Source organism: Mesobacillus jeotgali (assembly GCF_031759225.1).
Classification (GTDB): Bacteria; Bacillota; Bacilli; order Bacillales; family Cytobacillaceae; genus Mesobacillus; species Mesobacillus jeotgali_B.
The window spans coordinates 555858-613528 of record NZ_CP134494.1 but is presented as its reverse complement, the minus strand read 5'-3'; the positions used below and the strand labels follow the sequence as shown (position 1 = coordinate 613528).

General features: G+C 42.8%; 54 protein-coding genes and 1 other annotated feature (2 of these 55 cut by a window edge). Of the genes, 9 read left to right on the top strand and 45 right to left on the bottom strand.

Annotated features, from left to right (window positions below; translation table 11 throughout):
• Nucleotides 1-667, bottom strand: partial view of an AraC family transcriptional regulator gene (locus RH061_RS03100; protein ID WP_311073864.1) — the 5' portion only. It extends 206 nt beyond the left edge of the window; 667 of the gene's 873 nt are visible here — the first part of the coding sequence; its start codon is at nt 665-667; the stop codon falls past the left edge of the window.
• 254 nt (nt 668-921) lie between these two features.
• Nucleotides 922-2313, bottom strand: coding sequence for a YcdB/YcdC domain-containing protein (locus tag RH061_RS03095; RefSeq protein WP_311073863.1), 1392 nt, complete (start codon nt 2311-2313; stop codon nt 922-924).
• 207 nt (nt 2314-2520) lie between these two features.
• Here RH061_RS03095 and RH061_RS03090 point away from each other — a divergent pair, with 207 nt between their 5' ends.
• Nucleotides 2521-3543, top strand: coding sequence for a serine hydrolase domain-containing protein (locus RH061_RS03090; protein ID WP_311073862.1), 1023 nt, complete (start codon nt 2521-2523; stop codon nt 3541-3543).
• A 97-nt stretch (nt 3544-3640) separates the two neighbouring features.
• Here the strand turns inward: RH061_RS03090 and yiaA are convergent, their stop codons facing one another.
• On the bottom strand, nt 3641-4111 hold the full coding sequence (gene yiaA, locus RH061_RS03085) for an inner membrane protein YiaA (RefSeq protein WP_311073861.1): 471 nt from the start codon (nt 4109-4111) through the stop codon (nt 3641-3643).
• A gap of 390 nt (nt 4112-4501) precedes the next feature.
• Here yiaA and RH061_RS03080 point away from each other — a divergent pair, with 390 nt between their 5' ends.
• Both RH061_RS03080 and RH061_RS03075 read left to right on the top strand, forming a co-directional pair.
• Nucleotides 4502-4660, top strand: coding sequence for a hypothetical protein (locus RH061_RS03080; RefSeq protein ID WP_311073860.1), 159 nt, complete (start codon nt 4502-4504; stop codon nt 4658-4660).
• A 254-nt stretch (nt 4661-4914) separates the two neighbouring features.
• Nucleotides 4915-5589 carry a DNA alkylation repair protein gene (locus RH061_RS03075; RefSeq protein WP_311073858.1) on the top strand — a complete coding sequence of 225 codons (675 nt, stop codon included), beginning with the start codon at nt 4915-4917 and terminating at the stop codon, nt 5587-5589.
• 24 nt (nt 5590-5613) lie between these two features.
• Here RH061_RS03075 and RH061_RS03070 read toward each other — a convergent pair whose 3' ends face one another.
• From RH061_RS03070 to RH061_RS03060, 3 genes are all read right to left on the bottom strand, one after another.
• Nucleotides 5614-5880 carry a hypothetical protein gene (locus tag RH061_RS03070; RefSeq protein ID WP_311073856.1) on the bottom strand — a complete coding sequence of 89 codons (267 nt, stop codon included), beginning with the start codon at nt 5878-5880 and terminating at the stop codon, nt 5614-5616.
• Between the two features lie 40 nt (nt 5881-5920).
• Nucleotides 5921-7984 carry a DUF4179 domain-containing protein gene (locus RH061_RS03065; RefSeq protein ID WP_311073855.1) on the bottom strand — a complete coding sequence of 688 codons (2064 nt, stop codon included), beginning with the start codon at nt 7982-7984 and terminating at the stop codon, nt 5921-5923.
• A gap of 234 nt (nt 7985-8218) precedes the next feature.
• Nucleotides 8219-9295: a GGDEF domain-containing protein gene (locus tag RH061_RS03060; protein WP_311073853.1), complete on the bottom strand. Its 1077-nt coding sequence runs from the start codon at nt 9293-9295 to the stop codon at nt 8219-8221.
• A gap of 344 nt (nt 9296-9639) precedes the next feature.
• Between RH061_RS03060 and RH061_RS03055 the strand changes: the two genes are divergently transcribed.
• Nucleotides 9640-10020 (top strand): hypothetical protein, encoded by a 381-nt coding sequence (locus tag RH061_RS03055; RefSeq protein ID WP_311073852.1) that lies wholly within the window; start codon nt 9640-9642, stop codon nt 10018-10020.
• 147 nt (nt 10021-10167) lie between these two features.
• Here RH061_RS03055 and RH061_RS03050 read toward each other — a convergent pair whose 3' ends face one another.
• From RH061_RS03050 to RH061_RS03025, 6 genes are all read right to left on the bottom strand, one after another.
• The gene (locus tag RH061_RS03050) at nt 10168-11838 is read right to left on the bottom strand and encodes a hypothetical protein (protein ID WP_311073850.1); all 1671 of its coding nucleotides are present in this window, start codon (nt 11836-11838) and stop codon (nt 10168-10170) included.
• A gap of 297 nt (nt 11839-12135) precedes the next feature.
• On the bottom strand, nt 12136-13395 hold the full coding sequence (gene ltrA / locus RH061_RS03045; RefSeq protein WP_311070432.1) for a group II intron reverse transcriptase/maturase: 1260 nt from the start codon (nt 13393-13395) through the stop codon (nt 12136-12138).
• A 596-nt stretch (nt 13396-13991) separates the two neighbouring features.
• The gene (locus RH061_RS03040; RefSeq protein WP_311073848.1) at nt 13992-15932 is read right to left on the bottom strand and encodes an ABC transporter permease; all 1941 of its coding nucleotides are present in this window, start codon (nt 15930-15932) and stop codon (nt 13992-13994) included.
• A complete protein-coding gene (locus RH061_RS03035; RefSeq protein WP_311073846.1) occupies nt 15922-16683 on the bottom strand; it encodes an ABC transporter ATP-binding protein in 762 nt (253 codons plus the stop codon). The genes RH061_RS03040 and RH061_RS03035 overlap by 11 nt, the downstream gene beginning before the upstream one ends.
• A 99-nt stretch (nt 16684-16782) precedes the next feature.
• On the bottom strand, nt 16783-17784 hold the full coding sequence (locus RH061_RS03030; RefSeq protein ID WP_311073845.1) for a sensor histidine kinase: 1002 nt from the start codon (nt 17782-17784) through the stop codon (nt 16783-16785).
• A complete protein-coding gene (locus RH061_RS03025; protein ID WP_311076246.1) occupies nt 17784-18473 on the bottom strand; it encodes a response regulator in 690 nt (229 codons plus the stop codon). The genes RH061_RS03030 and RH061_RS03025 overlap by 1 nt, the downstream gene beginning before the upstream one ends.
• 604 nt (nt 18474-19077) lie before the next feature.
• Between RH061_RS03025 and RH061_RS03020 the strand changes: the two genes are divergently transcribed.
• Nucleotides 19078-19482 carry a hypothetical protein gene (locus RH061_RS03020; protein ID WP_311073843.1) on the top strand — a complete coding sequence of 135 codons (405 nt, stop codon included), beginning with the start codon at nt 19078-19080 and terminating at the stop codon, nt 19480-19482.
• A gap of 122 nt (nt 19483-19604) precedes the next feature.
• On the opposite strand, the gene RH061_RS03015 is transcribed toward RH061_RS03020, so the two are convergent.
• The 21 genes from RH061_RS03015 to RH061_RS02915 form a co-directional block, all read right to left on the bottom strand.
• Nucleotides 19605-20099, bottom strand: coding sequence for a CBO0543 family protein (locus RH061_RS03015; RefSeq protein WP_311073841.1), 495 nt, complete (start codon nt 20097-20099; stop codon nt 19605-19607).
• Between the two features lie 114 nt (nt 20100-20213).
• Nucleotides 20214-20939 carry a twin-arginine translocase subunit TatC gene (gene tatC, locus RH061_RS03010; RefSeq protein ID WP_311073840.1) on the bottom strand — a complete coding sequence of 242 codons (726 nt, stop codon included), beginning with the start codon at nt 20937-20939 and terminating at the stop codon, nt 20214-20216.
• Nucleotides 20940-21000: 61 nt separating this feature from the next.
• Complete coding sequence (locus tag RH061_RS03005) at nt 21001-21198, bottom strand: twin-arginine translocase TatA/TatE family subunit (protein WP_311073839.1); 198 nt, start codon at nt 21196-21198, stop codon at nt 21001-21003.
• A 102-nt stretch (nt 21199-21300) separates the two neighbouring features.
• Entirely contained in the window at nt 21301-22731 is a 1431-nt protein-coding gene (locus tag RH061_RS03000) for an alkaline phosphatase PhoX (RefSeq protein WP_311073838.1), read from the bottom strand.
• A 195-nt stretch (nt 22732-22926) separates the two neighbouring features.
• Nucleotides 22927-24027: a GGDEF domain-containing protein gene (locus tag RH061_RS02995; RefSeq protein WP_311073837.1), complete on the bottom strand. Its 1101-nt coding sequence runs from the start codon at nt 24025-24027 to the stop codon at nt 22927-22929.
• Nucleotides 24028-24400: 373 nt separating this feature from the next.
• On the bottom strand, nt 24401-25693 hold the full coding sequence (locus RH061_RS02990; protein WP_311073835.1) for a S8 family peptidase: 1293 nt from the start codon (nt 25691-25693) through the stop codon (nt 24401-24403).
• Nucleotides 25694-26334: 641 nt separating this feature from the next.
• Nucleotides 26335-26520, bottom strand: a complete 186-nt coding sequence (locus tag RH061_RS02985) for a helix-turn-helix domain-containing protein (RefSeq protein ID WP_311073834.1) — start codon at nt 26518-26520, stop codon at nt 26335-26337.
• 81 nt (nt 26521-26601) lie between these two features.
• Nucleotides 26602-26781, bottom strand: a complete 180-nt coding sequence (locus tag RH061_RS02980; protein ID WP_311073832.1) for an aspartyl-phosphate phosphatase Spo0E family protein — start codon at nt 26779-26781, stop codon at nt 26602-26604.
• Between the two features lie 211 nt (nt 26782-26992).
• Nucleotides 26993-27637, bottom strand: coding sequence for a response regulator transcription factor (locus tag RH061_RS02975; RefSeq protein ID WP_311073830.1), 645 nt, complete (start codon nt 27635-27637; stop codon nt 26993-26995).
• Nucleotides 27630-29462 carry a sensor histidine kinase gene (locus tag RH061_RS02970; RefSeq protein WP_311073828.1) on the bottom strand — a complete coding sequence of 611 codons (1833 nt, stop codon included), beginning with the start codon at nt 29460-29462 and terminating at the stop codon, nt 27630-27632. The genes RH061_RS02975 and RH061_RS02970 overlap by 8 nt, the downstream gene beginning before the upstream one ends.
• Nucleotides 29463-29725: 263 nt before the next feature.
• Nucleotides 29726-29893 (bottom strand): hypothetical protein, encoded by a 168-nt coding sequence (locus RH061_RS02965; RefSeq protein WP_311073826.1) that lies wholly within the window; start codon nt 29891-29893, stop codon nt 29726-29728.
• A 113-nt stretch (nt 29894-30006) separates the two neighbouring features.
• Entirely contained in the window at nt 30007-30993 is a 987-nt protein-coding gene (gene ilvA, locus RH061_RS02960) for a threonine ammonia-lyase (protein ID WP_311073825.1), read from the bottom strand.
• Between the two features lie 27 nt (nt 30994-31020).
• Nucleotides 31021-32034 (bottom strand): ketol-acid reductoisomerase, encoded by a 1014-nt coding sequence (gene ilvC / locus RH061_RS02955; protein ID WP_311073824.1) that lies wholly within the window; start codon nt 32032-32034, stop codon nt 31021-31023.
• A gap of 28 nt (nt 32035-32062) precedes the next feature.
• Nucleotides 32063-32359 (bottom strand): acetolactate synthase small subunit, encoded by a 297-nt coding sequence (ilvN, locus tag RH061_RS02950; RefSeq protein WP_311073823.1) that lies wholly within the window; start codon nt 32357-32359, stop codon nt 32063-32065.
• Complete coding sequence (gene ilvB, locus RH061_RS02945; RefSeq protein ID WP_311073822.1) at nt 32356-34074, bottom strand: acetolactate synthase large subunit; 1719 nt, start codon at nt 34072-34074, stop codon at nt 32356-32358. The genes ilvN and ilvB overlap by 4 nt, the downstream gene beginning before the upstream one ends.
• Nucleotides 34075-34482: 408 nt before the next feature.
• Complete coding sequence (gene ilvD / locus RH061_RS02940; RefSeq protein WP_311073820.1) at nt 34483-36150, bottom strand: dihydroxy-acid dehydratase; 1668 nt, start codon at nt 36148-36150, stop codon at nt 34483-34485.
• A 25-nt stretch (nt 36151-36175) separates the two neighbouring features.
• Entirely contained in the window at nt 36176-37069 is an 894-nt protein-coding gene (gene ilvE / locus RH061_RS02935) for a branched-chain-amino-acid transaminase (protein WP_311076245.1), read from the bottom strand.
• A 54-nt stretch (nt 37070-37123) separates the two neighbouring features.
• Nucleotides 37124-37377 (bottom strand) — a binding site (T-box leader).
• A 150-nt stretch (nt 37378-37527) separates the two neighbouring features.
• Nucleotides 37528-38991 carry a PH domain-containing protein gene (locus RH061_RS02930; RefSeq protein WP_311073818.1) on the bottom strand — a complete coding sequence of 488 codons (1464 nt, stop codon included), beginning with the start codon at nt 38989-38991 and terminating at the stop codon, nt 37528-37530.
• Entirely contained in the window at nt 38988-39482 is a 495-nt protein-coding gene (locus tag RH061_RS02925; protein ID WP_311073816.1) for a PH domain-containing protein, read from the bottom strand. Before RH061_RS02925 ends, RH061_RS02930 begins: the two co-directional genes overlap by 4 nt.
• Nucleotides 39483-39503: 21 nt before the next feature.
• A complete protein-coding gene (locus RH061_RS02920; RefSeq protein WP_311073815.1) occupies nt 39504-40409 on the bottom strand; it encodes an ABC transporter ATP-binding protein in 906 nt (301 codons plus the stop codon).
• Nucleotides 40409-41098 (bottom strand): ABC transporter permease, encoded by a 690-nt coding sequence (locus RH061_RS02915; RefSeq protein WP_311073813.1) that lies wholly within the window; start codon nt 41096-41098, stop codon nt 40409-40411. The genes RH061_RS02920 and RH061_RS02915 overlap by 1 nt, the downstream gene beginning before the upstream one ends.
• A gap of 152 nt (nt 41099-41250) precedes the next feature.
• On the opposite strand from RH061_RS02915, the gene RH061_RS02910 reads away from it, so the two are divergent.
• Together RH061_RS02910 and RH061_RS02905 are read left to right on the top strand one after the other, a co-directional pair.
• Nucleotides 41251-41967, top strand: a complete 717-nt coding sequence (locus RH061_RS02910) for a response regulator transcription factor (protein ID WP_311073811.1) — start codon at nt 41251-41253, stop codon at nt 41965-41967.
• Nucleotides 41954-43678, top strand: a complete 1725-nt coding sequence (locus RH061_RS02905) for a sensor histidine kinase (RefSeq protein ID WP_311073810.1) — start codon at nt 41954-41956, stop codon at nt 43676-43678. The genes RH061_RS02910 and RH061_RS02905 overlap by 14 nt, the downstream gene beginning before the upstream one ends.
• A gap of 260 nt (nt 43679-43938) precedes the next feature.
• On the opposite strand, the gene RH061_RS02900 is transcribed toward RH061_RS02905, so the two are convergent.
• The 5 genes from RH061_RS02900 to RH061_RS02880 form a co-directional block, all read right to left on the bottom strand.
• Nucleotides 43939-44604, bottom strand: a complete 666-nt coding sequence (locus tag RH061_RS02900) for an HAD family hydrolase (RefSeq protein ID WP_311073809.1) — start codon at nt 44602-44604, stop codon at nt 43939-43941.
• A gap of 176 nt (nt 44605-44780) precedes the next feature.
• Nucleotides 44781-45629 carry a GNAT family N-acetyltransferase gene (locus tag RH061_RS02895; RefSeq protein WP_311073808.1) on the bottom strand — a complete coding sequence of 283 codons (849 nt, stop codon included), beginning with the start codon at nt 45627-45629 and terminating at the stop codon, nt 44781-44783.
• Nucleotides 45630-45750: 121 nt separating this feature from the next.
• On the bottom strand, nt 45751-46386 hold the full coding sequence (locus RH061_RS02890) for a YczE/YyaS/YitT family protein (protein ID WP_311073807.1): 636 nt from the start codon (nt 46384-46386) through the stop codon (nt 45751-45753).
• A 278-nt stretch (nt 46387-46664) separates the two neighbouring features.
• On the bottom strand, nt 46665-47699 hold the full coding sequence (locus tag RH061_RS02885) for an acyl-CoA dehydrogenase family protein (RefSeq protein ID WP_311076244.1): 1035 nt from the start codon (nt 47697-47699) through the stop codon (nt 46665-46667).
• A gap of 72 nt (nt 47700-47771) precedes the next feature.
• The gene (locus RH061_RS02880) at nt 47772-48299 is read right to left on the bottom strand and encodes a DUF4242 domain-containing protein (RefSeq protein ID WP_311073806.1); all 528 of its coding nucleotides are present in this window, start codon (nt 48297-48299) and stop codon (nt 47772-47774) included.
• A 149-nt stretch (nt 48300-48448) separates the two neighbouring features.
• On the opposite strand from RH061_RS02880, the gene RH061_RS02875 reads away from it, so the two are divergent.
• Nucleotides 48449-48901, top strand: a complete 453-nt coding sequence (locus RH061_RS02875; RefSeq protein ID WP_311073804.1) for a winged helix-turn-helix transcriptional regulator — start codon at nt 48449-48451, stop codon at nt 48899-48901.
• Between the two features lie 45 nt (nt 48902-48946).
• On the opposite strand, the gene RH061_RS02870 is transcribed toward RH061_RS02875, so the two are convergent.
• The 4 genes from RH061_RS02870 to RH061_RS02855 all read right to left on the bottom strand — a co-directional run bounded on the left by RH061_RS02870 (nt 48947) and on the right by RH061_RS02855 (nt 52587).
• Nucleotides 48947-49708 (bottom strand): ABC transporter permease, encoded by a 762-nt coding sequence (locus RH061_RS02870; RefSeq protein WP_311073803.1) that lies wholly within the window; start codon nt 49706-49708, stop codon nt 48947-48949.
• A 5-nt stretch (nt 49709-49713) separates the two neighbouring features.
• Nucleotides 49714-50679 (bottom strand): ABC transporter substrate-binding protein, encoded by a 966-nt coding sequence (locus RH061_RS02865; protein WP_311073802.1) that lies wholly within the window; start codon nt 50677-50679, stop codon nt 49714-49716.
• A 27-nt stretch (nt 50680-50706) separates the two neighbouring features.
• Nucleotides 50707-51492 (bottom strand): ABC transporter ATP-binding protein, encoded by a 786-nt coding sequence (locus RH061_RS02860; RefSeq protein WP_311073800.1) that lies wholly within the window; start codon nt 51490-51492, stop codon nt 50707-50709.
• A 324-nt stretch (nt 51493-51816) separates the two neighbouring features.
• Entirely contained in the window at nt 51817-52587 is a 771-nt protein-coding gene (locus RH061_RS02855) for a FixH family protein (RefSeq protein WP_311073798.1), read from the bottom strand.
• A 282-nt stretch (nt 52588-52869) separates the two neighbouring features.
• On the opposite strand from RH061_RS02855, the gene RH061_RS02850 reads away from it, so the two are divergent.
• The gene (locus RH061_RS02850; RefSeq protein WP_311073796.1) at nt 52870-53823 is read left to right on the top strand and encodes a magnesium transporter CorA family protein; all 954 of its coding nucleotides are present in this window, start codon (nt 52870-52872) and stop codon (nt 53821-53823) included.
• Nucleotides 53824-53914: 91 nt separating this feature from the next.
• On the opposite strand, the gene RH061_RS02845 is transcribed toward RH061_RS02850, so the two are convergent.
• The 3 genes in view from RH061_RS02845 to RH061_RS02835 are tightly spaced (at most 12 nt apart) and all read right to left on the bottom strand, a layout consistent with a single transcriptional unit that may run on beyond the window.
• On the bottom strand, nt 53915-54505 hold the full coding sequence (locus RH061_RS02845; RefSeq protein WP_311073795.1) for a hypothetical protein: 591 nt from the start codon (nt 54503-54505) through the stop codon (nt 53915-53917).
• Nucleotides 54506-54517: 12 nt separating this feature from the next.
• Nucleotides 54518-54955 (bottom strand): hypothetical protein, encoded by a 438-nt coding sequence (locus tag RH061_RS02840; protein ID WP_311073793.1) that lies wholly within the window; start codon nt 54953-54955, stop codon nt 54518-54520.
• Nucleotides 54952-57671, bottom strand: the 3' portion of a protein-coding gene (locus RH061_RS02835) for an AAA family ATPase (protein ID WP_311073792.1). It continues 880 nt past the right edge of the window; only the last 2720 of its 3600 coding nucleotides appear in the window; the start codon falls outside the window, past its right edge — the gene reads right to left on this strand; its stop codon occupies nt 54952-54954. The genes RH061_RS02840 and RH061_RS02835 overlap by 4 nt, the downstream gene beginning before the upstream one ends.

Here is a 57671-nt window from a genome sequence, read left to right as displayed (position 1 = left end):
CTTCCAGGGAAGCAAGATGGGACGGGCACTCTTTCGTTGTGGCGGCACCAATATAATGGTCCAGTTCCCCTTTCTCCTCCATACGGCCTTCGGAAAAATTCACCGATGCACTGACCAATCCCATTGGCTCCGTATTCGACAGCTCTTTCATCTCCTGGATCTTTTCCATATTCAAGCTTTGCCACATCTCAGCGATTTCTGGATTCACACCATGGAAGACCAGCGGCACTCTTTTCATGATCCCAACAATGCGAAATGCATCTTTCTCGACGATTCTGTAATTCATTTCAGAACCTCCCTTTATTGATAATTGAAAGGTCATGGGTGGATAAGCTTTCAAAGAATGACCCGGCATCCTCGCTTCCGATGGAGTGATTCCATGTAAGCTGTGGAACGCTCTCGTAAAAGAATCTGGCGAGCGATACCCATACTTTATGGCCACATCAATTACTTTGACATCGTGATTCTCCAGCTCGAATGCCGCCAGTGTAAGCCGCCTGCGCCTAATGTATTCAGTAAGCGAAACACCTGCGAGGAAAGAAAACATCCTTTTAAAATGATATTCCGAACAATATGCGGTTCTCGCCACTTCTTTAAAATCGATCTCTTCCGCCAGATTATCCTCAATATATCTCATAGCCTCATTCATACTCTCCAGCATATCCATATCACGACCTCCTTCCTAATCAACAATAACAGGACCCGAAACCCTTCACCCGACAATCCCTGCACCGTTTTTGCAGGTGCCAGGAGGATGGACTAACAACTTTCGTAAAAACTCTGTTTACCCAAGGTACAGACATGACTCACGTAAAATATTTTCCATTAGCCGAGACTTCCGTAAATTCTTGCAGAAAAGCCTGAGTTCCCTAATGAGCCTTTTCTTACCTGAGAGTCCGTTTTCAGCCTGAAACCCACTCCTCATTCTTTCTCGACTATAATCTTCCCTGTCATACCATCAATATAGCGGATTGGCTTCCTGCTCTCTTTTTCACATGGTGTGTAGATCAAGCTATGCACTTTTTCATCATGGTCGTATTCCCATGCAAGTTGGAAGTCGAGATGCTTCAAGTAAATCTGGGCCGCCTCTTCCCTGGAGATTTTCGGAGCTGTCGAGAGCTTTTTCAGTTCTCCGATTTCTAGCGAAGGTCCGCTGAAATGGTGAACTAGTCCTGTCCTGGTGCTGACAGCGACCATAATGATTTCTGATTGAACTGGAATATCATGTCCAGTATGGATCCTGAACATGAACGATTCTTTTTCGGAAGGCTGATCTTCATCTCCGCGTACTATTCTCTGTAAAAAAGGATAGAACTCCGGAATGACACTCTGCAGGAAGCGAACAGCAATTTCGTAGCATTCTTCCCGGCTAAGTTCGAGAGTTCCATTCCTTTTGTAAAACCAGGCAAACCGGATCACCTTTCCACTTGCTCTAGAAATGAATGCTTTTACCGTCGATTCTGTCTGTTGCTTGAAAAAGTCATTCATCGTCTTACCCTTTTCCGGCACATCCCAGTCTCGCCCTCTCCAAACGATACCGATTTCTCCCCCCATATCCACCTCACGGATAATCTCCATGTCAGAAGTAATCCCGATGATCTCCTCGTTCGACATAGTCCCAGCCTGTTGCTCATACTCAGGGAGGCGTTCATACGTTTCCGGAATTTCCTCATCACGTTGGTACTTATAGGTCGGAATCATTTGGGTCGCTTTATATTTTTCATAGCCATTAACAGGTTCATACACAAGCCGTAAGCCTTCTTCCACATCCAAAAAAAGATCAGATACATGGATGATTTCAATCTCAAAATCAAGCTTGCTCTTTACATCCTCTCTCAAGGCTTCGATCGCAATGATATTCTCCGGAATTGCAGGCAACGGCTTGACACCATAATAGGAAAAAGTAGTGATTTCCCCTGAGTCATTGACGTCGATATAACACCCCGTATGACCCATAGGAAGGTCCATCAAAAATTGGCTGTAATAAAAGCGGTCACCATGATTCATTCTCCTGGTAAAACCGTATGAAAAATCTTGAAGTGCCTTAGGGTAATGGTGCAGCAAAAACTGCTCCGCCAACTCCCGTTTTTGAACTGCAGTCGTTCCCTCTTCAACATTCACTTTTTTATCTAAAATAAGGTTCGTCAAATTCCCTTCAGAATCCAGCTTTACCGTGATCCCGCTATCCTCATATTCGTTTACCCAGATAAAAATTGCTTCCTTCTCCTCAATGAAATCCTCAATCAATAATGTATAATTCGCCGGGATACCCCCAATCTCCAGTGCCCTTGCTTTCAACTTTTCTCGCTTCATATAAAATCCTCCTGGAAATAACTCTATGGATCTTTTTCTCATTCCCAATAATGGCCTTATTTTCATTCTACCATTATGCCATCCATCCCTAAGCAGCCATGACTCTCTTTAATGTTACCTCGAGCCATTATATCTATTGTCATATTTTACTATAATTTACTTTTTGGCAATGTTACCCTTAATGTAGAAAAGATGAGGAGGGGTTAGATGAATAACTTTGAAAAAGCCTTTCAGGAGGCTCATTCCAGGGTTGATTTTTCAGGAACAGTCTTGGTCCAGGAAGGGAACGGTGAAGCAGCAAGTGCCAGCTTTGGCTATGCCAATCGCGCTGAGCAATCAAAAAACAATCTGGGAACTCGTTTCGGAATCGCTTCCGGTTGCAAGCTTTTCACGGCCATCGCGATTTGCCAGCTGGTCGAGCAAGGAAAACTCACTTTCACTACTAGACTGAAAGATTGCCTCGATATCGAGTTTCCTAATTTTAGTGACGAAATCACGATTCATCATTTATTGACTCATACATCCGGTGTGCCTGACTATTTTGATGAGGATGTCATGGACGATTTTGAGGAGTTGTGGATTAAGAGGCCGATGTATCAAATCCGAAGCCTAAAAGATTTTTTGCCAATGTTCCAGAATGAGCAGATGAAATTCACTCCTGGGGAGACATTTCATTACAATAACGCAGGCTATATTTTGCTCGGACTTATTGTCGAGCAGGCCTCCGGTATGGAATTCACTGCCTATGTTGAGGAATATATTTTTAAAAAGGCAGGAATGATGGATTCTGGTTACTTCTCCTTTGACGCTCTTCCTTCCGATACGGCTTTAGGTTATATCGACCTGCCTGATGGGAGCTGGAAAACCAATATCTATTCACTGCCGGTAAAAGGCGGTTCTGACGGTGGAGCTTACGTCACTGTTGAGGACATGAGCAAACTGTGGAAAGCACTACTTGGCCAACTTTTACTAAAAGAGGAGACCTTGAACAGACTGTTGACTCCTCACGCGCAAGAAGATGAAATAAATTTTTATGGATACGGTGTATGGATTAAGAAGCAGGACGATGACATTTTCAAATACCATGTCATGGGCTATGACCCGGGAGTCAGCTTCCATTCCGCTTACTATCCAGCTGACAAAACCATTGCAGTCGTATGCTCCAATAAGTCAAGCGGTGCTTACGATATCCTCGAGACAATTGAAGAGACATTGCAGGTAAAGGCTTAATGCAACAGGGACGGTTCCATTTGAGGAACCGTCCCGTTTTGTCCATATGACTCGATCGTGTTGGCTCCACTTCGGACCCCCGACCCGCTTTACTCCATCAATCTCTTTCTTTCGCTCGCTGAGTATCCCTGATATTCTTCTGAACCGTAATGGCCGCAAAAATACTAAGGACAAAGGACATCGCGTAAAAGCCCTTCTCACTTAAAATAATGCTCCCTGCATTGTAAAGACCAATCGCCATCAATGAAATAGAGACGATCAGCGCAAACCAGCTGATTCCGTAATAAATATTCGTAACGGGTATATCCTCTTCCTTATCCCTCACTGCCTTTTGCAGAGAAACCGCTGCATAAAGACCGAATACCAATACGGCAAAATAATACCCTTTTTCATTCAGTTCCATCGTCGCATTGAATAAACCAATCAGGTAAGCGGAAATACCAATTAACAGTGCTCCCCAGGAAGCACCCTTGAACGCCGAGGTAGGTTCCCCCTCTTTCCTCTCCACTTTCACCTTTGGCTTTCTTTCAACAGCTTTATCCAATGATAAATCATGTTCATTTGACATCAAGTCTCTCCTCCAACTTTTACAAATATGGCTTATATCTAAATACATTATATAGAAGTTGTTTACAAATAATAGATAATTTTGTTATTTTTTCTAAAATAAACGTTAAAAAGGAGAGGACAAATGCACTGTTAAACGGAAAAATTTCGCTTAAATCGGAAATGACCTTTATTTTCTTAATAATAAGGGTCGTTTTTCCGCTTATTTAATCCAAATCGTTGAAATTTGATTAATTTTTAGTGGTTAACCGGAATAGCTCCGCTTATTACCGCTTCATAAGTGTACTCCAATGACAATAGCCGGAAATCATCCGCTTATGTTTTCTCATACTTACCTGAATGATAAACAGAGCTATGTAAATAATAAAACCGGAAACGAAGGAGGATTTTCATGGAGAAAAATCAACAAGCTAAAGACAATTCAGGTTCTGCTATGCAACCAGGATATTCAGGAACTGATGCTGAACAAGTTAAACAGCAGATCCAGAAAGATGTAGCAGCAGGCCAAGGGGCCATGACTTCCCGAGAAGCAGGCTCAATAAGGAACTAAAAAACCACTTCGAGTGGTTTTTTCTTTGCAAAATTATCTCAAGAAGATGATTTCTCCTGAATCTGGATTTACCATGATCCGCTTCTCTGCCTCCGTTGTTCTGACCTAAACAGAAGGGTGTGAGGAATTCGGAATTTCATCTTAGGGGGCAGCGACGATTCCAAAACGATTTTTCTATACATATCTAATTATCTCTATTTAGATAATCTGTATAATAGAGGAAGGAAATCCCTTTAAAAAATGGTGAGGAAATTATGAACAACTACGTTAAAGCATTATACGAGGAAGCATTAAAACACCGGAATAGCATGGAAGCAGTCAGGCTGTCTAAATACATGCGGAATCAATTTGAATATATCGGTTTGAGAGCTCCGCAGATGCAGGAGATTTTCAGACAGCATGTGAAGACTCATGGCCTCCCTGCAAAGGCAGATTTGCATGAGGTCATCACTTCCCTCTGGGAGCTGGAAGAACGCGAGATGCAGATCAGCGGGGCATACCTGTTAGATCTAATGAAAAAACAGTTCACCGAAGATGATCTCCAGCTTCTTCAATTTATCATCACGACCAAGCCCTGGTGGGACACGGTAGACCATATCGCGAAAAAGCATTTCGGATACTATCTTGAAAAATTCCCGCAGCATCGGCAGCCTATTATCGACAGATGGATCGCCTCGGATAACATCTGGCTGATCCGTTCTTGCATATTATTCCAATTAGGCTACAAAGAAAAAACCGATGTGGCCATGCTCGAGGATATTATCTCAAGAACCTGCCATACGAAAGAATTTTTCATCAATAAAGCCATCGGCTGGGCCTTAAGGGAATATGCCAAGCAAAACCCTGAGAAAGTCCATGAGATGACGAACAGGCTTCCCATTTCGAACTTGAGCCGAAGAGAAGCCTTGAAGCATATTGGCAAGAAGTGACAGAATAAAGGAGCACAGGGCATTTTATCCCTGTACTTCTTTAACTTTTCTATATAATACGATTAACGCTTCGCAAAATAAAGTCACACCGATAAAGGTAAAAACGAAGAAAAACGGAGAACCTGTCATCCCGAAAGCTACTTCATTCTGCAGCGGATCAACACTATTCCACGAACTCTCGATATCCGGTGTGTAATTCAGTGTTTTGATGTAACCAATTATCAGTATGCTAACAAAATAGAGAACATGAATGGCTATTGAACCAATGGCTGCTTGTATAAATAGCTTCATAATTTTGCCCCCTTGTTAAAAAGCTAACCGTCCCTTTTCATCAATCCAGCGAAATCTTCACTCTATCATCCAAATATTTCATCGAGGTATACCCATAAAGATCGAGTCTATTAGGGATGACTTTGTTGCCATCTAACATTAAGATTATGTCGGTAATGAAATGGCGTGGCTGTTCAATTTTTTCATAATCGAATGTGGGTGATTTCATATCGTATTGAACACCATTCTTATCCACGATCACACCTTCAGTTTCCATTCCTATAGAAATTGGTTCATGTTCATTTTCACCTTCACTAACAACGTTAAGATGAAGTGTTTCAAATTCCCGATTTTCAACTTCATGGTTGCTGATGACAATCGTAGTGGGCTGTCCAATTTCGATTTTATCGATGCTGATGGTACTTCCCGCATATTCAAACGTCTGAGGATACTGTTGATTCGCATCCAGTTCGATGCTTTTATGATCCTCGAATGAAAAATAAACAGATTCAAATTGAACGGTAACGTCTTCCGGTTCTTCTCCCAAAAATGAATCAAAATACATTTGGAGTATTTGCCAATTCGCTTCAGGCTGTAAATAGTTATAGCCACCGCCAAACTGGTCCGGTCTCACTTTTACATTGTCCACTTCCAAATTGCCAAAATGAATCCTATCGATTCTCTTTCCTTGCCCTTCCATTGGAATACCATATTCCAAAAGCGTTGTTGTTGGAGCCATGATCAACTTATCGAGGCGAATCGGGATCCCTTCTATTTCAGCTTTTTCATTCAATTCATATTCGATGGCAGGCTGCTTAGTCACCGGGACCTCGAACTTCCAATCTCCCGTCTTAAATCCATTGCTCCTGTAACCAAATCCCAGCATGGCCTCATGACCGTCAGGAACTAGTTCTTGAATCCTTTCTACATTCAGTTTAATAACCCCGCTATCTTCCTCAAGCGGCCGCAGTCCAACCACACCGTAAAAAGTATTCTTTCCCTTTTTATTCATCTCCGCTTTAAGATCAGGAGGATGAAACCGAGGATATATATCCTGCTTCATGATTTCCATCTCATTTTCTATAAAAAGCCCTTCCTCAAAATTCATCACAAATTGTTTATCCTCATTTGTATCTTCAATTTCATAAAAAACAAGAGTCTGATAGTCATCAGCAACGACGCCTTTGATCCTGATTTTCACGCCATCACTTTCCGCTTCCAGGTTCATCCTCTCGCCAAGGTCCTTTTGCAGGAAGGCACGCAATTGCTCGTTTTCTTCGGTCCATCCATAATAAACATTGGCAAAAGCGCCAGTAAAGAAACCCGTCCCCATCAAGAGGGCAAATACACTTGCAAAAATAAGTGCGACTTTCTTACGCTTTTTGAACTTCTGCTTCCTATGATTCTCTTTTTCCGCCAGCCGCTCTTTGATTTTCGCGATAAAATCTATTGGTCCAGGCAAGTCACTCATCCACTCAGCATGATGCAGCATCATCGTGACATCCTGAAAGGCAGCCAAATCCTCCTGGCATTCTGCGCACTCGTAAAGATGAATCTCGAACTCTATCTTCTCCGGCCTCTCCATCGTTTTTTCAAGATAATCAATGTAGTTCTTCTGATATTCCTTGCACCCATTAAAGGGTGATCCGCACAATTGCCTTCTGACCGACTGAGTTCCCGAGAACAACAGCTCTTTCATTTTATCCTGGGAAACTCGTAAAATATTCGCAGCTTCCTCCTGGGAGAACCCTGTGCCATAGGTAAGCACCATCGCTTCCTTTTCCTCTTTTGGAAGCTGATCAAGTGCATGAAATAAATCCTGATGCGATGCAGCTTCATCGGATGCCAGCCTGACGTCATCGTCTTGTGAAAGCTCCCGGCAGATTTCGATGAAAATCGAAGCAACCCATATTTCGAATGAGGTTTCCCTTTTATATCGAGGCAATTCATTATGCACCTTAACGATCGACCGGTAAAATAACTCCTCCATTTGCTGTGGATTTCGAAGGTAAAACCAGCCTAGTGCGTAAAAGGATTGCTGATGCCGCCCAAACCAATCCACGACAGAATCTATCCCTTTTTCCTGCAAAGATACAACCGTAATGGAGTCCACCCCTGGGACCATAATTGTTCCCCCCTTTTAACACGCTCTATCTCTACTTCCATTTTACCTTTAATTTCCTATTATGCTAGATGTCTTTTACTTTTTTGGAGTGATCGGTGCCTTATGATCAGTGAGCAGAGTTATTTTACCAGTAGTCAATAAGGTTCCTCCCTTCTATGTCGCCTTTCACTCCCTGCCATTCTAGAACCTTTTAAAAAGAAACAAAGAAGAAGCACAGGGGGCTGTCCCTGTGCTTTACAGTGCGGATACTTTATTTCTTCCTGTCCGTTTTGATTTATATAAGGTGTCGTCTGCTTGTTTGATGAATTCTTCTAAGCATTGAGTTGTCTCTAAATAGGTTGAGGCACCAAGAGAGATGGTGATCTGGATTTCCTTGCCATTTGGTAAGGAGAATCGATGATTTTCCACTATTCCCCGGAGGCGTTCTGCGATTTCCAGCGCTTGAGTATAGGAGCAATTCTTTAATAACAGTGAAAATTCTTCACCGCCATTTCTTGAAACAATATCACTTGGGCGTGAGCAGGTGATTAACAGTCCTCCCAATTGCCTTAAAACTTCATCTCCAGCTTGATGACCATACGTATCATTGACCTTTTTGAAGTGGTCGATATCAATCATAAGCAACGATAATTTTTCATTAAGCTTCTGGGCACTTTCTAAACTTTCATTCAATGACGAATCGAACTGTCTTACATTATTTAACCCCGTAAGGAAGTCTGTTGCCGACTGGGTTTTCAGCTGCATAAACATTTGGTTCGACTGAACGATGTACCCTGCCAAAAAATACACCAAAACTCCCGATATTGTCGTAATAACCCAATAGTTAACCAAAATTTGGTACACTTGATCTGAAAAACCCATTAGATACAAAAAGCCGAAGGAAATCGTAATTAAACTGATCAATCCCATGATCGTCCACTTAATAAAGTCCGATCCCTTCACCTTTTTTTGGACCAGTGCGGCAAACGCCGCAATAATAAACATTATGAGCACAGTGACCAGAAATGTTTCGAGACTTCCATCAAAAAATACTAATCTGCTGATATTGATTATGGTGGCGGCTACGAAAGCTGGCACGAATCCTCCATAAAAAGCAGACAACAGGATCGCGATATGACGCAAGTCCATCATGATCATAGGAGTAATCTGGATACTAAAAGCCATTAACACTGAACCAAGTATTCCCGCTAATGCCCCAAGTTTTACCTTTTTAAGAGTTGTATCTATCTCCGGATTGTTCTTAAATAAACTTCCCCCAATAAACAAAAACGTGATAACAAAACTAGAATGTATAAAAAAATCTTTCAGCAAAACCATACCACCTAAAACGTGAATTTCGACTTCCTTTTATAGAATACGAGATTACGGACAATTTTACTATAAGATTCCGGATATTTCCTGATATCGCTAACTACAAACAGAGGGACGTTAAGGGTGTAACACAATATGTTCAATTTTACTTGAAACGACCTTTTGAGAATATGGCCATCTTCACTGCCAATTTAAGTCTTGATAACTTCCATCTAGTAGAATGATTATGTAAAAGCAATACGATTGGAGGAGCGGTTCTGAAAGAGCAAAAATCCTTGTCATTTGTGGTGACTTGTCTTACTGGGCTGGGTATAATATATTCATAAAGAAGGAGGTGAAATGAGATGGAGAAAATATTGAATAAGATTTTAGATCGTTTGGATTCGATGGACAAGCGCTTTGACTCTGTTGATGCACGTTTCGATTCCGTTGATGCACGCTTTGACTCTGTTGATGCACGCTTTGATTCAATGGAGAATCGTTTAAGCAACTTAGAGAATGGCTACCAATCCATGCAATTAGAACAGAATGCTTTGACTAAAGGCCAGCAATCTTTACTTTCGGAACAGAGTGAAATGCGGAAGGAAGTGGCATTTTATTATGGCAGCCTGATGAAGAAACTGGATGAAACGAAATCAGAACTATCCAGTGAGATTAAGCATGTTTCCAATGTTCAGAAGCAGCATCAAGATGTTTTAGAGATACTGAATGAAAAACAGCAGTAAGTTCTCAACCATACCATCTCTTAACTATCTCACAAACAAATGCTTCCCGAGTCCTCAAGACAATTTATCTTTCCTTTTAATTATCCATAACCAAAAAACCGCCTGCCTCCGGTCTAACATCCATACCGGAGGGCAGGCGATTTCTCTTTATTCTAATCCCTGGATCACTAACTCTTTCACTGGCAGGAAGGTTTCGCCTGTATCACTGTATTTGATATTGACCTGGTCGCCTTCTTTTACATAAATCGCCAGTGGGTTCGTTTCTGATGAAATGATGTAGTTCTTTTTGTTATCCAGCAGGATGGAAACAATCGTGTAGTCGCCTGTTTTTTCTTTGTAGACGCGCAGTACGGTTCCGCTCGTTTGCTTTTCCTCTGCCTTCGAATTGCCATCCACTGTTCCGCCGCCATGCTGGAGAGCGGTCTTAAACTTTTTCAATGCTTCGTTTGGAGTGTTGCCATACACGGAAATCTCCGGGTTTGCTGCTGACACGATAAAGTAGTTTTGCAGGAAGCCGTTCGAATCAAGTACACCTGACAACCAGCTTGCCTCGCCATAGAAATTATAGATGATCGGCATTTCACCGTGCCATTTTTTCTCGATGAATTTCTTTTCGATAATCTGCAAAGCCCCTTCGGAATCCATATAGGACTCTTCAAGATTACCGGTATAGAAGGTCGCCTTCCCCGTGCGCGAGTTTGTCAGCGCATAACCGAGCATCGAGTCGACCCCTTCTTTCGGGCTGGTAAAATCGGTGAAATAATACATATCGCCATTTTCGTCGAATATCGGGCTGACCTGTGCCTCGGTCCCTTCATCTGAAGGCAGCCTCACATCTGTCTTGCCGAACACGCTGTTCCAATAGCCATGGACATAATTCCCGAAATAACTGTTCTGCAGACTGACCGCCTCAGGAGAAACAGCACCGTCAATGAATTCAGGAACATCGGCCAAACCATAGGATTTCGTCTTCCCGGATTCCGGATCCACAACGACGACCCCTTTTACATCAAAACCATTCCTGGCTGAGATGAACTCACCATAAGTCCTGATATAGAAAGGTTTTCCTTCATCATCAACCTCGAGTTGCGAGTCTCCGTAAAAAATAGACTCAGGATACTGCATCCGGATATGACGTTCGAGATTTTTATTAAAGTAAGAAGATGGTGTGTAAATCATTTTCGACTTCATGAATTTTGGATTTGCTGATGAATCAGTGGCGCTCACTGTAAAATATCCCGGTGTAGATTCGCCATTCCACCACTTGAAAAATCCTGAAAACTCAACAGGGGCAATATAGACATATTCTCCAATGACCTTCTGGATTTGCAGGCTACCCAGCTCATAATAACTCGTATTCGGAACCTGGCCGAACGCCTTCTTCATCTTATTACGCGCAAACTGCGGAGGGACACTAGCCGGGGTTTCTTTTTCATCAAAAGTTGAAATCTCCGTCTTTTCCCCCATTTTCGCAGATTCATATTTTTCCTCGGCGTTAAAAAGAAAGGCAATCATGAAGTACGCACCAACGAGAAGGACTGCCAGAAATAGAATTCCTTTAACCATCCTTTCCTTCCCAGCCGCAAAAAACGTTCCGCCAAATGTAAGCACAATCGCAAACGGCCATAGAGAAGATAAGTTACGATCCAAATTAAAGGCATAATAAAATCCAAAAGTCCCAACCGTGAAAAGGACAATCGCAGCAATCAAAAAGGCAGATGTCATTTTCCTGTCCTTCTCGACTCCTTTAGAAAAAGGAGTAAGAATGAGAGCAGAAGCCAATCCAACCAAAAGTGCAAATAGAATGATATTCCCCATAGAAAAATCCCCTTTTATTTTTGTCTTCTCTATATACGAATCAACCAATATAAAGTTTCATAGGGATGTATTATCCTGGTAAAATTTGTTTAATAGTGCAATTAATGCTCTTTTCTGTGCAATTACAGGCTGTTTTCACGCAATTATTGATGGGATTGGTGCAATTATCAGCTTTTCCCGTGCAATTAACCTAGTTTCGTAAGAGAATAATTTTTCCAGTAAAATCGAGTAGGAGGGGGTGACTAACCCCCGACCTCTCACACCACCGTACGTACCGTTCGGTATACGGCGGTTCAATTAAGTGTGACGTAGAAATTCATATCTTTGATATAGACTTTTGAGCCCTCGATGACTCCAATAAGAGTTATCGAGGGTTTTGTGTAAGATTGGACTTGAGGCAATTCTCCAAAATTTCTTTCTGGAATTTCCCCATTCGTATGCCTTTTGGTCTGGAACGCCAAGACTTTTGAGTTTTCTTACTCTTGTCTTCGGGTTCTTCCATTGTTTCCATTCAATCATACGGAGTCTTCTTCTAATCCACTCATCAAATTCTTTGAATTTACTTGGTGTATCAGCTAATGCAAAATATCCACACCATCCCGTTAGAAATTGATTCAATTTCTCAATTCTAACTTCCATGGGGATTGGTTTAGAACGGGATGTTAACTTTCGTATTTTAGCTTTTAGCCTTTTAACACTTTCGTTGGCTATTCGAACCTTCGGTTTCTTATTAACCGTAAAGCTAAAGCCAAGGAATTTTCGTTTCCACGGGCGGTCAACCGCTGATTTCCCTCTGTTTACTTTGAGCTTTAATTTCTGCTCAATGAAGCATGTAATGGAGTTCATTACTCGTTCTCCAGCTTTCTTCGATTTCATGTAAATATTACAATCATCGGCGTATCGGACAAACTTGTGACCTCTCCTTTCTAGTTCTTTATCAAGCTTATCCAAAAGTATATTCGAAAGAAGAGGGCTCAGGGGACCTCCTTGTGGTGTTCCTTCTTCTGCATCGTAGACTACACCATTTATCATGATTCCTGCTTGGAGATATTTTCGAATTAGCTTCAAGACCAATCGGTCTTGGATTCTGCTTGCCAATATCCCCATCAGCTTGTCATGATTCACTTTGTCAAAGAACTTCTCCAAGTCCATGTCAATCACCCATCTGTAACCTTCACTTATATATCCCCTTGCTTTACGTACAGCGTCATGGCCTCTTCGGCTTGGCCTAAACCCATAACTATGTTCCGAGAAGGTTGGGTCAAAAAGCGGAGTTAAAACTTGGGCGATTGCCTGTTGGATGAAACGATCTATCACGGTAGGTATTCCAAGTAACCTTACTCCACCGTTCGGTTTCGGGATTTCGACTCGACGTACTGGGTTAGGTTGATAGGTACCTTTCCTTAAAGAATCACAAAGGGTGTCCCAGTTCTCATAGAGATGTCTTCGTAGGGATTTTACGGACATTCCATCTATGCCGTGACTCCCTTTGTTCTTCTCCACACGTTTAAGTGCTTCTATTAAGTTTTCCCGTGATAGAATCAGATTCATTAACATGTGATATTTCCTTTCGACGTGAACGTAGAAATCTAATTATGTTATTCCTGCTCCACCCTCATGAAGTCCCCTGTGGATTCACCACTTCCTCCTTCAAGTAAGTCCTTTCGGATTGTCTGCTTCTACACAGGAATTGTATGCCTAGTTCTCGTTCTTCCTAATTGTTCAGTCCTTCCCTTACCGTCTCGAGCCGGTAAAGTACTATGACCTCTGCTGACTTCTGATTGTTCAGCTATCTATTGCTAGATAGGTTACCAAGTGTACTTGGCTTTCCAATCAGACCTCCCCGGGTAAGAGTACAGTCTTTCCCTCCATCTATCTGCTTCATTTACTCTGTACCACCTTCGGCAGTAAGGACTTTGTTTTGTTCTGCAAACTCATCCAATGGTACCTAGCCTTATATGAAGTTCGTGTTCCTCAGACCGGAGGTTTGCCGCTCGCTTCCTTCAGATTCCGCGTCACCGCGGACACCCTTGCGTTAAGCTAACCACTACTACTGCCTTCATGGCTCGGGACTTACACCCTATAGACTGCACCCATGCCGGGCGCACAGAAAAAGCACAGGATACGTTCCTGTGCTTCGGAGTTACTTACATTTAAAGCGATTCCCGAATGACTTTCTTTGAATGCGCCACCGATAGTACAGCAAAGATGGAGTACAGTGCTGTATAAAGTCCCATGACAATCAGCATCGGCCACCATAGTTCAGTGCCGAAGAAGAACCAGCCTGACTTGACGGCAAAATAGCTGTGCAGCAGCCCGATTGCTAGCGGGATGCCGAAGTTGAACGCTTGCTTTGCCTGGATGCCTCTCAGCAAATCGCCCTGGGTGAACCCAAGTTTTCGTAAAATCGTATAATTCGGTTTTTCGTCTTCTGTCTGGTCCATTTGCTTGAAATAAAGAATGCAGCCTGATGTGACAAGGAAGGTCAGTCCTAGGAAACCGACAATGAACATCGTAAGCCCCATCTGTTTCTTTTGGATATTTTCACTGTCCAGGCGTGATTCATTCATATTAGCTTCATGGTATTTATTTTCATTGAACAGGTCATTCGCTCTCTCCGAATCGTCTTCATCCTGAATCTCAATCCCGATATATAGTGAAGAGCCTTTTTGAATTTCAGGGTCCACATCCTTCTTCAGCTTCTCGAAAACAGTCTCATCCACCACGGCTACAGGAGATCCCCCGAAATACCGGGACACCGGATATTCTTTCTCCATTCCAGTATACTGCAGCGGGATGGTGTGATCTTTCCCGATGATCTCAATCGGCCCTGAGTCCTTCATGGAGATGAATTTCATCATGATATCATTGTAGCCTGTCATGTAGGCTTCATCCTTACTGACTTCCTTTTGGCCATCAGACTTTTCGCTGATGACCGACACACTCATGGCTCGCGGGTCCTGTGTGTATCCATCCATTTTCAGCCCAATGATGTCATTTGCGTTCAGTACCGCTTGAAGGACCTCAATCCTTTTTTCGGTAAAATTGATACCCTTCGATTTCAATTCCTCCATAAAATTCGCGGCAGACTTCTCATCCACAAAGGCAAAGTTGTCTGGGACCATACTTTTCGCAGTCTGCTCCGCAGAATAATAAGAGATATAGCTTAGCGACAATAATCCGATCGCCAATGCCGATACCGTCGTGATAATCGTCAACAACAGCGCATTCGACTTCATCCTGAACATGATCGAGGATAGCGAAAGCACCTCATTAATATTCAGATAGCCATCCTTCTTTTTCCGGATGATATTGGCGATGAAGCTGACAGATCCTTTGTAAAACAGATAGGTTCCGAAGATGACCGAAGCTAAAATGAACACCATGGCTGAAAAGAGTTCGTTCACGGACGTGAAGTCCCCTTCGAATAGCATGGAGGATACAAAATAGCCGATTCCAATCAGCCCGATGCCTAGGACACCGATCAGCATCTCCCAGAAAGAGATTTTCTTTACCCGGCCTTCCGTTTTTGATACCACCCTGAATAAGCTCAGGATGCTTTGTCTTTTTATAAAAATGAAGTTCAGCACCAGCAGCAAGACGTAGATCAGTGAAAAAACAATCAGTGTCTGCACCAGGGCTGTGCCGGAAAAATGCAACTTCGCAATCCCGTCGACTTGCGTGAGCTTGAACAGGATCATCATGATCAGCTTGGAGATGGAGAACCCGAGGAAAACGCCTGCCAGCAAAGATCCAAAATATAACAGAAAGTTATCGACACTCAGAATCCGGAAAATCTTGCCCTTCGTCATCCCCACGAGTTGGAATAGACCGATTTCCTTGCTTCTCCTTTTGATAAAAATCGCATTTGCGTAAGTCAGGAAAATGGCGACGATTCCGACAAGCAGGACAGATGCAGCCTTTATCGCAGCCGCCCCTTTGATCGAACCCTTTGTTTCATCCATGGACGGGTCATATTGGAGAGTGACGAATGCGAAGTAAAGCGCGACACTGAACATCAGCGCAAATACATACAAGTAATAGTTTTTCAGGTTCTTTTTCAAATTGCGGAGGATGAGTTGATTAACGCTCATGGTGCACACCGCCCAATACGCTCTGGGTTTTCATGATATCCTTGAAAAACTCCTGTCTCGTCTGGTCGCCTTTGTTCAATTCTGTGTAAATCAGGCCATCCTTGATAAAAATAACCCGGCCGCAATAGCTTGCCGCAACAGGATCGTGAGTGACCATCAGGATTGTCGCCTGCCGTTTTTGGTTCAAGTCACTCAGTTTGTTCAACAAGTCTGACGCCGATTTTGAATCAAGTGCACCCGTCGGTTCATCGGCAAAAATGATACTTGGATCATGGATAAAAGCGCGTGCAGCCGATGTCCGCTGCTTTTGCCCGCCGGAAATTTCATTCGGATACTTATCCTTCAGGTCGATAATACCCAGTTCACTGGCAATCTTTTCGAATCTTTGATTCGCTTCTTTCCTCGGCGTCTTGCTGACCGAGAGCGGTAAAAGGATATTTTCCTTCACCGTCAGTGTGTCGAGCAGATTGTAATCCTGGAACAAGAAGCCCAAATGCTCTTTACGGAATTCAGCCAGCTGCTTCTCCTTCATCCCGGTAATGTCTTTTCCTTCAATCTTGATCGATCCGTTGGACACCCGGTCGATTGAGGAAAGAACATTCAGCAGCGTCGTTTTCCCCGAGCCGGAGGCACCCATGATGCTCACAAACTCTCCTTTGAAAATTTTCAGGTCGAGCCCTTTCAACACTTCCTGTTTATTAAATTTATTTCCATATGTTTTATGAAGTTTAGCAGCTTCCAGTAAAATCATATCCGCACACCCTTTCTTTGATAATTTCATTATAAAATCCTGTCTCTATCCCTTCCTTCGATTCAGCTAACAAATGAGCAAAGGCATGTGACACTTTTGTCACATGCCTGTTATTTCGACAAATTCATTGCTTTTCGGGAAGGTAAGAGTGAACGTGCTTCCCTTGCCTGGTGCTGATTCCACATCAATCCTGATTTTCAGCGGCTGGGCCGCTTTCCTTGCAAGGTATAAGCCCATTCCGGTTGCGGCATGATCCTGATGGTGGGCAGTGGATGTAAATCCTTTTTCAAAAATCCGCGGGAGATCCCTGGAGTCAATCCCTCTTCCCTTATCCGCAATCTTCAGGATCATCTGTCCATCCCGCTGTTCACTTTTAATCTGGACATCAGAAGCATCGCTATATTTCACAGCATTCGTCAACAGCTGCCGTAAAATAAACGCGAGCCATTTGGCATCCGTCATCACCTCGTTGTACTCCAGGTCAATCTCGAAGCCAATCCCTTTTTGGATGCACCATGACTGTAATGTTTTGACCTCTCCGAAGATCACACTCTCCAGATAGGTCTGTTCAATATACAAGTCATTCTCCATGAACGGAATTCGCTTTTGATGCAGCTGCTGGTCCAATAAAAGATGGATGCGCAGCCATTCATAAGTCATTTCCTTTTTCAGCGCCTGATCCTCTAGCCGGTCAATCATCAATCTCAAAGCCGTCAGCGGCGTTTTCACTTCATGAATCCAGGAAAGCAGTTCATCCTTTTCCTCATCCAGCCTGTGCTCACTTTCGGAAACAGTTTTTTTCAGCGCCTCAAAATGATGTGTGATGCTCTCGGCTACCATTCCTTCAAACGGACTGAGCTGCTCCCTTTCTGAAAAATCGGGAAGGTCCTCCGCTTCTTCCAGCTCCTGATAAAACTTCACTTCTTTTTGGTAACGGATCAGGAGAAAAATCAAAAATATAAGTGCTGACAGAAAAACATAATAAAGAGCAGATTGTATAGAAACAGCGGAATCAATATAAGCGATAAAAACGACAAGGAATTGAAGCAGCAAGAATAGCAGAATCCAGCTCCGCCGTTCCCTTAGATAGGTCATGAACATCAGGCCTGTTCCTCTTCAACGGCCATATATCCCTGTCCAATCTTCGTTTCAATTTTACTGCCCAAACCAATCTCATCCAGCTTTTTCCGAAGACGATTAACGTTGACTGTCAGCGTATTGTCGCTGATGAACCGCTTGTCATCCCACAAGCTGTTCATCACCTCATCACGGCTGACAATCTTGTTTTTCTGCTCAATCAGCAGCTTTAAAATAAAGATTTCATTCTTCGTCAATTCAATCCGGCCCATCTCATTTTCAACTGTATTTTTATCATAATCAACCGTCGCCCCGCACCATGTCTTCAACTGGTTCTGTACCGCATTATAATTGTAGGCACGGCGCAAGATCGCCTGGATTTTAGCAATCAGCACCTCAAAGTGGAACGGCTTTTGGACAAAATCATCCGCCCCGAGCTGCATCGACATGACCATATCCGTAGGGTGGTCCCGTGAAGACAGGAAAATAATCGGCACATTCGAATGCGACCGGATCATCCGACACCAATGAAACCCATCAAACCTAGGCAGCTGGATATCGATGATCACCAAGTCAGGCCTCACTCTCGTAAAATCACCCATCACATCCCCAAAATCCGTCACCCCATGCACCTCATACGACCACTGAGTCAACCGCTCCCGAATCTCATGGAACAAGGACGCATCATCCTCAATCAGCAAAAGCTTTAACACCATAACCACCACACTTCCACTTCTATCCTCTCTATTTTAAAGGAAGTATTTTCTATATACCAGAATTAGTAGGGGTGATAGAGGCAGAGAGAGAGTTAGTTAGCTTACTTGCTTCATTGGTGTCCTCTTTTTCTTGTTTCTGGATTTTTTGGGCACCAATCCGCTTCATTGGTGACCTCTATTTCTTGTTTCTGGATTTTTAGGGCACCAATCGGGCTTATTGGTGACCTCTTTTTCTTATTTCTGGATTTTTAGGGCACCAATCGGGCTTATTGGTGACCTCTTTTTCTTGTTTCTGGAGTTTTTGGGCACCAATCAGATTATTGTAATCGAAACTTTTCATCCAAAAAAATAGCCAAATTAATTCCCACAATGTGAACAGCGGCGAAAACAATGTTTTTGCAAATCCTCCAGAGACTTTTTATCCTCGTTACTCACAAAGCCATCCTGATTCTTTTTATTTGCCATTTTGAACACAACCTCTATTTTGAATGATAACGCCTTAATAGTAAGACGGAGAATAAGGTTCCCCTTCCCTCCCAGATAACATTCCAATATGTTACAATACCGAAAAAGGAATCATCCACGAAGGAGGCCGGGCTAAATGGCGTTTATCATTTCCCTAATTTTCATTGTGATTTCAGCATTTATTTCCCTCTTTTTTAAGTATGAACTGGAGCGGATGTTCCTCAGAGGAAAGGAGTTTTTCCCTTTCCACATCTGCAATGTGGTGATTATCTTAATGGTGGCTTTTGCATCCCAAGTCGTTATGACAAGATATGTTTTCGGGCAACAAATTCATATCCTCCGGGACATCCTGATTCTGATCGCCATCATTTTACCTGTTTATATTTCCGGTCACTTAGCCTTTGAAAAATACAAATCCGTCTACCGCAAATTTTCACCTGCCGAGAACGGGAAAGTACTCGTCCTGAACGAAAAGTATATGAAAAAGAAGAAGCGGTTTAAAAGTCTTAAGCATTATAATGCCATGTCCAAGGAAGAATGAATTCTCCCCCTTTCCCGGGAAATATCGACAAAAAGCTGATGAATCCTTCAGGTACCCATTTTAAATTTCGACATTAATTAAAATAAGACAGCGAATCGATTTTCGCTGTCTTAGAAATTTTCTTATGATTTATGAGCAATAAATCCATCGCTATGCCCCCGCTTCACCAGCCATTGAAAAAATCTGTATTGCAAAACGAGGAGATAAATCAGAAATGGGTAAGACAGAGCCGAATACCAAATTTTCCACTCATTATACTTAATAAATCCGAAACGAAAAGATAGCAGCTCAAATGCTACAGCTAGTAAAGCAAAAGTTAGGATGTAAGCTAATCGCCAAATTGCCGGTCTTTCATAAGGAAATAAATTCAAGAGTATGATGCTGGTCGTGGAATATAGAACTACTTGCCCGACTAATGGCGGAATTTGTATTCCTGGCTCATCGAGTACATAGAATTTATATTTTATAGCTAAAATTGAATCAACAAACAACCCAAATAATGCGGCAAATAGTGAAGTTGCATAAATTTCATAGTGTTTCATTTTTTTTGGAATCACATAAGCCACTATTGAAAAAACCAAGCTAGAAATAAGCACAAAAATAGTTTGTGGTTCCAACAGCCAATCCCCCAAAAGAATAGTTATTTCTGCTTATTATTTAAATATCGGTCTTTAACTATTCTCATTCATTGGATAATGTCGGGGGGAACCAAGCTCGAATCATTAGATAACTTATGCAGCTGATAATTCAGATCCCTGTTTTCGTCGGTAAACAATCTTCGATAATATCACACTGCATTCGTACAAAAATAGCAGCGGAATGATGACGAGTATATCTGACAAAAGATCTGGGGGCGTTATGAGAACAGCTGTTACAATCAAGATGAAATAAGAGTACTTTCTCGCCTTTTGCAATCGGTATGGATTCAATACACCCAGACTCGTCAAGAACATGATGACGACAGGCAGCTCGAATAAAAAACCAAAGGGCAGGACCATATGGATTAAAAACCGAAAGTACTTCTCTGTTGTAAAAAACTCCATGAACATGTCTTCTGACAGGGATAGCAGGAATTGAAACACCAGCGGAAAAATGACAAAATATCCGAAGCAAACGCCCGCTATGAAGAGCAGGAATAGTGCCGGTATGTAGGCTACTGTTACTTTTTTCTCTTTTTCTGATAAGGCAGGCCTTACAAAAAGCCAGATTTGATGAGCTGCAATCGGAATCGTACCTGCTAGGGCTATCACAGCTGCAAGCATCAAATACACCCACAAAATATCACTTGGGCCGAGAACGGCTAATTTTATTGATAAATCCTGAACCAGCCAATGGTATATATTTTTCGCATACATCAAAGCCACCATGACAATGAGCATAAAACTACCAACGATGATCATCACCCGTTTCCGCAACTCACTCAAGTGGCCTACTAAATTCATCTGTTTTTCATCCACAAAATCACCTCTAAAAAAAGAAGATGAAAGTATGGTAGCTACCTGCATCTTCTTCAATTTCTTATTGAGTTACACTTCTTTTGTTTTCATCCTCTTTTTTCGACTCGTCATCGGCAACCAATTCACGTGTTGATTTTTTGAACTCTTTTAAAGTCGATCCAAACGCACGGCCGATTTCAGGCAGCTTAGATGGACCAAAAATAATTAAAGCTATGACAAGGACAAGAATCAAACCCGGTATTCCTATATTCTGTAACATTTACAAGACCTCCATTTCACGTGCTCACCAGCAAAACTTCATGATGTTAAAAAAGATGTAAACCATACAAAGTGTTCAGCTTACATCTTTTTTATGAATTTGTTACATTTTTACTCCGTGGCGCTCAAACGCTGCTGCTTCGAGGATGGACATTCCTTGCACCTTGGCTGCCTTTGCCACTTTTTCAGAAACCTGCGGTGCAAGATTGGCTGGTGCAGCAAATGACATTTCCCTTGCACGTGCAGAATTACGGCGCTGGAATGGCCCCCAAATCGCAAACGTTTTGCCAGGGCTTTGAATATTGACGAAAAGCGTATTTCCATCTGGCGAGAAGGTTGGGCCAGCCAATTCAGAACCGCTTAAACGGTTGGCGGCAAAAGGATAAACCTTGCCTTCCGGAGTGATCCCCATTATCCGGTCCTGGCCAGAACCATCTTCTGCATACCAAAGGTCGCCCCAAGGGGTACAGCAAATATTGTCCGGATATTCCATTTGCCTTGCGTCATTTCCCTCATAGAAGAGCTCCAATGTATTCGTGTGAGGGACATAACGATAAACGCGGCCAAGTTTCTTTTCACCCGCAGAGGTGTCATCGAACCAGAAGACCCCTTCCTGGAAGAAGGCTCCCTCAAGTCTGGAGAACACAATGCAATTTTTCGCAGCAGCTTCTTCACGGCACCAATGCGGATCAACTTCCTTCCACACAATTTTAAAAGTTTGTCCTGTTTTAAATGTGCTGGCAGATGGGTCTGCAACCTCCTCAATCGCAGCGGCATACAACTTGCCGCCTTTTTGCAGCGCACCTGGCTTTTGGCTCAAGTCATTCGGGATAAAACGGTACAGGAAGCTCGGGCTCGCATCTTCGGTTAAGTAAACATATCCTGTCGCTGGGTCAATGGCACATGCTTCGTGTGAAAAGCGGCCCATTTCCTTGATTGGCGTTTTGGACATATCGTTTTCAGGCTGTGTTGGATCTACTTCGAATACATATCCATGTCCGTCGGAACGGTTTTCCTCGCAAGTCAGCCAAGTGCCCCAAGGTGTCGCACCGCCTGCGCAATTTCGGATCGTTCCTGAAGACGTTACATATTCTTTGATCACATTACGATTTGCCCCAACAACCAGAGCGGTCGTCCCGCCCTGGGCATTTGCATCATAAGGATTTTTCCCAAAAGCGGGACCGGATGATAACTCATGATTGCGGACAAGGATCGTCGTGTTGTTCTGTCCTTCAAACGCCGCCATTCCATCAAAAGCACCAGGAATCTTGGTTCCGTCTGTCATCAAGTCGCCTTCTCTGGAGATGATTTTGTAATGGAAGCCTCTTGGAAGATCGAGAATGCCATTAGGATCTGGAATCAACTCTCCATACCCGCCAAATCCGCTGGTTGGCTTATTTGCAGAATCCGCTAGGGCTGTGGAACTTAGGCCCATCACTCCAGTGCTGCCAAGAGTAAGGGCAAGCGCGCCCATCCCGCCTGCTTTTAAGAAATCCCTTCTGTTCAAGCCGCTATTCGTATTTTGATCAGTCATACCTCATCTCTCCTCATCCTATGTATTTTTTGAATCTAGTAATAGATTAAATGGAAATTATTAAGAGATAACCAGAGTTTTGTAAAAATTCAGTATAAAGACTGTAAATGAATATAAACCAAACAAAAAGACCCTGTGCAGCAGACTCTCATTAAGAGCCCCTTGCACAGGGTTCATTTTAATAGGCGTTCAATCTTAGGAGATCTTCGCCACTACTGTTTGATTCTTGCCGTTCCTCTTTGCTTCATACAAGCTATCATCTGCAGCTTTGAAGAAGCTTTCCTTTCCGAGACCAGCTACATAGGAACACATTCCGACACTAATCGTGACAGGCTTATGATCCATTTCCGGATGTACGATTTCACTGATATTTGACCGTATACTATCAATTAATTGGTAGGATACATGTTTATTTTTTTCAGTAAAAATCACCGCAAATTCTTCGCCGCCATACCTTGAAACAAAATCATCTGGTGTGACATTCAGCTTTAGCTGTTCACCCACGCGCTTGAGAACAATGTCACCTACCCAGTGACCGAATTGGTCATTCACTTTTTTAAAATTATCAATATCAATAATCGCAAGCTGGAAGGATAAATGGTTCTGATCACTTTGCTCGATCAATCTGTCGAGGTATTCATGAAACGTCTTATGATTGTACAAATCGGTCAGCGCATCCATTTTGCTTGCCTTGTCCATCATAATATTCCGTACCATTAATTCTTCCTGATTTCTTATCGATTCTTCCAGGTGCTTTAGCAAATAATGACCGCGATAAATGATTCCGACGGATATAAACACGAATCCAATGAATATCCCTATGAATGCAAAGATATCCCTTCTCTCAAGTTCTCTGGAAAGAGGCTCATAGAAGAAATAAAGAGACAAGATGGAGATCAAACTCAAAATACCAGTAAAATAAATCTTCTCCTTTTGATAATATAAAGCAGAAATGAGAACGCTGATAATCAGCAAATAATGAATGCCTTGCGCAAAAGGAAAGTTAATGATATAAACGTGGAGAATTGCGAAAATCCCCAGGAGCAGGATATACTCTCCCCATCGCTTGAACATGTAATATAACACATGTGTCAGAGCTAGGATCACGACTGTATAGATTGTCGGTAACAAGACGTTTGAGACCGCTACTCCCATAAAGCCTTCCACATTAAATTGAAATGAGATTAAGGTTCCCATTACGGATAGAAGAATAATGACGATGACCATCCACCATGAAAATTTTAAAATCAACCTGTTCAATCCAGCTATATCGTTCCATTCTTTTTGTTCCTTCATGGGGTCCTCCTTGTATCTGTTAAACCTTAACTTTAACACGAAAATCCTGCTGCAATGGCAACAGGAGACTCTTCTGCTCAAAATGAGTTTCAATCGCTCTATTATTGTTTGCTGCAGTGTCATGATGGTTGCAGGAACGAAGCAAACAGTCAGTGCCTTTCATAAGCAGATGCCTTAGTATGTATGGAACAGAATTTATAGTGATGACGAAATGAATATTTTTCGAGAAATTATAACCTTGAATTCAAGATATCTTTACTTTCATTATATCGGGATTTCAGAGAATAAGTTAACTGAATTCAGAAGATAAATTTTAATAAAAAAAGCCATCCGGATCATTCAATCCGGATGGCTTGCGCATATTTCAGTTTATTTATCTTACACGAGGGAAACCAAAGCCAGAAGCATAGTCATCGCCTGTAGCTGCTCCTGTTCCGCCTTTGATGTCATAAAGCTTCGCACGTCTTTGGATTTCGGCACGCAGCTGTGAGTTGCTCCAATACTTATTCGAAGACCACAGCTTAGCTGCAAGGCCGGAGATATGTGGTGTCGCCATTGATGTACCGCTCATTGTTGTATAGTTTCCATCTACTGCTGTTGAATAAATTCCGCCGCCTGGTGCAGCTACTTCAACGTCCTTTTCCTGGATGTAGTAGTCACCATCAGTATATGGGTTTCCGCGAGAAGAGAAGTCAGAGACTTTATGTGTTCCATTGACGAATGTGTTATCCAATGAAGCTACCGCAATCGCATTTGTTAAAGCGCCAGGATAACCAATCGTGTTGGAGCTTGGGCCACTGTTGCCTGCTGCTGCAACCACTAATGCGCCTTTGCTGTATGCATAGTCAACAGCACTTGCAATCATGGAATCTTTGCCGCTTGAACCTAATGACATCGAGATGACGACTTTGGATCCTGTACGGACGCCTTCATCTGCAGCATGGCGGATTGCCCCTGCGATATCATCTGAATAACCTGAACCATTATCGCCTAATACCTTGTAGCCCCATAGTTCAGCATCAGGTGCTACTCCGTACACTCCTGCTCCATCATAGCCACCATTGGCAACAGCTGTTCCCGCTACATGTGTGCCATGGCCTTGACGGTCAGTACATGATCCATTAACCATGGAAGAGTACGATTGGGTAAAATCTTTACATTGTTCAACATTGTCCGTCAAATCTATGTGATTCCGGTTGATGCCTGTATCAAGGACAGCTACCTTGATGCCATCGCCACCGCTTGTAGATTGGATGTAGTTATCGTTATAAATTGCTTGAATTCCCCAAGGAGTCTGATCAGATGGATAAGATGCCTGGGCAGTGTAATCACCCTTGTTCTTGCCATTCCCCTTTCCATTGTCATTCCCTTCAACGCGAGCATCTATGGTATATTGCTCTACCTGAGAGATCTCAATGTTCTTATTCTTCAATAGAGCCTGATACTGCTTGCTGTTTACTTCTGTTGTGAAACCTTGCTTTCCAAAGTCCCAGCGCTTGCCATACTGTTCTTTCACTTTTGCTTGTTCTGCACTCGGACCCTTAATTAAAACTCGATAAGTATCCTGGCTTTCTTGCACCCCTGCTCCAAAGGCCCCTGTCGCAAACATTGAAACACCCATTGCTAGACTAAGTACTGCAGATCCTAGTATTCTCTTCTTCTTCATTCTATTGCTCCTCTCACCTTTGAAAAATAGTAAAGCATGCCGGCTTGCAGAATTAAGTATATTCTAAATTTTCAGGTATCATCAACCCATAAACAGGTCTTTTAGTTTGGGAAAAATGATCGATAAAAATGGAGGATGAACAGTGATATGGAAGGAGAATTCCATTTGTAATTCCATTTAAAAACTTATTTCTTATAGGAGTTTCACTAACTTTGTTATTTTCTTACCTGCACCCAGAGCCCTCATCAGACCGAGCCCAATACCGTTAATAAGGGGGTTGCATTTGTTTGAACATCATTTTAGAATGGGCTGCCCCTTTTATATCAAGAATTCAAATTCAAGTCGGCTCTTGGTAACTGGTAATTGAGTTTGGGAAAAAGTTAATCAATCTAAGCAAATTGGTAAAATGCAGAGATTAAAACAGGAGAATATAACGGAGCAAGGATGAGTGGGATTTAAAAAATTGCATAAAAAAAACAATCCAGCTTAACGGTTTGCATTGAAAGGATTGTTAGTAACCTTATATTTATTTGTAAAAAAATGCGTTGCGAAATTTAAGGGCTTGAGGACTGAAGGAAAACGATTCACCACTAGAATAGTAAAACAGAGGGACAACCCCTCACCTATACATTGTTGCTCTATTATTCTTTATTCATCTGATAATAATTCAACAATTTTTTGATCGTCGTTCCTCTGACACTTTTACTGCTTTCGATGCGGTTAAGTGTATTCAACTTCAACCCAAGGTCTTCACACACTTTTTCTTGTGTTAAATCCCTCTTAAGCCTTTCCATTCTCAAAATATCGCCCAGACTCTCATGACTCATGTGATGGTCTCAACTCCTTAATTAGCTTTTTCTTATATCCTATAAAACTAAAAGTAGTCAGTCCTGCAGCTCAAGAATGGATCATCCCAGACTTTTACCCCGTTTTTTCCTCAGCAGTTCCATCCCGAACTTTTGTTGCTCTAAAATGTAGACGTCCAATTCCTGACTAAGTTCAATGGTCTTTTTATTCAAGTAACCATTTTCCTTTATGCTAATGATCATTTTTCTGCGAGTTTCTTCAATCAGGTTCTCCTTAGTCATGACGCTGCACACCTCTTTTTCTTCAAAAAATCTTTACACAAACTTAACCTTAACGACATGTATCCTACTCTACTATTATGGTAGAATTAGTCCTTTTTGAATATTGAGTGTTTGTTCTATCTTTCTAGATACTTGATTATAGGCGTGATAGTACTAAGGTTATAGAGTTCATTTTTTTTGCAAAAAAAACTGCCATAAAGGCAGCTTGATGTTAATTCAAATAGGGAACCAGTTTATTTTGCACGGCGTAGATAATGGCTTGAGAGCGGCTGTTCACGTTTAGTTTCTTATAGATTTTGTTCACATGGATTTTTACCGTTTTATCGCTTATGGATAGCTGTGCAGCTATTTCCTTATTGGACTTCCCTCTGACTAATTCATTAAGGACTTCCTTCTCCCTGTTGGTCAATTCATTTTCCTGGTGGGTAAAGTCGCTTTGGATCCTGTGATAGGAAATCAATTTACTTGCCATCTTAGGGTGAATGATGGAGTCCCCTTTGTGGATTTTCCGAATGGCGTCAATGACTTCCATGGAGGAAGCATCCTTCAATAAATATCCATCCGCACCTTCACGGAGGGCCGATTTGAGGTATTCATCATGATCAAACATCGTCAAGATTAGTATTTTACAAGCTGGATGCTTTTCTTTGATCAGCGAAATGAATTCTATCCCATTCTTATCCTGCAGGTTGATATCCAAAACGATCACATCTGGCACAATGGTATCCAATTTCGCTAATAAACCGTCCCCTGAATCTGCTTCTCCTACGAGGAGCAAGTCCTCTTCAACATCCAAAATACTGCGGATCCCATCCCTCAAAACTGTGTGGTCATCCACAATCATAACGTTAATCATACTCTCTCACCCCTTTAATAATGTGTGGTATGCCAAGCCGAATCTCCGTTCCTTTTCCCTCAGCACTGTCAATCTCAAGTTTGGCTCCGAAATCATGCGCGAGCTCGCTCATCGTGAGGATGCCAAAATGAGGTTCCGTCTGTCCTTTTATCAACTTGTCATATAATGAAAAGCCAATTCCATCATCCTTGATTTTGATCATCGTCTGTTCACGGCCATATTTAAGCATGACCTCGATTTTATCTGCCTGTGCATGTTTTACAGAGTTTTGCAGGCTTTCCTGGAAAATATCATAAATCACCTTTTCTACTTGATAGCCTAAAGAGTAAGGCTCGCCCTTCTGGGTAAAAGTGATATTTGCTTCTTTTTCCAACTCTATTTTGTGGATTTTTTCTTCGATCGCCCGCTTCAGCCCATGCTTTTCCACGGGGCATGTTCTTAATGAATAGATGGATTGACGAAGCTCTTTCAGGCTGTCTCTAAGTTTAACTATCCATTGTTCAATCTGTTCATTAGGAAGATTCTCTTTAGCTACACTCATTTTTCGCAGCGAAGATTCCATTTGAAAGACGATGCCTGCCAATGACTGGCCAATGCCATCGTGAATATCGCGCGCGATTCGGCTGCGTTCTTCCACGATCAAAAGTTTTTCATTTTCCAGGATGAGCGATCTCGTTTTCAATGTACTTGCCAGGACATTGGATAATACGGTCAATAAACGAATCTCATCATGGATAAAACCAATTCCACTTACTCTGCCAACAATCAACATCCCAACTTTTTCATTGTCGATAATAAGAGGTGAAAAGATCTGCGAGAGCACCATCTTATTAAAGATACTATTGCTTGGCAGCTTTTCTATTTCCTTTTCGGTCACAACGGTCATTTCAGAAATTTCATCAAGATAGAGTGACATTTCATCACTCAATGTGACCTCGCTTTTTACCTGCCCATCCTTAAGCAAAAGGTTCCAGGCATTATGTTCCTTAACCAGTAATACAAAAGCATTGGCATTGAAGGTTTCGGCAAGAAGGCTTTTCTTTTCACCGAAATCCTTTGTATTGATCCTGTTCAATTCCGTACTAAGGAGGGATAGGGCATCCAATCTCTTTCTTTCTATTCTTGCTTTTGTCAGGATGGAACTGGTCGTGGTGATCCCGATCCAAAGGGTTAGAAAAAGAATAGTCGTAAAATCAATGACGTTCTCAGGAAGATAATTTGTATAGATCTCAAGAAAAGCGAGTAAGACGATAGACAGTTTGGAAATAAACAACTCTTGTAAAGCTTTGCTCTTCCACTCTTTTTTTGTAAAAGGGAAAGGCCGTATGGTAAAGAGGATATCATTCAGGACATTATTGATTAGAAAATAGAACGAAGTAAAAGCATAAATAATCAGAAGGTCTGAGAATGGATCACCTAATGGATATTGGCTAATCCATACCTTGATCAGCCAGTCCGCCCCCACAAGAGATAGCGTATACTGGGCAATGTTGAACACGGTTGAACGAAGAGATCTTTTATGATGGAAAGCTTCAAAAATCAGCACAAACGCAAAGGTGACGGTGGCAGTATAAATACCAAAATAAAGATTCATGATATATAGAATCGGGAATGTCATCGTGCTGAACATTGTGATCGAAAATAACGGGATCGGAAAATACTCCGCAAGCAACATTAATACAATCAGAAGGATCAGCACAATCGGCTTTTCCGGAAAAGGCGCAAAAGGAATCGAATACAAAATAAATGCCCACCCCAGAAGACCAATTAGCACTATATAATAGTCAGATGCCTTTTTTCGAAAAAGAATCTCTTTATCTGTCATACTCTCATCCCCTTCAACCTGAAAAAACCGGAACTGACCAACTAGCCAAATCCCAGCCATGTATACCTTAATTATAGATTACAAGTACTTATATGAAAATTCTATTAATTTTTATAATGAACGGAACTTCATCCCGGTTTCGGTGTTCCGTAACCCTAAATGGAGCAACTACTTCCGAGTCCTTCCTGTGTACTAGCAGGGAAAGGGAAAAAGCAGGTGCCTTTTTTCAGGCACCTGCTTCTGTGTTCTTGCAGCAACTTCATTCATAACCCGCCACAGTTTGGGGAATTCTCTTTATCTCCCGACATATAGTCAGTACCTTCTGTAACGGATTCCAAGCCAGATTCTGTTTGGGTGATTTCCAGCAACTCTTCATTTTGGACACTGTTCATCATTTGGCTATGCTTCTGTTTGTCCTTACGTTCTCTCATCGTTTTTCCTCCAAGAGTTTATTCTGTATTTTCTCCTGGAGGTTGATTCTTATTCGCAACATTCGGCTAGCAGATCGATTCACGGGACGAAACTTTACCAAGAAGACATTTCATTAACCTGTATAGTATAGCCTCATCGTTCGATTGGATAGTTCCTTATAGATCGGAATTTTTACCGGATCGACATTCCCGCCACTGATGATGCATCCTACTTTCTTCCCGTCGACCGGGACCTTTTTGTATAAAATAGAGGCCAATGCTGCGGCGCCTGCTCCTTCGACAAGCATCTTCTCTCTTTCAAGCATGAACATGATGGCATGGGCGATTTCTTCATCGGTTACGGTTACGATTTCGTCTACATACTTTTCGATGATTGGATAGGTTATGATTCCGGGTTCCTTCACCATGATCCCGTCAGCTATCGTGTGGATAGCATGTGGTGACTTCAATTTCTGTCCGGAAAATTTCTGATAGGTGGCAGGCGCCCCAACTGCCTGCACACCAATTACTTTAACGGATGGCTTGATGGCTTTGATGGCGAGTGCCACCCCTGAGATCAGCCCGCCACCACCAATCGGCACAAAAATAACGTCCAGCTGATCATTTTGCTGCAGCATTTCTAACCCAACCGTTCCTTGTCCTGCAATGACCCTCTCATCATCAAATGCATGGACAAAGGTGCTTCCATTCTGGCTCATTTCTTCAGCCGCTTTTTGGTAGGATTCATCGTATGTGTCGCCGACCAGGACAATTTCCGCACCATATCCCTTTGTGGCAGAAGCCTTAGAAAAAGGAGTATGCTTCGGCATATAGATTTTTGATCGGATGCCCCTTAACGAGGATGCCATGGCCACCCCCTGGGCATGATTGCCGGCAGAAGCAGCCAGGATGCCATTTTTCACTTCCTGGTCGGTCAGTGATAAAATTTTGTTCATCGCACCCCTTAGCTTGAAGGATCCCGTTTTCTGCAGGTTTTCAAGTTTCAAATAAACGTCGGCATTACTTAAGTAATTTAAAGTCGTACTTTGCTTCAAAGGAGTCTGGTGCACTTTATCCTTCAGCTTTTCCATCGCTTCCTCGATCTGAACGCTCTTTAACAAATCCCCAATATGCTCACCTCAAAATGATTATTTAACGAGTTCCCTCTTTTGCTTTTGCTGGACGAATGGCATCATTTTTCTCAGCTCTTTCCCAACCTCTTCGATTGGATGCTGCTTTTCCCGGTTATTTATCGCATTGAATTCGGCCCGGTTCGCCTGATTTTCCAGTATCCACCCTTTTGCAAAACGGCCTGATTGTATATCCTCCAATACTTCCTTCATGCGCTCCTTTGTTTCTTCATTAATAACCCGCGGGCCGGATACAAAATCCCCCCACTGAGCTGTATCGGAAATCGAATGCCTCATGCCTTCCAGCCCTTGTTCATACATGAGATCGACGATCAATTTAAGCTCATGCATACACTCAAAATAGGCGACTTCTTTTTGATATCCTGCTTCCACCAGCGTCTCAAACCCCGCTTTAACAAGCGATGTCAAGCCACCGCATAAAACGGCTTGTTCACCGAAAAGGTCGGTTTCCGTTTCTTCCTGAAAATTCGTTTCCAGAACTCCTGCCCTCGCAGCTCCTACCCCTTTCGCATAGGCCAATGCCAGTTCCTTCGCCTGGCCAGTCACATCCTGATGCACCCCAATCAATGCCGGCACTCCTGCTCCTTCTTCAAAGGTTCTCCGTACCAAGTGCCCCGGCCCTTTTGGCGCGACTAAGAACACATCCACATCTTCAGGTGGGACAATTTGATGAAAATGAACATTGAAACCGTGGGCGAATGCAAGTGCCTTTCCGGCAGTTAACGCAGGTTTGATTTCCTTTTCATACACAGCTGGCTGCTTTTCATCAGGCAATAACACCATGACCACATCTGCTGTTTCGCACGCTTCCCTGACCGGCAATACCCTGAATCCATCTTCCTCAGCCTGAGCCCACGATTTTCCCGGACGCAATCCGACAACCACCTGATGCCCGCTGTCCCGTAAATTTTGTGCATGTGCATGTCCCTGTGAACCATAACCAATGACAGCAACTCTCTTCCCTTTTAAAACGCCCTCATTCACATCTGCTTGATAATAGACCTTTACCATTCCAACCTCTCCCTTTTTAAAAAATAGATCAAACCAACAACTGCTTCATCATCGCGAGTTCCCTCTCGATAACCTGTTCGTCTGTTACATCCGTGACAAACAGGACATCAACCTGTTTATTGACCTGCTTCACCAGCTGCAGAAACTTATGGTCATCTTCAACCTCGAGGATGACAGACATTTTAGAAACGTCCTTCAGCTCCGGGTATGCGGACGCAACCGCAAGGCTCTCAATTCTGTACTGATGCTTGTGGAACATGCCCATAAGCCTGGTGAAAATTCCGTTTTGATTATGGACTAATGCTGTGACCATCCGTTTTTTCATGGTTTCACCCCAATCATTTCATGCAGCCCTTTCCCCGGCGCGACCATTGGATAGACCTTTTCTTCAGGATTCACACGGCAATCAATTAGGACTGGCTCGCGGTCTGTTAAAACTTCACTGAAGATCCTCTCTGCTTCGTCTTTACTGCTCACTCGATATGCTTTTATTCCATAAGATTCTGCCAGCTTAAGGAAATCCGGCTGCAAGGCAAAAACGGAATGCGATAACCGTTTTTCATAAAAGGTTTCCTGCCACTGGCGGACCATTCCGAGTGAGCCATTATTGATGATCAACACTTTCACTGGCAAGTTCCATTCTTTTAATAAAATCAGTTCCTGGAGCGTCATTTGAAAGCCGCCATCCCCGACGAGTGAAATGACCGTCGCATCTGGTTTTGCCAGCTGGGCACCAATGGCCGCCGGGAAGCCGAATCCCATTGTTCCAAGTCCTCCCGATGTGACCCAGGAGTTTGGCTGCGAAAAGGAGTAGAATTGGGCAGCCCACATCTGGTGCTGGCCGACATCCGTTGTGACAATCGCCTCACCATCTGTATGCTTGTGCACTAATTCAATTACATGCTGCGGAGGAAGAAATTCTTCACTATCAGAAAACCAGTACGGGTACTCTTGTTTTTTTTTCGCTAATTGGTCCAGCCAAAGGCTTGAATCCGCTCCTTCAACAGGATGACTTAACATCATCTGCAAGACAGCTTTCGCATCTCCCACTATCGGAAAATGCGTCTCGACATTCTTGCCAATTTCCGCCGGATCAATGTCTGCATGGGCAACCCTGGCATTTGGCGCAAAGGACTGCAAATTGCCTGTCAAACGATCATCGAAACGGGCACCGATATTGATCAATAGATCGCACTCATAAAGGGCCATGTTCGCGGTATAGCAGCCGTGCATCCCTGCCATACCCAAAAACAGCGGATGCTGTGCCGGAAATCCACCGAGGCCCAACAAAGTGTGGACGACAGGCAATCGATACTGTTCAGCAAAAGCAAGTAATTCTTCCGATGCTCTAGCATGCAAAACTCCTGCCCCGGCCAAAATGACAGGCTTCCGGGATAATTTAATTGCTTCAAGCAGGTGATCTACCTGTGATGGATCTGGATTGACTCTTGGCCGATATCCTGGCAGGTGGATCTCAGCCTCTGGCAAAAAGGAAGTCTGTAGTGCTGTAAGGTCCTTCGGTATATCGACCAATACAGGGCCCGGACGTCCTGTTGTCGCCAGATGGAAGGCTTCCTTCACGATCCTTGGCAAATCCTCTATCCTTCTCACCTGGTAATTCTGCTTTGTGATTGGTGCTGTCATCCCGACTACATCTGCTTCTTGGAAAGCATCTGTTCCGATAACCTGTGAGGCAACCTGCCCTGTAAAAATGACAAGCGGCAGTGAATCCATCATCGCATCGGCGATTCCTGTCACGACATTGGTTGCGCCTGGTCCCGAGGTAGCGATCACGACTCCGGGCTTTCCGGAAACACGCGCATACCCTTCAGCCGCATGAATCGCTCCTTGTTCATGGCGCGCAAGAACATGCTTGATCGGTGACCGGTACAGAGCATCGTAAATGCCCAAAACAGCTCCTCCGGGATAGCCGAACAATAGCTCTACGCCCTCACTTTTCAGTGCCTGGATGAAGAGATCCGCCCCATTCATGTTCATTACTTCTGCTTCAACAGTTACCATTGGCTCTTTCGCTTCCATCCCCATTTCCTCCTTTTCTTCCTATTGATCAATCAAAGCAAAATAAAAAACCCTTCCCCCTACACAACATCAATCATTGTGCAGGGGTGAAAGGCTTATAGCATTCCACGGTACCACCCTCATTCGCTGCATCTCTTGCAAGACACAGCCTTTAAAGGCAGTTCAGGTCACTTTTTTTAAAAAAAGGATCTGAACTGTCTCTTTTTGATAACGGGTATACATCCGTGTATACCCGGCTGGCCCTACTGGTATTTCAGGTCAGCACTCAGAGGGGATGAAGGAATTGGCGTATTGCTGGCTTCCAGCGCTACCAGCTCTCTGTGAATACGGAATCCAATCCCTAAACCTCGTCATCGAGTTCTCTATTATGTTTTCAAATTTCCCTTAACCTCGTCATCGAGTTATCTATTAAATTTTCAGGATGCCACCCGTGCTTGCTGAGGTGACGAGCTTGGAATAGCGAGCCAGATAACCTTTCTTGATCTTCGGCTCCGGCTGTTTCCATTGTGCTTTCCGCTCCTGTAATTCTCCTTCAGGAACCTCCAGGAAAATGGTTCTTTCCTCTAAATCAATGAAAATAGGATCTCCATTTTCAACAAAGGCGATTGGCCCGCCCTCAGCCGCTTCCGGTGAAATGTGTCCAATGGAAATGCCCCTTGAGGCTCCTGAGAATCTGCCATCTGTAATCAGGGCGACTTTCTTTTCCAGGCCTCTTCCGGCAATCGCGGCTGTTGGCGCAAGCATTTCCGGCATTCCCGGACCACCTTTTGGCCCTTCGTAGCGGATGACAACCACATGTCCCTCACGTACATCGCCACCTTCGATTCCAGCCAAAGCCTCATCCTGAGATTCATAGACAATCGCTTCACCTTTAAAAGTCTTGATGGAAGGGTCCACTGCTCCAACCTTGATGACGCCTCCATCTGGTGCGATATTCCCAAACAGAACAGATAAACCGCCGACAGGGCTATAGGCTGTTTCCTTGCTGCGGATGACATCACCATTTAGAACCTCGGCATCCTTTACATTTTCATAAAGTGATTTACCAGTGATGGTGATCCGGTCCGGGTGTACAGCTCCTTCCATTTCACAAAGCTGCTTGATAATCGCGCTGACACCACCGGCATTATGGACATCCTGCATCGAATAATCGGAGGCCGGGCTGATTTTAGACAAATAAGGAATCCGTTTTGCCACCTCATTAATCCGGCTCAAGTCATAGTCAATTTCCGCTTCATTCGCAATCGCAAGCGTATGGAGGACCGTATTCGTCGATCCGCCCATCGCCATATCCAGCGCAAAGGCATCGTCAATCGTTTCCTTGGTGATGATGTCTCTTGGCTTGATATCCTTTTTAATCATCTCGACCAAATGGCGAGCTGCCTCATAGATTAATTGATGGCGCTCTTCCGATGTCGCAACAAGTGTGCCGTTACCTGGGAGCGCAACACCGAGCATTTCCATCAGTGAATTCATAGAGTTGGCCGTGAACATGCCCGAGCATGAGCCACAAGTAGGACAAGCATTCTGCTCGATATCCAGCAATTCCTCTTGAGACATTCTCCCAGATTGATAGGCTCCTACGCCTTCAAATACAGATACAAGCGATAATGGCTTCCCGGTGCTGGAAACCCCAGCCTCCATCGGGCCGCCCGAAACAAATACAGAAGGGACATTCGTCCGCACTGCCGCCATCAGCATCCCGGGAGTGATCTTGTCGCAGTTCGGGATGTAGAAAACACCATCGAACCAATGGGCATTAATGACGGTTTCGGCTGAATCAGCGATCAGCTCTCTGCTCGGCAGGGAATACCTCATGCCGATATGCCCCATCGCAATCCCATCATCAACGCCAATCGTATTGAACTCGAACGGAATCCCGCCCGCCTCTCTGATTGCGTCCTTGACCACATCCGCGAACTGCCTCAAATGGACGTGCCCCGGAATAATATCGATATACGAATTGCACACGCCAATGAAAGGCTTCTCCAGATCCTCTAATTTCACGCCGGTTGCATAAAGCAAGCTTCTGTGCGGAGCGCGGTCAACTCCCTTTTTGATCATGTCACTGCGCATACGAAATTCCCCCCTTGATTTATCTCTATACAATTTGCTGTTCATAGACTTTGACTCCGTCCTCAACGACGGTTTTCCTGAACTCTTTTAAAAGTTGATTTGTGACAGCACCTGGTTTTCCATCACCGACCACTCGGCCATCCACCTTCACAACCGCAATGACCTCTGCCGCCGTCCCGGTTAAAAAGACCTCATCGGCCACATAGACATCATGCCTTGTGAAAACTTCCTCCCTCATCGAGAACCCAAGATTGCGGGCGATTTCCATGATGGCATTTCTCGTGATCCCTTCCAGCGCTCCCACATACCCGGGAGGCGTCAGGATCTCGCCATTTTTTACGATAAAAACATTATCCGCAGAGCCTTCTGCCACATAGCCCTGATCGTTCAGCATCAGCGCTTCATTCACCCCGGATAAACCGGCCTCAATCCGGACAAGGATATTATTCAAATAGTTCAATGATTTCACTTTAGGCGAAAGCACATCCGAGCGATTCCGTCTCGTGGCCACCGTGACAATCTCAATGCCTGACTCATATAACTCTTTCGGGAATAATGCAAGCTCCTCCGCAATGACGATGACCTGCGGCCTTGAACAGGAAGCCGGGTCGAGGCCCAGATTTCCTACTCCCCTGGAAACAACCACGCGAATATAGGCATTCAACAGGTCATTCACTCTCAAAGTCTCAACCACAAGATCGCTTAACTCCTGTTTGCTGTAAGGAATGGACAACATAATGGACTTCGCCGAGTCATACAGGCGATCAACATGCTCCTGAAGCCTGAACACATTGCCTTCATACACTCGAATCCCCTCGAAGACACCATCTCCGTATAGAAAACCATGATCATACACCGATACAACAGCGTCTTTCTTACTGACAAACTGGCCATTCAAAAAGATCAATTGCTCCTTCATCATCCATTCCTCATTTCCATATGTTTTTTGAAAAACAAAAAAACTCGTCCCTAAAATAGGGACGAGTTTAGCTCGCGATACCACCCTAGTTCCGTTTATGGATAAAAAAATCCACATTACGGCACTCAATCAACGTACAATCATACGCGTTCCTTGTAACGGCGGACCACCCGGCAACACTTACTGAAAAAGTTCAGCATTGCATCTCGGAGATGATTTTCGGATCAGTTCTGAACATCGGCTTTCACCATTTACCGACTCTCTGTGGAACAGGGCACTCATCTTACTCTTCTCGTCATCGATTTTATTTTTCCAGAATTTTATTAATTATAAAATTATCAGGTGAAAATCTTTTTGTCAAATTCTTTTTTGACTTTTTTTAAAATAGTGACAAATGGACGGTTCTGTTAACGGTCAAAAATACTAGAACCGTCTCTAAGTTTAGCCCCATTTTCTGGCTATCTTGTTTTTATTTGGTTGTTCCTTCTTTTATACCAGGAATAGAAGGAGTTGGCTGTTTGTGTTGGTATGTTTTTTATGCCTGAATGCTGGACAGGTTTTCCTCTGTTGACGGTCTGTATGGATGCGAGTCCGAAGGCTTTTTGCCATCGGGTTGCGGTGATCTCCGCTTGAATTATTTTGCTGCGCTTCGAAATAAATACTCTTGTGCCGAGGATGCCCGTCCTAAACTGTATAAACTCTCCATGGATCAGATAACGCGCATTGAAAAATGCTGAAACTCTTCCCATTACGACCAGAATGAAGAGAATGACAGTAAGAATGATCCAGGTTTTCTCGAAGCCAAGTATTTCCGGCTTGAAATAAAAGAGTGGTGCAGATGCCATCATCCAGATCCAGCTTGGCGTCAAAAGGCTGGCCCACAAAGCTTTTCTAGGCAGCGGAATCATGTTTTGTGAAATGGTATAATCGGGCAGGATTTCCTCTGCAATTTTGCAGGCGAGGTTAACAGGAAGATAGGGAAACAGCGAGTTGGCTCCATCCTTTTCCTCCCCAGCCTCTGTATCTCCAACTGTAGACAATGTGACGGCCGCTACACCTGTCAAACGCTTCATCAAGTTCTGCCTGATGTCAATCGCCTGTACCCTTTCCTTAGAGATCGTAAAGGACGTCTCCTCCAAAAGGCCTTTGCGAATATAGATCCGCTCTTGATCAGAAGAAATTTCGTATTTGCCATATTTCAGATAGGTCCATAAAAAACCGAATAAGACAGACAATAGGATCACAACTGTAAGGCCAGCCAACCATATGGGCCAGGAATCAAGAAATCCTTGAAGAAAACTCAATGCCCCCTCCTTTACATCCCAAATATCCGAGGCCTTCGTGTAAACAGAAATTCCGAAAGAAATCAAAACAAGAAAGCTCAATGAAGAAATGGCTGCCTTTATTATATTCTTCCTTTCAGGTGTAAAATGAATCGTCCGCCCATCGGTTTCATCCTCTCCGCGAAAATCTTCTGGCATTCCCTCCCTAAGCGCCCCTTCCAGCTTGTCAGCTTCTCCGTGAGTAACCACTGTAAATTTAATCTGTGAATTTTCCCCATCCATGCCAGTCTCAAAGGTAAGTGAAGTGACACCCAAAATACGGTGGACAATCGAGGTATGCCTGCTAATATTTTGGATTTTCGAGAAGGGTACCGTTTGCCTGGAAGAAATAAAAACACCCTTATATACATGAAAATGGCCATCCGCCGCATCGTATTTCTCAGATAGCCATCTCAGAAAAATCGATATAACGGACAATGCGATAAAAGGGAGAAAGAGCTTCCTTCCCCATACGATCAAAAAGGATTGCGAATCGGCTTTCATCACAAATAAAAACAAGGCGAGAAACGCAGTATTTCTTAGTAGGTGGATGAGTCCAAATAACATACGAAAAGGATGATATCTTCTTGCTTGTCTCATTCGTCCTCATCCTTCACTTTGGCATATTTAGCAATCTGATTCCGTAAGGAGACAGCCTCCTCTTTTGGCAAAGCCGGAATAACATGGGTGGATCCCATTGTTCCTATGCTCACTGAATATAGACCGTATTTCCTCATAAGTGGTCCCTGTACCGTTTCAACAGATTGTATTTTTGTCATGGGAATCAGCAGGTGCTTCTCCTCCAAGACCCCTGACTTCAGCTGGACAAATTCTTCATCCACTTCATAACGCCAGCTTTTATATTGAATATATGGAGAAATGAAAGCCCAAATTGCCGCTGGAATCGAGATAGCCAATAGGAGTATCAACACCCAGCCAATCCATTCTTTCCATAAAAATCGATCATCCAGATAAAACAAAATCCCCAGAACCGCAAATCCAATGAAGTTCTGAATGATTTCGCTGATGATCCAGACATTGATAGCTTTACGGGATATGGAGTTTTGAGGTTCTTTAATGTCTACTAGCATATAAATCTCCTATCTGCCATTCTATTCATCTAAAAAAATGTCCTCTAGCGATGGTTCTTCCACTTCCACCCGCAAAACATCCGCTTTGCATTGGGTAAACGCCCTGATTATTTCAGCAATCTTTTTCTCATCACCGATCGTGATGACGGTAACTGCTTCCCCATGTTCGAGCAAGGTACCCGCAGACTCAAGCCACTGCTTCAGCTTAGCTTGTTCCTGTATTGGCACAATCGAATGTTTCATTTTGACCGTCATGGTCGACCGGTAATAGGCCCGTAATTCCTCCATTGTCCCAATCTTATCGATGATTCCATCCCGCATAATCGCAATCCTTGTGCAAATCTTCTCCACTTCATCCAGGTTATGTGAAGTCATTAAAATCGTCTTTCCCTCTTCTTGGAGTTCCCTAATGAGACGGTGAACCTGAATAACCGATTCTGCGTCCATCCCTGACGTAGGTTCATCAAGGAACACCAGCTCCGGGTCATGAATAATAGCCTGAGCAATCCCCAATTTCTTTTTCATGCCAAAGGAGAACTTCCCCGTTTTCTTATTGGCATGCTGTAAAAGATCCACCCTTCCAAGGACCTCCCTGCACCTCACTTTTGACGCCTTGCTGCCCGATAACTCTGAGAAAAAACGCAGATGTTCCATTGGCGTCCATGATGTATAAAAGGATGAGTAATCCGGCATGACTCCCACTTGTTTCATCACTTTGTGATCCGGACCTTCAATCCCGAGGAGTGAGTAGGAACCGCCGCTAGGTGATATGATGCCTGTAAGCATATTAATAAAGGTTGATTTCCCTGCTCCATTACGCCCCAAAAAACCAAATACTTCTCCCTTTTTTATTGATAAATCAATTCCTTTGACCACCTTATGGCCGCCATACGCTTTTGAAAGCTGTTTCGTTTCGATCGCATTCATCAGCATTCCCTCCTTTTAAAAACAGCGGCTGCAACCAGCACCATCAAACCAGCCAACCCAAATATGATTAAAAAAGTGTAATCATCCCGTTCCAGATAGTAAAAAGGAATAAAGAACTTCACCCAGTTTACCCAGCCATTTTGCGAGAACGTAGTCCAAAACCCTAAAATAGGCAGGAGCAGCCCAAGGATATTGCCCAGGAACATGGTAAAACCAGGTCTTGGAATAAGAACAGATAACAATACAGCGATAGCGACCTGGTACGTGACCAGGCTCACTGTCTGAGAAAAAATAAACAGATCAATCTTTTTGGAATAGATACTGACAAGCAAAAAGGACACCACAAGGCAGACACACCAGAACATCCATATTCCTAAAAATTTCCCCAATAATATAGATGATCGTGATACCCTTGTCACCAGAAATCTCATCGTCCGTTCGTGAATTTCTCTGTTGATTGTGTCGTGGGACAAACCAAACACGAATAATTGTCCAAGCAGCAAAATGACAACTAAAAGGCCGATCGTATGAATATCCTCAGCCTCGCTTGCCTTTAACTCCATGGTGGAAAATAGGAAACTGGAAAACTTCGCTGAATAATACGACACAGCGAATAAAATACCAATCATTATGATGGATTTAATCCCTTTAAAAAGGCTAACAAACTCTCTTTTGCACATGACAAACATAATCCTGACTCCCTTCAGCCTGTTCTGACTAAAGTATATCCTCTCAACCTTAACCACACCGAAATACTACCTTAATTTTTCCTTAATTCCTATATTTTTGGAAATGAAATGTTATGATAGGGTTGAAAAATCTAGATTAGGAGAATACATTCATGCAAGATTCAAAATTGCTGCTGGTGGATGATGAAAAAGCCATTTTGCAGATGCTGACCACCATTTTGCAGCGTGAACAGTTCAATCAAATCGATACTGCCTCCACCGCCGCAGAAGCATTGGAGCTTTGCCGGACGAAGACCTATGACCTTATTCTGTTGGATGTGATGCTCCCTGACCGGAGCGGTTTTGATATTTGCCCTTTAATCAGAGAAACAACTGCTGCTCCCATCTTCTTTCTGACCGCTCGTTCTACCGACCTTGATAAACTTTCAGGATTTGCCCTTGGAGCGGATGACTATATCACGAAGCCATTTAACCCGCTTGAAGTCGCTGCCCGCATCAAGGCACACCTGCGACGGCATAAAGGAAGTCCACCTGTTTCCGTACAGACAATCTATGATTTTGGCAGAATTAAGATTAATACATCAGCAGGCGAGGTTACTGTTTCAGGAAAAAAAATAGACCTGCCAGCCCAAGTCTATCAGCTTCTTCTTTTTCTAAGTAAACATCCCAACCAGCTATTCAGCAAAAGCCAGCTATACGAGCAAGTATGGGGAGAAGAAGGATTTGGTGAGGACAACACGGTCATGGTGCATATCCGAAAGCTGCGAGAGAAGATCGAAATCAATCCGAGCAATCCTAGCCATATTATTACAATAAGGGGCCTCGGCTATAAATTCGTACCGGAAGGCAGCAATCATGAACATACATAGAAGATTCATCTATCAATTCTTTTTTCAATTAATTACTGTTTTTGTCCTTTTTTTCATCATACTGCTCTCATTTTGGGCTTTTCTTGGATATTCTCTGATGGATATGGAATCCAGACAGGACCTCTCTAAGGCCGAAGATTTTTTTGTATCCAGCCATGTAAGCTTCAAGGAAGAGAAGGCTGTTTTTGATGACGAGCTGAAAATCCTCGCAAAGGAACAGAATGGATGGCTTCTCTCCATCAATGATCAGGGAAAAGTCCTGGGAACTTATAATATGCCAGGAAAAGCTCCTGAATTTTTAAAGGAAAGTGAAATTGCCTCCCTCACTTTAGGAGGAAGCAGCGGGTCAGCTCAATATACTTATTGGGAGCTTGAAGATAAAAAGCGTTATATCCTTTTCGGAAAAATACAGTTGGAAGAACAACTTTTGGAACAAATCTCACCAACCGTTGACTGGGAACTCCAAAAATTGAAGTTATCTGAGAAGATCCAAAGAGAACTATCCCAAAGGAATGGTTGGGTCCAACTTATAGACCCTGAAGGAAATGTAGTAGATGAATATGGAGCTGAAAATCAAGACAACGAGTACACAGTCAATAGGCTTTTCACAAAGCGACATACGGAAGAAAGCTCCACAGCATTACATTTTGACCCAAGCACAGAACAAGCCATCCTTGTAGGGATTCCAGCAGTTAATAAGACATCTGCCTTGGAAAAAGGCATGTTTGATTCCTTAAACAAAAGTCTTATGGTCATTTTTCTTGTGGCATTCCTGCTGCTCCTTGCCGGAACACTGTGGTACGCGCGAAAATTTGGAGTGCCTCTGCTGACTTTAATGAATTGGATCCAAAACCTGGGAAGCGGAGTTTATCAGGAGCCGACCGATGTTCATGACCGGCCGGTAACTCGAAACAGAAAAGGAAAATTGAAAAGAAAGTTCCGGCTATATAAAGAATTAATTGCAACGCTATCTCAGCTTACCGAAACACTGAAGCAAAATGAAAAACAGCAGAAAATCATGGCCCAGACGAGAGAAGAATGGATCAGTGGCCTTTCCCATGATTTAAAAACGCCGCTGTCTTCCATTTCGGGCTACGCCCAAATGCTCGCCTCCACTGACTATTCCTGGTCAGAAAAGGAAACAAGGGAATTTGCTCACATTATGGCCGATAAATCAGATTATATGATGGACCTGCTGGAGGACCTAACATTAACCTACCGGCTCAAAAACCATGCTTTGCCAATTGCCAAGGAGCCGACCGATTTGAACGAATTTATTCGGCGGATCATCATCCATTACATTAATGATCCCGCCCATCAAGACAAATCATTTGATTTCACTCCGTATCCTGATTCAATTACTGCTTCCATTGACCCAAAATGGTTTCAGCGCATTATGGATAATGTCATCGCCAATGCCATTAAATATAATCCGCCTGGCACCGCCATTTCGGTTACACTGACCACCATAGAGGACCATTTAATTGTCATTACTATTGAAGATGATGGCATTGGCATGGAAAGCGCCACACTCGAAAAACTATTCAGCCGCTATTACAGAGGAACTCACACCGGCGAAACAGGAAGCGGTTCAGGACTTGGCATGGCCATCACGAAACAACTCGTCCACCTCCACAACGGGACTATCCAAGGCCAAAGCCAACCCCGAAAAGGCACAACCATCCGAATCATGCTGCCTACAAAACAGTGAGACATTTCTGCTGGTTTTGCACGGAGGTCCAGCCTGAAACAGAGGGAAGATACTGCTCTTTTATGAACAGAGAATCTGTCCCTCTGCTTTTATCTACATACGATACGTTGTAGCTCGCTTATCATCCACCAACTTGTTATATTCCCCACTCCCATCAACTCTTTTACAGAACAATTCAGGAAGCATGGGGACGTTTCTCCTGCTACCATCCTTGCCTTTAAAAGGATTCACTGGGTACGTCCCTGTGCTTCGCCAATTAATTATTTGACGCGACTCCCCATCAAAACCTCCCTTAACTGTTCAACGCTCTCGACAATATACACAGGCCGGGAGTTTCTTAACTCTTCTAGAGATCCATATCCATACAACACTCCTATTGAGTCAATCCCGTTATTACAGGCACCCTCAATATCGTGTTTCCGATCGCCAATCATAATAAAATCTTCCGGCATATGCTGGTGGTACTCATTTAGTATGTACTCAATGATTTCTGTTTTTGATGTTCTCGTTCCATCAAGGTTACTTCCAACAACAAGGTCAAAATAGTGTTCAATCTTAAAATGCTTTAATATTTGATCAGCAAAGACGGTAGGTTTGGAAGTAGCGACAGCCAAACTAAAACTCTGTTCTTTTAAAAACTTTAATAGATCAGGAATGTTTGGATACAACTCATTCTCGAATATCCCCTTTTCCTTAAACCTTTCTCTGTAAAAATCAATGGCCATCTCAGTTTGGTGTTCATCAAAATCGAAGTATTCAGCGAATGAAACCTGAAGGGGAGGCCCAATAAAACCTTCAAGTTGATCGACGTTAGGTGCAGCTTTACCCATTTTCCGCAATGCATATTGAACGGATTTGGTAATTCCGACTTTCGGGTCTGTAATCGTTCCGTCTAAATCCAATAGAATTACATTATATGCAGCCATGGAAACTCCTTTTTATCGTTTTTATAGTAGGACTTTCGGTTTAATAGCGACTTTTTTGTTTTTATAGCGAGTTTTTCATTTTTATAGCGACTTTTTTTGTTTTATAGCGAACTGGAAAAAACAGCTGATTTTTTCCAGCAAAATAAAAGGTTTCCAAACGTCGAACCAGATTGTTTTTAAGAGCATGGTTTTTCTTCTAACCTCATCACAACTGAATCTGTAACCCACTCATATCCAATCTCCTGATAGATTTTGTTTGTAGTAGGATTGCTGAGATCGGTATACAGACTAGTTGTTTGGTAGCCCTGATCCAACATCATTTGGGAGATTGCTGCAACACAATCAGAAGCAAAGCCTTTCTTTCGATGCTTGATGGGTGTGTAGACAAAATTGATGTTGATGTTTCTTTCCGTTGGCCTTGAGCCATTTGCCATCGAAACAATCTCCCCATCTACTTCCCACCCCATCAATCGTCCTTTTCGAATCAAATCGTCGGCTTTTGAATCCGCTTCATCCATGGAAATCGGCAGGTTCACGTCTTCGCAAAATCGATACACCCACTCTTTTGCAAGACCCTGTTCCTGTTCTGTCAGTGCCCGAAGCTTACCTTTTGATAAAATACTCTTCTTCACCTTTTCCAGCTTGTATAATCCCTGATTCATTTCCACGGTTGCCGTCACATTTCTTAGCTTAGAAAGATAACCAGAAAGTTCGACAATCAATTTCCGATCACCTACAAGACCAGGTATACTCTTAAATTCGTGATGCATCTGTTCAGCAATCAATCGAAGTTCGTCAGGCGAAAGTAAAGCAGCTTTTGAACAGATGATCTTATCATGCTGAGTCTGAATCATCACCCATACAATTTCTTCATCCCTTTGCACGACTGCCATTAACAGCGGAGTTTTTTCAGCGGAATTCAGCACTCCCAGAGACAAATTATTCACCACTTCATCCTGCTCCAAAAAGGATGATACATCTTTTTTAAACTGCAAGAGATTTTCATATTTTATCAGCTTGATCATACTATCATCCCCCAATTCTCATCTTCCTCCTACCATTGAACAAGGGGACGCTTCTGCTGTCCCACAAGGTGTTTTTTTACGATTTAAGAGACGCTGTCCCTAAGTCTCCTCAATCCCTTCATTACATAGAAATTACCTTTTTATTTATTGAGCCAGATAACTTTTCAATCCATCTTGTACACACCTTGTAGGCAGCCTGGAAAATAGGACTCTGGATAAATGTATAAATAAAGGTGAAAATAAAGACCGGTCCGCCCAGTAATATGGCAATCACCAGTACAATACTCTCAACAATGATTCGTACTCTGCTGATTGAATACCCGAGCTTAATTGAAATCGCAAGCATAAATCCGTCTCTTGGCCCTGATCCGATTCGAGCAGCATTATACATTCCTCCTCCAATGCCCATGATCACAATACCAAGCAGCAATATCAAAATATCAAAGATGAGCGTGGAAGCCTGAGGCAAAACATCCAGCCAGAGAAAAAAGTCAACCATCGTGCCAACCATCAGTGCATTTATAAAAGTACCAATATTAACATAAGTACGATCAATCAAAAGCGTTACAAGAACCAACATGATACCGAAAATCACGTTCCATGTTCCGATTGTCATCCCAAACTTATCATAAAGGGCAATATTCAATACATCCCACGGGTGGACCCCTAAGTACTTAACCTTTATTGCCACAACTATACCGTAACTAAAAAGGATCAGTCCCATTATAAAAAAAGGAACTCGGATTTTAAGTTTCATATTATCACTTCATTTCTTTCAACTTTCACTTATTTTAAAACAACACGGAAAGCATTTAAAGCAGAAATTTCCATTAATTAGCACCTAGTCAAGTTAATCTCTGTCACCTCCCTAATCTTTTTGTGCAAGATGTTGACCTATAATTGCTCAGCCTTCTCTATTTCTATTGAAAATACTTATTACTCGTAAAATTACTATTTCAGATATTCAAGGACTCAGATTTTTTGTCTAGCAAAAAAATAAGCACAGGGTTCGTCCCCTGCGCCTTTCAACCGTCCCTATTTAATTTGGAGCATTTTTTCAAGATGCTTAACGGTAGGAGTCAGATTCAAGAGAAAATATGATTCTCTTAATCTTCTTGATGGTGCACTGTACTTCAGATAACCTGCTCCTCCTTGATGAAGCATGCTTCCATGAGCAGCTTTTGAAGCAAGATAAGCAGTGCGAAGCCGTAATTGAAGAAGGGCCTTCCATTGTTGCAAGAGCTCTCGTCCGTCAGCGAGTTTATACAATTCCGTACGGATTTGTTCTAATTCTTTCTCTAGTTCATCTGGCTGAATAGGAAGGAAATCGTTGCAGCCTCCCTGCTTATTGCAAACCTGACGGATGGAACCAATGGATGCCTCCGTCACTCCCAAACCAAGCGGTATTTGATAAAGCACGAAGGCCGGCCTTATTTTAACAATGAATGAGTCGACATCATGTGAGACGACCCATTCCTCAGGAATCGCCACTTCATCAAAAGCACATGAATAAGTGGCACTGCCGTTTACGCCTAAATACTCGAGCTTTGCTTTCAGGGTAAGCCCTAGTGCATTACACGGAACCACTGCCATCATTCTTTGATCAGGGCTAACCTCGGCAATAATGCCGAACCAGTGATCTTTCCCCAGATTTGAAACAGAAGGCAATTGCCCATTCACAATATATCCTTTGTCCGTCCTGGTCGCTTTTAAATGCAAAGTTTCCAGCCCGGCATAATACTTCATCGGATTGGAAAGCCCGGTCCCGCCCAGAAACTGGCCATTTTCCAACTGCGGTAAAATTTCTTCCTTTAGATACCTATTTTCACTATTTCGGATATAGGTTAATGAGGCAAGGTGGCACCAAAGGTTAAAACCGGTTGTCATGCAGATTTTAGATACTTCTTCTACCACACGGACTTCTGTTGAAAAGTCTACCCCAGTATCGGAATTCAAGAATCCAGCTTTGCCAATGCTTTTTAAAAATCCCTCTGCATAGTAGGCTTCAGCGTCAATTCTTCGCACGAATGGCTTAAGCTGTTCCTGGATTAAGACCGCCAAACTCGTCATATCTTTCAAAGCTTCCCTCTCCCTTTTCATCCCTTATTAAGAAGAAAACCTCCAGCGAAGGAGGTTCCGGACTTATGACAATTCAGTAATCGTATCGATTGGCGCACTAACAGCTTCGCGAGCCTTCTTGACTGTAGACTCATCTGGAGAATCATAGAAGCAAAGACATTTTGTCATATCTTCACATACATAGGTCCTTGAGAATGTCACTTCAGGAACTTCCGAATAGTGAACGGAATTCTTGGATTTTCTTTCTAGGTAGGCATCCATTGTCAGATTTTCTGGAAGGTTCCATTCAACAAGGTAATTAACTTTGTCAGCCTGTTTTTTCACTTCTTCTAAATCTCTGCCAACAAGACGGACAGGCTTGATTAAAGTGACAGGAACACCTAATGTCCTTAGACTTTCATTTATGACATTTCGTTCTTCCGCCTCAAGAATAAAGAAAGCACGGGATAAATCCTTTGCTACTTGGACCTCAATTAATGTCGCATTTTGCTTACCTAACTCATCACGGATCTCACCGGCCTTTTTTTCAAAGGACTCTTTATCTTTTACTGCACTGTTAAAAATTGATTCCACTAAATATAAAGTTGCCATTCCTTCATTCCTCCTTATTATATATATCCAATCCGTTTACTTGGTATTACTTATAGATTATTTTATTACACTAAGTTATAAAAAACAACTTAGTTGTTTGAAAATTTTTATGATATGATTTATTTATCCAAGCTTCGGAGGTTTTATCTATGAGAGAATCTAAATATGATTTACCATGCAATATCGCTCAAACCCTTAATATCATTGGAGATCGGTGGACCTTACTGGTATTACACGAAATCTTAGCAGGAAGAACCACTTTTAATGAAATAAAGAAAGAACTAAATGGTATTTCATCCAATATACTGTCAGACCGCTTAAAACATTTGGAGCAGTCGGGACTTGTAAGCTCTTCACTATATTCAGAGCATCCCCCAAGGTATGAATATAGGCTTACAGAAAGCGGCAAAGAACTCGAAGGAGTTTTTAATGCCATGATCATGTGGGGCAGGAACAATCTTGATAAATGCTACAAGAAATTAATTCATACAGAGTGCAAGCATGAAGTGGAATTAGCCTACTATTGTCCACACTGTAAAAGAAATGTCGATGAACTAGAAGCAATCGAACTTGAAACAGTAGACACAACTGGACTAAAATAAAACATCATTAAGACAGAGAGCGATCATGCCCTCTGTCTTTTCTGATTAATTTTTTCCAATCCCCCATTGCCGGTTGATCCATGCCTCGAAGACACCAACGGCCTTATCCAGGAGCAAACCGGAAATTCCTATAAACACAATGCCCGCCATGACAAAATCAAGTCTCATGGAGTTTCTTGCATCGATAATCAAATACCCCAATCCTGATTGCGCTCCAACCATCTCTCCTGCCACAAGAAAGACCCAGGCAGTTCCTACGGCGATATGAAGGCCGTTTGCAATGTATGGGAAGGCAGCTGGAAAAATAACTTTAGTTAACAGCTTGAACCCCTTAATTTCTAGGTTCTGTGCCACCTTTAAATAATTCTGATCAACTTTCCGTACCGCCGAAACCGTTGACAGCAATACAGGGAAAAATGCTGCAATAAAGATAATGACGATGGCCGGGATATCCCCTATTCCGAACCATAGGACAATAAATGGTGACCATGCAATTGGCGATACAGGCCTTAAAACTTGAGCTACCGGATCAAGAACATTCCATAGTAAAGGAAGGCGCCCAAGAATCAAGCCGAGCAGGACAGCAGCTATTACTGCTGATAAATAGCCTGCTAGGAACCGGTATAGACTAACCTGAATATGTGTAAACAGAGTTCCGTCCAAAATAAGGGAAACTATGCCTTCCCAAACCTTAAGAGGAGGCGGGAAAAGGGCCTCATCGTAATCGCCAATCACTATGATGAATTGCCATACTGCAATCAATAAAGAAAAACCTATGGCCGCATTAAGAACCGTCTTGAATTTCATTTTACTCACATCGCTTTATCTATTAAAGAATGATCTACAAATTCACTGTAAGTCGGAGGATTCTCCATTAATCCCATTTCCATGAGATTTTTCCTAAGTTCCTCAAATTCCGCTTCCTTGATTTTCAAATCATCATAAGAAATCCATTTGAATGAAAGGTCAAGCACATCTTTTTCAACCTTCATATATTTGGATGACATCTCATGGGTGTGCTCATCCTTTAACTCTGCTAAATCACCAGCTTTGACATACTGGTCAACAAATTCCTGTGCAACCTTACTATCCTTTTTAATAAAATCATTGCGCAACACTAAGGTGCAGTCTATTGAGTCTTTCCAAACATCCTGATCCTGATAAAGGACCTTGCCTTTTTCAATCGCAACTGAAATGGCACCAAACGGTTCTGCCACTACATAACCGGCAATCCTTCCTTCAGACAAAGCGGCTGGCATTTCGGCAGGCGGCATTTCAACTGCCTTTACATCTTCATACTTAAGCCCATTTTGCTTTAGCATTTGATACAACAAGATGTTGTGAGTCGAAAACTTATGCGGAATAGCAAATGTTTTCCCTTTTAAATCCTCTGCGCTGTTAATATCGTTAGCGGTGACGAATACATTTCCATCACGATGCCCTAATGCGACGGCACTTAAATCAATCCCCTGTTCCTTTGCCTTCATCGCTAATGTAACCAGAACAGAAGCTCCATCAATTCTGCCTGTATTCAATGCATCCATCAGTTCAGGCCACGAACCGAATTTCACCAATTCCAAATTAAAATTCTCATATTCTTGCATTTCTTTTTCAATATAAAGCGGTACAGCATGTGTAATTGGCAGATAGCCAATCTTAACCGTTTTCTTCTCGCCATCTCCTGTTGATTTGCTGCTGCCTGACCCGCAAGCAGCTAGTGACAGGGTAAGGACAGCTGCCAGCATAAGCAGGATGAATCTTCTAATGGGCTTTTTCATGTAAATTCTCCTTCACCTTTTAAATGTTTAGATATGATACTCAATCGTTGGATTCGTACGGTTAAAATGGAATTCTTCGAAGATCATTTTCCTGTAATGCTGAAAATCACTGTGGCTTCGATCACGAGGTTTTGACAATTGGATTTTGACTTCCTTGTGAATCGTGCCTGGATTGGCTTGCATGATAAAAATCCGATCCGACAAATAGATGGCTTCGTCGATATCATGTGTAACAAGGGCAATAGTGGTTTTTTCCTGTGATTGAATTCTAAGGAGTTCGTCTTGAAGATAATAGCGATTGAATGTGTCCAGCGCAGCAAACGGCTCATCCATGAGAATCATCTCAGGCTGTAGTGCAAGAGCCCTTGCAATCGCAATCCTTTGCTTCATCCCACCTGAAACCTCATGGGGGAACAATTCGCCTTTATCTTCTAGACCTACCAGCGCTAAATAATGTAAAGCGCGCTCCCTTCGCTCCTTAGCATTAAGGTTCAAGCCCTCCAGGCCAAGTTCAACGTTTTTTAGTGCAGATCTCCATGGGAGCAAACCATAGTTTTGGAAAAGCATGATACATTTACGAGTTGGCTTGGTGACAGGTTTTCCCTCTAATACGACTTGCCCTGCATCTGCCTCCTCAAAGCCACCGATAATGTTTAACAGAGTGCTTTTTCCACAGCCACTTTCACCTAGAATAGAAATGGTTTCTCCATGATTGATATCAAGTGAAATATCGTCCAAAACTTTCGTAATCTTATTGTTGTTAGGAAAGCTTTTACTTACTTGATTAACTTTAATGATTGGATTCTGACTCAAGTTTTTCCACCCACCTTTCTATCCCCTCATGTAATATTTATATTATTCCTATAAAATTAGTATGAATTAACTTTTAAGTTATTTTATTATACTTTGTTCATTTTTACAACTTATAAAAAAGAATATTTTTTAAAATTGAATTTCTTCAAAACATTCCTCTAAATATCCCGTAGCGACACAAAGAATAAGCCCTTACCCAACTGTGTTTCTTTTCCAACAAGACATTTTCAACGATCTTGCCAGATTGTTAATTAAGCGCAACAAAAGGAGCGTTAATCTTGGATCAACGCTCTAGTCACTTATCTCTTTAAAAGTTGTATATCCTTAACTAACTGTAATTGCTTCTTCTTTATGGTCGTGAATCTCACCCTTTTCAACATGAACCTTTATATGATAAGTACCTGTTTTCGGAAAAACTTTTTCATAAATATAGACACCATTTCCCATTTCAGTTCCGTCGACAAATTCATGGTTGGAATCTTCGCCATACCAGATCTCGAATCGGACTCTTGCGTCTGTCAAAGGCTGATTTTCATTATTAATTTGAGCTGACAGATTCACTTTCTGATTCACTTTAAAGTCTTGGTTAGTATCCAGTTCAATTGATACATTACCATGATGGTGGTTACCCTCTGTTGTATCCCCATTCTCGTGGGAGTCTGTAGATTCACTATGTTGATGTTCTGTATCACTGCCAGTTCCAGCAGGATTTCCAACCGTTATTTTTTCACTTGGCATATTATGCATCGACCTTGCAGTAACATGAGCCGTTACCATATACTCCCCATCTTCTTTAAAGGTTTTCTTAATTTCAAAAATGCCTTTTCCTTGATGAGTTGCATCAATCATTTCCGAATCCTCGTCTCCAACTTTGCGAACTTCAAATTTGACTTCATCAGCGTCTTCCACTTTTTCCTCGCCTTGTGTGACTTCCGCTGCCAGAACGACTTCGTTACCTATAAGAAGATCTTCTGGAGCAATAAGGTCAACTTCCAATAATTCAGGTTCTTTCTCTTGGTTTACACCTGATTCTGAATTGGAGCATCCTGTAATCATAAAAAATAGAGTAATAAATAGGACCAGAAATTTTTTCATTTAAACACTCCGTTCAATCGATTTGTTTGTTGTAGTTTTAAGGAATCGTGGGTTTGCTTTTGTTTTTACTGTTTCCACTTTTTCAAACTCCTTTATTAATGATTCAAAATATCATTAATCATATTCTGCAAGTGTGAGAAAAGAATGAACTTTTTTTGAAGCTTAATAATTTTTCGCTATTAAATAAACATGAGAACTTTCCCCATCCCATCATCTTTGAAAAATAAATATTCCTCTAACAACACAAAATAAGGATAAATCCATATTAGGAGACAAATATAGATGCTCATATACTCAACAAAGAATAAGTCCGTTACAAAAAAAGATGACATCTCTCTTCCTGCTTCCAGGGAAGATATTGCATGGATTCATTTTCATCCATCGAATGCCCATCAATTTGAACACTTTATCAAAAGCTTGAACATTCACCCTTTGGCATTGAAAGAATTACAGGAATTTAGCGATATTCCAAAGATCGATGTTTTTAAGAATGAGGCCATTATTTCTCTAATGGCGATTCAGCAGGATTATACCCGAGTTAAAATTACAGTCTTGATCGGCCATAATTATGTAGTGTCAAAGGTTGAAAAGGACCTTTGTTTAGTAAATAACTTAGAGCAGCCATTCCTTGAAAATCCCCAAAAGATGTCTCACATTGGAATGATTCTGTTCCATATCCTTGACCAAACCATATCTCAGGATTTAGAAATGATCGATCAAATTGCGGATGAAATTCAAAGCTTGGAGAAAAAGGTTTTTAAAGATCCTTTTGAAAATAAAATTGCCAGAAGTGTATATCGGTGGAAAGCAACCCTGCATGAATTAAGGCAGACCATGGAGGCACAGGAAGATATAATGGAAACGATTAGTTCAGAAAAATTCCCTTTCACTAATGAGGAATCTGGATTTTTCATAAGAAATCTTAACAATAATTATGCCCGAATCATTAACGCACTCGACACCTTTAAAGAAAGCCTTAACAGCATTTTTAATCTACAGATGACACTTAAAGCCGATCACTCCAATACAATCATGAAAACATTGACTCTCGTCAGTGTCATATTCCTGCCAATGACCTTTTTAGCCGGTCTATACGGGATGAACTTTGAAATCATTCCAGAGTTGAAGTGGGATTACGGCTATCTTTACGCGCTAGTTTTAATGCTTGTAACTGGTTTATCCATTGCCTTATACTTTCGGAAAAAAGGTTGGTGGGGAAGTAAAGAGAAGGAATAACAGGACAGAGAGATGGTGTCCACAAATAACCATCCCCATGCCTTTGAGATTATACGAAAGGGACGATTCATCGAATCGTCCCTCCTGCTATCTACAACGGTTTAACAGTATAAGTATTCCCCGCATTCACGCTTACGACATTATAGTAAGTCACTTTATCATTCGGGAATTTGACAGCGTATGATATGCCGCCTCCATTGTCCTTCAATCCCTTTACCGTCACGGTGCTTGGAACGGGAATCGAGATGGCTGCAGGATTGTGGGCAAGTATGAGCTTTTCTTTTAGCGGCTGCCCATTCACAAGGATCTGGACTTCATCGTGGTCTTCACTGTTAAAATCCCAGATCAGCATTTTCGCGTCGCCACCTGAGTCCCCAACAGTGACCTCGAAGTCTTTTGCGGTGATTCCCGCATTCGACTCATCTGTAAAAGGCGTTTCACCCGCTAGTGTAGACTTGCTGATCCGGTTGGCTACAACTTCCTCCGCGCTTCCTTCTGAAGTGTAGCTCCCTAATAACATGCTTAAGCCTGTCGCCAATACCACTGCTAAAATAGTTCCAAAGAAAACAGGCTTTCTATGGCTATGTTCGTGATAGATAACCTCCGGCTGCTGTTCTTCCTCATCGAACCCTGTTTGATGGTCGATATCATGCACAAGGTCTTTCTTCGTTCTTTTCAACATCGCTGTTCCTCCTTAACGAACCATCTTATAGCTGATTGGATACTTATAATACCAATACGATAGAAAGGCTCTTCCGGCCAAAATGGTGAGCACTGATAAGCCGATGGCAACAGTTTTCCCAATGATCATCGTGTCTGCCCAGAGGTTTGCGAAGGTCAGGCTAAGATCCATGACGATAAAACTGACGAAACACATCTGGAAGAACGGCAGGAGCACAGGGAACTTGCGATAGATCCAACTTAAAGAATGGTACTTCATCGATAAAAAGAGAATGAATCCCAGAAAAGCAATCACACCTAAGCCCATCCCAAGTCTTGGCGCCCCCAGTTTATAAACGTCAAGAAGATCCGTAAAGGTCATCAGCGGCCCAAAGACAATGACCAGGATCGTGACTGGAAAAAGAAAAACGTAAAAAAACAGAGCCCATAAAAATTTGATGATCTTTTTCATCTTGCAACACCCCCGGCTTGTAAAAAGTCCTCACGCTTCAGCAACGTTAAATCCTCTATGGTTGGCTCTTCAATTTCGCTCAGCCTCAGCGCGTGCTGGCGGATTGCTGCTTCACAGATATTCCTCGCCAGACGGCCATTACCCGAAGAAGCTCCGCCTTCAACCCGTTCAAATATTCCCTTGAGAGCCTCTGCTCCGTCAGGACTCAACTCATAGCCTTTAGGCTTCAGGATACGAATCGAGATTTCCACCAGCTCATCAACTGAATAATCCGGGAAGGTAATCACATTCGGGAATCTTGAACGCAAGCCTGCATTCGAATCCAGCAGCTGTTCCATATCTTCCTCATAACCTGCTAAAATCACAATTAAATTCTCACGGTGATCGTCCATGAACTTAACTACTGTATCAATCGCTTCCTGTCCAAAGTCCTGACCGTCACCCATAAGAGCATAGGCTTCATCGATGAATAAAATTCCGCCCAGCGCCTTTTCGAGAACTTCACGTGTTTTAAGAGCCGTTTGGCCAACATATCCAGCCACAAGTCCGGAACGGTCCGTTTCCACGATGTGATCCAGCTTGATCACCCCCAGCTCCTTCAGCCTGCGGGCAAGAATCCTGGCGATCGTTGTTTTTCCGGTTCCAGGGTTGCCTTTGAAAACCATATGCAGAGATTGCGCACCCATATCCGGCAGTCCCATCGCTTTCCTTTTATTCGCCACTTCAATCTGCGCGGTTAGCTGACGGACGAATGTTTTAACCTCATCCAGACCGATGACTGCATCCAATTCTTTTAACGCATTCACTTTCGGCTGGTGTTCCAGCAATCCAAAATCAGCAATGGTCAACAGATTCAATTCTTCTGGGCTGACAACCTCAGCCTCAACGATTCTGACTGCCTGGTTCCGAATCGCCGACTCCAGCGTATTTCTCACCAGACGCCCATTGCCGCTGTCATTTTTCCCAGGAATCTGCTTTTTCTCATAAAACGGAGTCAACGCCTGCTGAGCATCTCCATCGAGATTGAATCCCTTTGCTTTTGCCTGGATATCCGTTATCTTAGTAAGCTGTTCCGCTGTATAATCAGGGAACTCAATCTTCAATGGAAAACGAGAACCTAGCCCCGGATTGCTTCGTAAAAACTTCTCCATTTCATCGGTGTACCCAGCCAAAATCACTACCAGGTCGTTCCGATGATTTTCAATCAATCTGACAAGGGTATCAATCGCTTCTTTGCCAAAGCCGCCTCCCTGTACGCCTTCTTCTACCAGACTGTAAGCTTCATCGATAAATAACACTCCGCCTAATGCAGACTGGACAACTTCGGTCGTTTTAACCGCTGTCTGTCCCATATATTCTGCCACGAGATTGCTCCGGTCCACTTCGATCAAATGGCCTATTTTCAACAGCCCCATCGACTTCAGCATCTCGGCAAGCATTCGGGCCATCGTTGTCTTTCCTGTCCCTGGATTCCCGGAAAAGACGATATTCAAAGTTTGTGACTGTTCTGTCAGGACTCCAGCTTTTTTCCGCTTTTCATTGGCACGGATTTGTTTTTCAAGGCTTCTGATAAAATCCTTTACATTATCGAGGCCGATGATGTTTTCAAATGCCGGCTCCAGTTCGAATTGTGGCCGCTCGGCAATACCGAAATCCAAAGCTGTTAAAAGCTTATAATCTTTAGCACCGGTTTCCTGGTTCAGGCGCACTGCCTGTTTCCTGATAGCATCCTCCAATATATTGCGGACAAGACGTCCGTTTCCGGCATCATTACGTCCGGAAATCTGCTTGGAATCAAATAACTCAAGGAGCTGCTCCTTAATGCCAGTATCAATCGTAAAGTCCTTCGCCTTCGCCATTCCTTCCAAAATCTCATACATCTCTTCGGAAGTGTAATCCGGGAACTCGATGATATAGGGAAACCGCGATTGTAGGCCTGGATTCATTCTCAGGAAATCCTCCATCTCATTGGTGTACCCTGCCAGCACCAGCACCAGATTGTCCCGGTGGTCCTCCATTCCCTTTACCAATGTATCAATTGCTTCCATCCCGAACGGATCCTGCTTGTTTCTCGACAAGGAATAGGCTTCATCAATGAATAGTACCCCGCCAAGAGAGCGCTCAATAGCCGCATTGGTTTTAGGTGCCGTGGACCCAAGATATTCTCCTACCAAGTCCTGTCTTGATGCCTCTACCAATTGCCCCTGTGAAAGCAAGCCCATCGCTTTTAAAATCCGTGAAACGAGCCGCGCAACCGTTGTTTTGCCCGTCCCCGGATTCCCGGTGAACACCATATGTATCGCCATTTTACCAGCCGTCTTGTACCCGGCATCCTGCCTCATCTTCTCTGCCTTCACCGTCTCCAGCAGTTCATGAATCGCTCTTTTTACGCTATGCAAACCAGTCAAGCGGTTAAGCTCTTCAAGCAGGTCTTCTATTTTTTCCTCTTCCACCATTGGAATTGATTTTAATAAGAAGCTTTGCTGCCCTTTTACAGCCAGCAAATCATCCTGCTGCAGCTGAATCTGGACGAAGTCCCCGGCCAATAAAGTTCCTCTCGACCTTAAATCGACCAGCCCCTGATAAAAATCCTTCTCTACCAGACTCTCGATCGCTTCACCATATTTCTTCGTCACCATAATCCGTTCAACCAAACCAGTGAAAACACCTGGCTCAAATGAAACATTCAATTGTGTCTGGCTTTCGAGCCTGCGGG

Excerpts from the sequence above, each read along its gene's own strand:
- RH061_RS02990 (WP_311073835.1), bottom strand. The coding sequence starts at position 25,693 with ATGAAGAAGAAGAGAATACTAGGATCTGCAGTACTTAGTCTAGCAATG.
- ilvN (WP_311073823.1), bottom strand. The coding sequence starts at position 32,359 with ATGAAAAAACGGATGGTCACAGCATTAGTCCATAATCAAAACGGAATT.
- RH061_RS02975 (WP_311073830.1), bottom strand. The coding sequence starts at position 27,637 with ATGATTAACGTTATGATTGTGGATGACCACACAGTTTTGAGGGATGGG.
- ilvB (WP_311073822.1), bottom strand. The coding sequence starts at position 34,074 with ATGGAAGCGAAAGAGCCAATGGTAACTGTTGAAGCAGAAGTAATGAAC.
- RH061_RS03095 (WP_311073863.1), bottom strand. The coding sequence starts at position 2,313 with ATGAAGCGAGAAAAGTTGAAAGCAAGGGCACTGGAGATTGGGGGTATC.
- ilvE (WP_311076245.1), bottom strand. The coding sequence starts at position 37,069 with ATGAAGGAGCAATTGATCTTTTTGAATGGCCAGTTTGTCAGTAAGAAA.
- RH061_RS02840 (WP_311073793.1), bottom strand. The coding sequence starts at position 54,955 with ATGAAAAAGATCATCAAATTTTTATGGGCTCTGTTTTTTTACGTTTTT.
- RH061_RS03065 (WP_311073855.1), bottom strand. The coding sequence starts at position 7,984 with ATGGTCCCAGGGGTGGACTCCATTACGGTTGTATCTTTGCAGGAAAAA.
- RH061_RS03005 (WP_311073839.1), bottom strand. The coding sequence starts at position 21,198 with ATGTTACAGAATATAGGAATACCGGGTTTGATTCTTGTCCTTGTCATA.
- RH061_RS03000 (WP_311073838.1), bottom strand. The coding sequence starts at position 22,731 with ATGACTGATCAAAATACGAATAGCGGCTTGAACAGAAGGGATTTCTTA.
- RH061_RS03050 (WP_311073850.1), bottom strand. The coding sequence starts at position 11,838 with ATGGGGAATATCATTCTATTTGCACTTTTGGTTGGATTGGCTTCTGCT.
- RH061_RS02985 (WP_311073834.1), bottom strand. The coding sequence starts at position 26,520 with ATGAGTCATGAGAGTCTGGGCGATATTTTGAGAATGGAAAGGCTTAAG.
- RH061_RS03090 (WP_311073862.1), top strand. The coding sequence starts at position 2,521 with ATGAATAACTTTGAAAAAGCCTTTCAGGAGGCTCATTCCAGGGTTGAT.
- RH061_RS02930 (WP_311073818.1), bottom strand. The coding sequence starts at position 38,991 with ATGAGACAAGCAAGAAGATATCATCCTTTTCGTATGTTATTTGGACTC.
- RH061_RS02850 (WP_311073796.1), top strand. The coding sequence starts at position 52,870 with ATGCTCATATACTCAACAAAGAATAAGTCCGTTACAAAAAAAGATGAC.
- RH061_RS03075 (WP_311073858.1), top strand. The coding sequence starts at position 4,915 with ATGAACAACTACGTTAAAGCATTATACGAGGAAGCATTAAAACACCGG.
- RH061_RS03040 (WP_311073848.1), bottom strand. The coding sequence starts at position 15,932 with ATGAGCGTTAATCAACTCATCCTCCGCAATTTGAAAAAGAACCTGAAA.
- RH061_RS02915 (WP_311073813.1), bottom strand. The coding sequence starts at position 41,098 with ATGTTTGTCATGTGCAAAAGAGAGTTTGTTAGCCTTTTTAAAGGGATT.
- RH061_RS02895 (WP_311073808.1), bottom strand. The coding sequence starts at position 45,629 with ATGATCAAGCTGATAAAATATGAAAATCTCTTGCAGTTTAAAAAAGAT.
- RH061_RS02995 (WP_311073837.1), bottom strand. The coding sequence starts at position 24,027 with ATGAAGGAACAAAAAGAATGGAACGATATAGCTGGATTGAACAGGTTG.
- ilvC (WP_311073824.1), bottom strand. The coding sequence starts at position 32,034 with ATGGTAAAGGTCTATTATCAAGCAGATGTGAATGAGGGCGTTTTAAAA.
- RH061_RS03070 (WP_311073856.1), bottom strand. The coding sequence starts at position 5,880 with ATGAAGCTATTTATACAAGCAGCCATTGGTTCAATAGCCATTCATGTT.
- RH061_RS02900 (WP_311073809.1), bottom strand. The coding sequence starts at position 44,604 with ATGGCTGCATATAATGTAATTCTATTGGATTTAGACGGAACGATTACA.
- RH061_RS02965 (WP_311073826.1), bottom strand. The coding sequence starts at position 29,893 with ATGAGAGAACGTAAGGACAAACAGAAGCATAGCCAAATGATGAACAGT.
- RH061_RS02875 (WP_311073804.1), top strand. The coding sequence starts at position 48,449 with ATGAGAGAATCTAAATATGATTTACCATGCAATATCGCTCAAACCCTT.
- RH061_RS03080 (WP_311073860.1), top strand. The coding sequence starts at position 4,502 with ATGGAGAAAAATCAACAAGCTAAAGACAATTCAGGTTCTGCTATGCAA.
- RH061_RS02980 (WP_311073832.1), bottom strand. The coding sequence starts at position 26,781 with ATGACTAAGGAGAACCTGATTGAAGAAACTCGCAGAAAAATGATCATT.
- RH061_RS02910 (WP_311073811.1), top strand. The coding sequence starts at position 41,251 with ATGCAAGATTCAAAATTGCTGCTGGTGGATGATGAAAAAGCCATTTTG.
- RH061_RS02920 (WP_311073815.1), bottom strand. The coding sequence starts at position 40,409 with ATGAATGCGATCGAAACGAAACAGCTTTCAAAAGCGTATGGCGGCCAT.
- yiaA (WP_311073861.1), bottom strand. The coding sequence starts at position 4,111 with ATGTCAAATGAACATGATTTATCATTGGATAAAGCTGTTGAAAGAAAG.
- ilvD (WP_311073820.1), bottom strand. The coding sequence starts at position 36,150 with ATGCGCAGTGACATGATCAAAAAGGGAGTTGACCGCGCTCCGCACAGA.
- RH061_RS02845 (WP_311073795.1), bottom strand. The coding sequence starts at position 54,505 with ATGTTGAAAAGAACGAAGAAAGACCTTGTGCATGATATCGACCATCAA.
- RH061_RS03055 (WP_311073852.1), top strand. The coding sequence starts at position 9,640 with ATGGAGAAAATATTGAATAAGATTTTAGATCGTTTGGATTCGATGGAC.
- RH061_RS02880 (WP_311073806.1), bottom strand. The coding sequence starts at position 48,299 with ATGGCAACTTTATATTTAGTGGAATCAATTTTTAACAGTGCAGTAAAA.
- RH061_RS02865 (WP_311073802.1), bottom strand. The coding sequence starts at position 50,679 with ATGAAAAAGCCCATTAGAAGATTCATCCTGCTTATGCTGGCAGCTGTC.
- RH061_RS02925 (WP_311073816.1), bottom strand. The coding sequence starts at position 39,482 with ATGCTAGTAGACATTAAAGAACCTCAAAACTCCATATCCCGTAAAGCT.
- RH061_RS03030 (WP_311073845.1), bottom strand. The coding sequence starts at position 17,784 with ATGTTCATGACCTATCTAAGGGAACGGCGGAGCTGGATTCTGCTATTC.
- RH061_RS02885 (WP_311076244.1), bottom strand. The coding sequence starts at position 47,699 with ATGACGAGTTTGGCGGTCTTAATCCAGGAACAGCTTAAGCCATTCGTG.
- RH061_RS02890 (WP_311073807.1), bottom strand. The coding sequence starts at position 46,386 with ATGAAACTTAAAATCCGAGTTCCTTTTTTTATAATGGGACTGATCCTT.
- RH061_RS03035 (WP_311073846.1), bottom strand. The coding sequence starts at position 16,683 with ATGATTTTACTGGAAGCTGCTAAACTTCATAAAACATATGGAAATAAA.
- ltrA (WP_311070432.1), bottom strand. The coding sequence starts at position 13,395 with ATGTTAATGAATCTGATTCTATCACGGGAAAACTTAATAGAAGCACTT.
- RH061_RS02970 (WP_311073828.1), bottom strand. The coding sequence starts at position 29,462 with ATGACAGATAAAGAGATTCTTTTTCGAAAAAAGGCATCTGACTATTAT.
- RH061_RS02870 (WP_311073803.1), bottom strand. The coding sequence starts at position 49,708 with ATGAAATTCAAGACGGTTCTTAATGCGGCCATAGGTTTTTCTTTATTG.
- RH061_RS03020 (WP_311073843.1), top strand. The coding sequence starts at position 19,078 with ATGGCGTTTATCATTTCCCTAATTTTCATTGTGATTTCAGCATTTATT.
- RH061_RS02905 (WP_311073810.1), top strand. The coding sequence starts at position 41,954 with ATGAACATACATAGAAGATTCATCTATCAATTCTTTTTTCAATTAATT.
- RH061_RS02855 (WP_311073798.1), bottom strand. The coding sequence starts at position 52,587 with ATGAAAAAATTTCTGGTCCTATTTATTACTCTATTTTTTATGATTACA.